A 54,658-nucleotide genomic window follows, 5' to 3' on the forward strand; every position below is an offset into this window, starting at 1 on the left:
AACTTCAGCTCGATGGTGGCTGGCGCGGAAACCTGCGACTTGTCGGCCGGCGTTGAAGACACCAGCGAAGGATGCGCGAATGCGGCGGTGGCGAACAGGCCAGCAGCGATCGGCGCGACGAGCTTGGCGATGAAATGTGAACGGGTCATAGAGATTCCTACCTTGATGTGTGAGGGTGGTTTAAGAACGAAATGCCGAGATAAGGCTTGCACCTTCGCAACGGCGTGGAACGAAAGAAACGGTTCGCTGGGCGATAGCAGACTCCTGTTGGTTCTGAAGGATGTTTCGGTCACAGTCGGCTCGCTCTCAGCCGCAAGGCGTTGCCAACGACCGACGCCGAACTCAGGCTCATCGCCAATGCTGCGATCAGCGGCGACAGCAGCCAGCCCGTGAGGGGATAGAGAACCCCGGCGGCGATGGGGATGCCCAGCGCGTTGTAGAGGAAGGCGAACATGAGGTTCTGCTTCATGTTGCGCACGGTACTCACCGAGAGCGTGCGAGCGACAGCGATGCCACGCAGGTCACCCTTGACCAGCGTGACCTGGGCGCTGTTCATCGCCACGTCGGTTCCCGTTCCCATGGCGATGCCCACGTCTGCCTTCGCCAAGGCCGGCGCGTCGTTGATGCCGTCTCCGGCCATGGCGACGATGCGTCCTTCTTTCTGCAGTCGCTCGATCAACATGAGCTTGTCCGCCGGCTTGACCTCACCATGCACCTCGTCGATGCCTAGGCGTGCACCGACGGCTTTGGCGGTGGTCTGCCCGTCCCCGGTGGCCATGATGACCCGCAGGCCCGCAGCCTTCAACGCGGCCAGGGCCTCGGGGGTGCTGCCCTTGACCGGATCGGACACGGCGAGCAAGCCCGCGAGCTGCCCGTCCACCGCCAGGTACATGACGCTGGCCCCTTCGCCGCGCAGAGCTTCGGCCTGGGGTACGAGCGGTTCCACCGATACGCCAGACTGTTCCATCAGCACTGTGTTGCCCAACGCCAGTTGCCGGTGCTCAACCTTTCCGCGCACGCCGATGCCGGTTCCCGATTCAAAGCTCTGAGGCTTCACGAGTTGGAGGCCCTGGGCACGCGCGGCCTGCACGATGGCGTCGGCCAGGGGGTGTTCACTGCCCTGGTCCAGGCTGGCCGCAAGACGCAGCACCTCATCGTTCGTAAAGCCGGGGGCTGCGACGACCTGATCGAAAGCAGGTCGGCCTTCGGTCAGGGTTCCTGTCTTGTCGATGACGAGGGTATCGACCTTGCGAAGATTCTCGATCGCCGCGGCATCGCGGAACAGCACGCCCTGCGTGGCGCCACGGCCCGTTGCGACCATGATCGACATCGGCGTGGCCAGACCCAGCGCGCACGGGCAGGCGATGATCAGGACGGCCACCGCATTGATCAGTCCATAGACCCAGGTGGGCTGTGGCCCGAAGAATCCCCATACAAAGAGCGTCGTTACCGCAATGGCGACGACGGCCATCACGAAGTAGCCGGCAACGACATCGGCCATGCGTTGCATCGGTGCCTTGGAACGCTGCGCCTGGGCGACCATCTGGACGATCTGCGATAGAACGGTGTCCGAGCCGATCCGCTCCGAACGCATGATCAGCGCGCCGCTGGTGTTGAGTGTGGCCCCGATGACCTTGTCGCCCACGCGCTTGCTGACGGGCAGCGGTTCGCCGGTCAGCATGGATTCGTCAATCGAGCTGCTGCCCTCGTGCACGATGCCATCCACCGGCACCTTCTCGCCGGGTCGGATGCGCAGCAGGTCGCCGACGTGCACATGGCTGAGTGGCACGTCTTCCTCGCTGCCGTCCGCATTGATGCGCCGCGCCGTCTTGGGTGCCAGCCCCAGCAGCGACTTGATGGCTGCCGAAGTCTGGGAGCGGGCCTTGAGTTCCAGCACCTGGCCGAGCAGTGTCAGCGAGATGATGACGGCGGCGGCCTCGAAATACACGCCGACCCGTCCCATGGACATGAAGGAGGCTGGAAACACTTCCGGCGCAACGGTTGCCACGACGCTGTAGATGAATGCCGCACCCGTTCCCAGGCCGATCAGTGTCCACATGTTCGGGCTGCGGTTGACCACGGACAGCCAGCCGCGGGAGAAGAAGGGCCAGCCGGCCCACAGCACGATCGGCAACGACAGCACCAACTCGACCCAGCTCTGCGTAGCCATGTCCATCAGGTGCAGCCGCTCGCCCAGCATCGCCAGCGCCAGGACCACGAGCGTCAACGGCAAGGTCCACCAGAAGCGACGCGAGAAGTCACGCAACTCCGGGTTGTCGTCGTCGAGGTCGGGCAGCAGGGGCTCCAGCGTCATCCCGCACTTGGGGCAGGTTCCCGGATGATCCTGGCGGATCTCCGGGTGCATCGGGCAGGTGTAGATCGTTCCGGGTGCGGTTGGCGATGCCGCCGGGGCCGGTGAAACTGCGGTGCTGGCATGGTGATGCGGCGCATGGCCGCTGCCTGTGCCTATGCCCGCGCCACCGCTGGCATATCGCGCCGGATCGGTGTCGAATTTGGCCTTGCATCCGGTGCTGCAAAACAAGTACGTGTTCCCCAAGTGCGTGGAGCGGTGCTCCGACGCCGCCGTGACCGCCATGCCACACACCGGATCGCGCGTCGCGGCATCGGGCTGCGAGTGGCTTGAGGACCCGCCCGCGTCGTCACTGCCGGCATGGCTGGCGTGATGGTGGTGCTTATGCGGGCCGGACGTTGTGGCACCCGCCGCCATGCCTGCGTGCTCATGTCCTGAAGACTTGCTGGGTGAATTCATAGTGACAAGTGCCCTCCGCCGTTAACCGTTGGTGTCTGGTGATCGCAGCAGGCCGCAGGCGCGCAAGGAGACAAGCGCGGCGTCGCGTGCTCGCACTGTGCGAGCACGCGACTCATTGCTTCTGCTCCTTGGCGGGTGCGGCACCTTCCTCACCCTGACGCGCGGCATGATCGTGTCCGCCGTGGCCGTGACCACGGTGCATGAACAGGTGCATCAGCGGACAAGCCGCCAGCAGCAGGAAGGGGAGATAGCCGGCAACATGTGCCGTGTGCTCCTTGAGCAGGAAATACGCGGCGACAGCGGCGATGATGAGGAACGCCACGCCGTAGCGCGATCGCCAGAACCGGGGACGATCGCTGGGGGTCTGTGTGTGCTGATGCTGCATGGCATATCTCCACGGAAAAGGGTTGATGGATGGTCAGCGATGCGACTGATAGACCGTGCTACTACCGTTTTTCCCGATCAGCAGCACGTCGTAGGCGTCCTTGCGTCCACCATAGGCCGGACCATCCATGCCGGGCGAACCGACCGGCATGCCCGGCGCCGCGAGGCCGATGGCCTGCGGGGCTTCGCGCAGCAAGCGTTGAATGTCCGAGGCAGGCACATGACCCTCGATGGCATAGCCGCCGATCTGCGCCGTGTGGCACGAACCGTACTTCTGCGGGATGCCCAGCCGCGTGCGCGCTGCCGTGTTCCCGGTGTCAAGAACCTGCACATCGAAGCCTGCGCCTTGCAGGTTTGAGACCCAGTCCTTGCAGCAACCGCAGCTCGGGTCCTTCCACACCTTGGCGATCGGTCGGCTCTGCGCCAGGCTCGGTCCTGCGAGTGCCATCACCAACAAGCCAGCGATCAATGCTTGGCGTCTCGGCACTTTGCCCTGGCTTCTGTCGTAGTGCATGTTCATAGATTGCCTCTCATCAGATGATCAAACCCACAAGGTTCTAGAACCAGAATCGCACGCCAGCCACCCAGCGCGTCTGCTGCGCGCGGCCACCTTCGGCGCGCACATAGTCCGCTGTGCGTCCGAAGCTGCCCGCCCGTTCCACGCCGATGTAGGGGGCGAACTGGCGACTGAATTCATAGCGCAGGCGCAAGCCAGCAGACGCTTCGGCCAAGCCCTTGCCGATACCGCGTTCCGGGTCGTCCTTGCCATAGAACTGCAATTCGGCACGAGGCTCCAGAATCAGTCGCTGGGTCAGCAGCAGCTCGTAGCTGCCTTCGACACGCAGCGCCGTACGTCCGCCACTTCCCACGTAGCCCGTCGCCTCCAGCTCGAACCAGTAGGGGGCGAGGCCCTGGATGCCGAAAGCCAACCATTGACGGCTCGGGCCTTCTCCGTTATCCACCCGAACGCCGAGCTGGGTGTCCCAGTACGGTGCGACGGCGTGCCCCCAGAGAAGCTCGGTACGCGATTCTTCGAGCTTTCCTTTGGCGATATCGCCTTCGGCCTTCACGACGGCCTTGTTGTAGGTCGTCCCATACCAAGCCTGGAGGTCGTAGGCCGTGGAATCGTCCCCTTTGCGCGTGAAGCGGCGTTCCAGGGTTTCGCCGCGCAACGAGAAGAACCTGTGTTCGTCGGCCAGCATCAGCCGCGGCACACCGGGTACGGCGTAGTCGCCCGATCCCAATGTCAGGCCATTGGAGTAGCCATGCGGATCGCGGGCGTCAGGAGGCGCCGACCCGCCCTGCATCTGCATGTTGCCGTGATCCATGGCCGGGGCCGCGGTCGAGCCGCTCGCCGACGTCGCGTGACCCGCGTGCGGGTCGGCGGCAGGAGCCACGGTCTGAGTGGATGGCGCGGCCGTTTGAGCGTCGGCCTGGCCGTGCGCTGCATGGTCGTTCTGTGCTTGTGCCTGGGCGGCGACGCTTACCAGGGCCAGAAGCGTCGTGGCCAGTGCGCGAGTGGGGAGTGCTTTGGACATTCTTGGTCTTCCTTGTGCGCTGGGTTCAAGACACCACGACTTCGCGGAACATGCCGGCATCCATGTGGAACATCAGGTGGCAGTGCCACGCCCAGCGGCCGAGCGCGTCGGCTGTCACCAGGAAGCTGATGCGTTGTGCCGGCTGCACCGGCAGGGTGTGGCGGCGCGCAAGGAAGCGACCGTCGGGGCTTTCCAGCTCGCTCCACATGCCGTGCAGGTGCATGGGATGGGTCATCATGGTGTCGTTGTGCAGAATGACCCGCAGCCGCTCGCCGTGTTTGAAGTGCACCGGCGTGGACTTTCCGAACTCCAGCCCGTCCAGGGACCATGCGTAGCGTTCCATGTTGCCCGTGAGGTGCAGTTCGACCTCCCGGCCAGGGCCTCTCTTGTCCAGCGGCCCCGACGGGGTATGCAGATCCGCGAGGGTCAACACGCGCCGACCGTTGTTGCGCAGTCCGATGCCGGGGTCATCGAGGTTGGTGCGCGCCATGTCAACGCGCATGTCCGTGCTGGCACCATACTCGGTGCGAGCGTGGCGAGCAGTAGTGCTGGGCACGGCCAGTCCCCCCGCCGCCGCGGCGTGTTGGCTGTGATCCATCGCCATGCCACCGTGGTTCATGGCGCCGTGATTCATGCCAGCCATCGCCCCATGATCCATCCCGGACATCGAACCCGAGCCCATCCCGGTCATCCCGGTCATCCCGGTCATCCCGGTCATGCCCGTCATGCCCGTCATGCCCGTCATCTCCATGGCTTGGCCGGACCCGCCGTGGTCCATGCCCCCCATCATGCTGCCCATCATGTCGTTCATGGTCAGCCATTCGACCGGATCGAGGGCAGGCACGGGAGCTTGAAGACCTTCACGCACGGCCAGCGTGGCCCGCGCGTAGCCTGTCCGGTCCATCGCCTGGGCGAAGATCGTGTAAGCGTCATCCCGTGGCTGGACGATCACATCGACGGTTTCGCCCGGACCGAATCGGAACTCATCGACCGTCACCGGCTCCACGTCAACACCATCGACGTGCACCACCGTGAGTTTCAGTCCGGGAATGCGTACGTCGTAGAAGGTGTTGCCCGCACCGTTGACCATGCGCAGCCGCACGCGCTCACCCGGTCGGAACAGCGCCGTCCAATTGCCGGCGGGGGTGACGCCGTTGGCCAGATAGGTCAGCGTGGCGGCAGACAGATCGGCGAGATCCGTCGGATTCATCCGCATCTCGTTCCACATCTTGCGCTTGTCGATCGCAGCGGCCATGCCGTCGCGCGAGGCGTCCCGGAAGAAGTCGAAGACGGTAGGTTGGTTGTAGTTGTAGTAGTCGCTTTGGGACTTGAGCTTGGTGAACACCCGCATCGGGTCTTCGTCGGTCCAATCCGAGAACAGCAGCACGTGGTCACGGTCGGCGCGGATGGTCTCGGCACCAGCGGGGTCGATGATGATCGCCCCGTACATGCCCGTGAGTTCCTGGAAGCCGGAGTGCGAGTGGTACCAGTAGGAGCCGCTTTGCTGAACCTTGAAGCGGTACGTGAAGGTCTCGCCGGGAGCGATGCCATTGAAGCTGATGCCCGGCACGCCATCCATCTGATACGGCAGGATGATCCCGTGCCAGTGGATGGATGTGGCTTCACGCAGCTTGTTGGTCACACGGATTGTGACGGTGTCACCCTCACGCCAACGCAATGTCGGTGCCGGCAGCGAGCCGTTGATGGTCGTAGCCACGCCTGGCTTGCCCGTGAAGTTCACGGGCGATTCGGCGATCACCAAGTCGAACTCGGTGCCCTTCAGCACAGGGGCGGCACCGCGCGTCGCGGAGCCTTGTTGGGCAAATGCCCTGAGCGCCGGGGTGGACAGCCCGGCCAGGACGCCGCCAGCGGCCAGCCCCTGAACAAAACGCCGACGAGACAGGCCCAGTGGGGGCGCGATTACAAAGGGCGAACGACGCGGCATGGCCTGAAATCCTCCATAGATAACTTGAAAGTCGTCTTTAGAGCCGCCTTTGGTCTTGGGCGGCACGGTTCGACGCATGGAGGTCATGCTATGGAGTGACCACTTTCGGATGAATGACCCTTGGATTACATTCATGTAATGGTCGCGTCATCTTCGTGGCAGGAAGCGACTATTACATTGCCCCTAAGAAGCAAATGAATGGGGCATCGTGGGCGGCAAAATTCCTTACGCCGCAGCGATTTCATGGGGCATGCGATGAAGCTGTTGGTCGTTGAAGACGAGAACAAGACGGCGGATTACGTCCGCCAAGGTCTCATGGAGGCAGGGTTCGTCGTGGATCTGGCGCGTAACGGATTGGACGGACACCACTTGGCCATGAGCGAGACCTACGATTTGGTGGTCTTGGATGTCATGCTGCCGGATGTCGATGGCTGGCGCATCGTGCGTTCGCTGCGAGATGCTGGCAAACAAGTCCCTGTGCTATTTCTAACCGCACGTGGCAGCGTAGATGACCGCGTCAAGGGGTTGGAACTGGGGGCAGACGACTATCTCGTCAAGCCGTTCGCGTTCTCGGAATTGCTGGCGCGGGTGCGGACGCTGCTGCGACGCGGAAGCGCTCCGAGCCAGCCTGATCGCATCCAAGTTGCCGATTTGGTGCTGGACTTGCCGCGCCGACGTGCGACGCGCGCTGGTCAGCGCATCAATCTCACCAGCAAGGAGTTCGCGTTGCTCGAACTGCTGGCACGCCGACAGGGTGAAGTTCTGCCGCGTTCGTTGATTGCGTCTCAGGTATGGGACATGAATTTCGACAGCGACAGCAACGTCATTGATGTGGCCATCCGTCGTCTGCGCGCAAAGATCGACGATGCGTTCAATCCAAAGCTCATCCACACTGTACGTGGCATGGGATACACGCTCGATGCGCCTGATGATGACCTCGCGCCATAAGCCACGGCGAAGCCGTCCCGCGTCGCTTGCATTGAGGGTCACGGCCCTGGTTGGCATTGCCACTACCTTGGTATTTCTAGCGTTCAACTGGGTTGTCGTTAGATCCCTGGAGCACCACTTTGCCCAACAGGACGCCCATGAACTGGACGCAGTGGTCACGGCCTTGGCAGAGCCGTTGCGACAGATCGCTAATGACATGGACAAAGATGAGTTGCGGCAGCATTTAGCCAATGCAGTGGCAGGACATCATGGGATGACCTATGGTGTCTATGATCGGCCGGGCAATACCATCTATGCCACGCCGGGTCCTGACCTGTCGAAACTTGCCAGCAGCAAAAAGTTGGTCAACCGCATCACCGCCGACGATTTGACGGTGTGGCAAGAGAATCAGAGGTCTTATCGAGGTGTGGCGCTACAACTGCCTGCCGACGATTCGGCGGCACCTGGCTACCGCATCGTCGCTGCCATGGACATCGGCTTTCATCTCGATTTCTTGGCAGAGTTCAAGCGCATGCTCTGGTGGGCGACCTGCCTTGTTCTCTGCATTGCGCTCGGGGTGGCTTGGCTGGCCGTGCAATGGGGCCACCTTCCAATCCGCAAGGTCAACGAGGAGATTCGCACGATCCGCTCTTCAAAGCTAGATGTGAGACTTGATCCTCTGGACGTACCTATAGAACTGGCTGAACTTGTGGTCGCCTTCAACGACATGCTGGCCAGAATCGAGGAAGGGTTTGTGCGCCTGTCGCACTTTTCCGCCGACATTGCGCACGAGTTGCGTACACCCGTTACCAACCTGATTACGCAGTCCCATGTGGCGCTCGGGCAACCCCGCAGTGCAGAGGAATATCGGGAGATCCTCTACTCCAACTTGGAGGAGTTTGATCGCATGAGTCGCATGATCGGCGACATGTTGTTTCTAGCTCAAACGGAAAATGACCCTCGAAATCTCCGCCTCGGCGAAATCGACTTGGCTGAGTTGATCCGAGGTTTGTTTGACTACTTCGAGGCATTAGCTGAAGACCGCAACATCACACTTTACGCAAAGGGTGCTGCCGAACCAATACGGGCGGATCGTGAGATGTTGCTGCGGGCGTTCAACAATCTTCTTTCCAACGCAATCCGTCATACTCCCTATGGGTCGCGTATTACAGTCGCTTTGGCGCAAGATGAGCGATGGACAACGATAAGTGTCGAAAATCCGGGCGAGCGAATTTCGGAGGCTGATCTGCCGAAGTTATTCGATCGCTTTTTCCGAGTAGATCCTGCCCGCCAACGAAAGAACGCAGGTGCAGGGCTAGGGCTGGCCATCGTCAAATCAATTGCCGAAGCTCATGGTGGACATGTGCAGGCAACGTCCAGCGATACAGCGACTAAATTTGATCTAACGCTGCCTCGCATCGCTTAGTTGGCCTCTCGCCATTGCGGGAGAATGCAGATCGTGGATGGGCGCAGTTTCGACTCGTCGGAAGCAGGTTGCTCGTCAGATGATGGACATGCCTTTCTGCCGTCCAATCTCCCATGACACGCCACCGCCGCGTACAGTGGCAGCAAGTTGCTGACCTAGCCGTTGCTCGATCACTGGTTTCCACGGCACTAGGCTGAATCCCATGCCGTCATCGAGCATCGCGTAGCGCCCGCTGGCGAGCATGACGCTGCGCCGGTAGATGCCGGCCACGCGCTGCCCATCGGCCACCGGGCGATGCTCCAGGCCGGTTTCGCCGGCAATGTCCTTCGCGGCCTGTGCCAGTTCCCGGTTGCGCAGCGTGCCCAGCAGGTTGCGCGCCAGGATCACGCGCTGCCCGCGCCGCTCGGCCAGTCCCTGTTCGGCCAGGAAGTCGGCGCGCTGCTGCATCGCCTGCTTGGCCTCGCCGCCAAAGCCCAGGTCGCCCAGACCCGAGCCGCCGCCGATCAACTGCTGGTCGAGCCAGGTGGCCCCGATCACTCGGGCCTGCCGCTCGATGGGCAGGTGCGATTTCAGCTCCACGGCCACGCCGCCCAGGCGCTGCGCGTCGTAGCGGCGGCCCTGCTCGGGCAGATCGTCCGGCACCTTCCATAGACCTTCGGCCACGCGCTCCACAATGCCGGCGCGGCGCAAGGCTTCCAGCCGACGGACATGGGCTGCGACGACTTCCTGTGGATCGCGGCCGGGCATGGCCTGACCCTGCGCGATGGCGAGGTGGTGGTCGGTGCGGTACAGGCCATCGCTCGCCAGCGCGGCGATGTTCTTGTCGGCCGCGCGCACATCGGCCGATCCCTTCACCTCCACCACCGCGCCGGCCGGATAGTTCGCCAGTTCGTCGCGGGTGTTGAGCGCGACGTAGTGGGCCTTGCCGTCCACGCCGTCGATGACCAGATAGCCCCGGTCGCGCAGCTCGTCGGCCAGCCCCTTCGCGGCCACGCGGCCGAGGATGGTTCGGCCATCGTCGCCCGCCTCGAACACCGCCAGCTCGCGCGGCTCGCCGCGCATGGCCCGCTGCATGGTGCGGATGATGTCGCCACGCTCGCCCAGGGCGCGCAGCGTCTTTTCGGCATCGGCGTGGACGGCCCAGGTGCCCGGCTGCATCTCGTCGGCCAGGCCCAGGCGCTGCAAGCGTTGCAGGCGGCCGATCAGCAGCAGGCGCTGGCGTTGCAGCCGCGGTTCGTTGAACCGTTCGACATGCACCAGGCCATCGTCGCCCAGTTCGCGTTTGAGCGTGCGATCCAGGCTCGTCCATCGCTCCTGATCCACTTCACGCTGCAAGGTCTGCTGGATCTCCAGCTCGGTGCGTGGCCCCAGCCATTCGGTCGCCAGCTCGGACGCGCGATGCCGGAAGCCATCGGCGATGTAGTCGCCCGCGATGATGAGGTCTTTGCCCGTGTCGTCGCGTCCGCGCACGATCAAGTGGGTGTGCGGGTTGTCGGTGTTCCAGTGATCGACCGCCACCCATTCCAGCCGTGTGCCCAGGTCGGCTTCCATGCGGCCCATGAGATGCCGCGTGTAGGTGCGCAGGTCGTCCAGTTCCGCGCCATCCTCCGGCGAGAGGATGAAGCGGAAATGGTGCCGGTCGTCGGCACAGCGTTCCTTGAAGGCGTCGAGGTCGGCAGCATCGGTCTGCGGCCCATAGGCTTGGCCTGGCTCGCCATCGCGGCCGGCGCCGTCGCGCTCGATGTAGCGCAGGTGCTTGGCGAGCGACTGCGGACTGGCCCGCTGCTGATTGACCAGCAGCGTCTTGATGGTCACGCGCCGCGACATGGGCGTGAGCTTCGCGCCCGCGAAGCGCGCCGCCGTGTGGCCGCGTCCCAGCCGCGAGCCGGGCCGCTGGCCGATGCCGGCGCCCTTGCCGCTGCCGCCAGGACGGCGCACCGCCGACTTGCCGCTGCTGGCCTTTCCTGCCTGCTTGAGCACCTTGGAAACGAAGCCCTGGCCCCGGTTCTTCGGGGCGCTGGGGCGGATGCGGAAATCGTCATCGCGGCGGTTGGTCATGGCTGGGCTCCCTGCAAGCTCTGGCGTGTCCGGGCGTGCGAAGCACGTGGACATGACTGCATCGGCGCGGGCTTCGCGCCCCAAGCGGCACGGCGGCAAAGCCGCTCCGTGCCGCGCCCCCCCCCATGTGCAGACAGGCTTTCGACGCGGCCCGGTGCCGCGTCCTTTTGTCTTGCCTTCCGCCTTTGCCCCTCGCTGGCGCTCCGGGCAGCGGCGGCCCGGCGGCGCTGCTGCGCGAGCAGCCAGCGCGCCGGCGAACGCGCGAACCAGCGCGGTGAGGGCCGCAGGCCGGGCGCGTTCGAGGCAAGACGCCTGCACGTGGGACGGCTGCGCCGAAGGCAGCGCGAAGTGCGGCGCGGATGCGCTCGCACTGCACGCGCGACAGCATGGCGACGGACAGCAGAACGACACGCCCGATGGCACGATGAAATGCACGGCAACGTGCAGCGAGTCGGCGGCCATCATGGGCGAGACTCCAGCCAGACCGGATGCGCGACGCCGATCACGGCGGATGCGCTGACCGGCCCGAAATACCGGCTGTCGAACGACGCCGGGTTGGTCACACTGAGCAGGAACAGTTCACCGGGTTCGAGGCGACGGCATTGCTGCCAGGATGGCAGCGGCCGGCCCCAGCGGTCGGCGGGCAGCGCGGCGGCCGAAGGCACGCCGTCGATGCGGACGATGCGGCCAGTGATGCACACCTCCTGCGGCGCGATGGCGCCCACGCGCTTGAGCAGCGGGACGCGCGCCGGCAGGTAGCCGCGCTGCGCGGCCAGCGCGGCAGCGTCTGGCGGCAGCGTGGTCAGGACGATGCTGCCCACGGACAAGGGACGTGGCAGCGAGCCGGGCTTACGGCCCAGCGGATCGACGCGATACCAGCCGACCGCCACGCTGTCGGACGGGTTGTAGATCAGGCGCGGCAGCGGATGCACGAAGGACGCCCAGGCCAGCGCAGCGAGGCCCCAGGCGGACAGGCTCGCCAGCACGAGGCGAGCGCGCAAACGTGCGCGGGGCGCGCGAGGACGCGGCTCGGTGCCGGCAGGGGAAACGGCGGTCATGGCAACGCCCTCCCGGTCAGCCAGGCGGCGTGCCGCTCGGCGGTGTATTCGGGCAACGGCAGGCGCGCGGCGAGCCGGTTGGCGAGCGTGCGCCAGTACGCGGGCGACGCACCGATAGGCGCGATGCCCAGCGCCTCGATGGCGTCGATGCGCTCCAGCACGGCGCGCACCTGGTTCTCCCCTTCGGCGTGCAGCAGCAGGCGCGCGCCAGGCTGCACGCCGGGGATGCGCTGCGCCGCATCGAACGGCGTGCAAGCCTGCATCACCATGAGCTGCCAGCGGATCGTGCCGTAGTCGTTGGCATGCCAGCGGATGCGGCAGAACATGGCACCCGGCAGGAACACCGCGCAGCGCCGCCAGCGGTCGAGCTGGAGCGTGCGCGCAGGTTCGCCGAAACGCAGGTAGAGCTTGAAGCGCGGTTCGATGTAGGCCAGCGCCACGCGCGTTAGCGGCGCGCTGGCAGACTGGACGGATGGTGCTGCGAGCGCGGCCGTGGCCGCGAAAGCAACAGGCGCGGGGGCAGGCGAAGCGGATGCATTCATGGCGTGTTCTCCCTGCGGTGTTCTGGAAACTCCCGCTCCAGCAGGCCGCGCAGCAGGTCGGCGACGGTCACGCCTTGCGTGAAGGCCGATACCTTGATGCGCGCCCGCATCGCGGGCGTGATGTCGAGGGTCAGGCGGGCGGTGTAGAGGTCGCCCTTGCCCAGCGCATCGGCGTCGCCCTGGCGAATCCACGCCTCGGCGTGCGGATTCGCGGGCGGACGCGCGCCGATGCCGACGCGCTTGGCCGTGCGTTTGCCGTTCGGTGGCGGCTTTGCGGTCATGGCGTCCACCGCAACAGTTCGTCCACCAGCGCGGTGATTTCGCGCGCGGCGGCGCTGTCCGGCGCCGTCTCGCGTGCAAGCCGTCCAGCGGCCACGCTGTCGGCGAACACGATGCGTTGATGCACTTCCGCGCGCAGCGCAGGAAGCGGCTGGTCGGCGAGTGCCTGGCGCGCTTCGCGTCCGATCACGGTGGTACTGACGCGCCGATTGATGACGAAGGCCGCGCGCAGCGCAGGCCGAAACACCTGCGCTTCGCGGATCAGCGCCACCATCTCCGCGCTGGCCCACAGGTCGTAGGGGCTGGGCTGCACCGGAATCAGCACGCGCTCGGCCGCCAGCAGCGCGGAGCGCGCCAAGGCGGCGATCCTGGGCGGCCCGTCGATGACGACGTGATCGGCCCGCCTGGCGAGTTCTGGCGCCTCCTGATGCAGCGTTTCGCGTGCGAGGCCCACGGCGCTGAACAGCCTTGGCAAGCCTTGCTGGCTTCTGCGCTGCGTCCAGTCCAGCGATGAGCCTTGCGGGTCGGCATCCAGCAGCACGACGTGCTGGCCGCGCATCGCCAACTCTCCAGCGATGTGCGTGGCGAGCGTGGTCTTGCCCACGCCGCCTTTCTGGTTGAGCAGAGCAACGATCATGGCGCGGCCCTCCGTGTTGGAAAGCCGGGCTGTTGCCGCTGCGCTTCGTGCCGCGTGGCGGTTGTCCACCGTGGCGCGGCGCTTCTACTACCAGTTAGAGGTTTTAAGTTAGGGAAGTTAGAGGGGCCGCAAACCCGCGCCGTTATTGGCTTTGCGGCCGATTCGTACTCCTGATAGCACGATAGCCGTACTCCCGATAGCACGATACCTCGTACTCCTGATAGCACGAGCCCGTCCACAAGTTGCGCACCGTTTATCCCCGTGCCGTGTATGGCACGGGCCGAAAGGTCAGCAGCTCGGCGCCGTTGTCCGGCATCCGCTCGATGCCCAGGGCGTAGCCCGGCAGCGACTGCCGCGCGACCAGCGTGCGCAGGTCGTAGGCGAAGTCCGAGAAGCGCGTAGCGCTGCCCGATTTCCGATACAGGTGTCGGAAATCGAACTGCCAGCCGCCCGGCTGTCGGCCACCGTGCTTGCGCACCAGCCGGTACAGCCAGCGCTCGATGCCGCCCGTCAGCCGGAAATACGCCGGGTCGATGGTCAGCACCAGGGCGGCGTCCATGACGCCGGCATAGAACCATTCCGGCAAGATCAGCTCCAGCCCCAAGGGCGTGCCCTTGGCATCGGCCAGTTCCTTCCACTCGTTGATCCACGAGAAGCGATGCAGGCGCCGTCCGGTCGTCTCGCGGATCGACGTGGCCACCGTGGTCGATTGCAGCCGGTCGAGGGCGGCCTTGAGGCGCTGGTAGTCGCGCAGCGACGTACCGCGCCCGATGAACCGCAGGATCTCGTAGGGCGTGGCCTGCATCAGCCGCGACGAGCGGAAGCCCGCGTCGCGGGCTTCCACGATCTGCGAGGCCGCCCATATCAGCACGTCCGCGTCCCAAATCGTGGCGATGCCATGCTCGGCCGTGCCTTCCACGCGGATCGTGACGTTCCCCGCCCGGAAGTCGATCGGCGCGACGCGCCGCGACTTCGCCAGCGAGAAGAACGGAAAGGCCATCAAGTCCTGGCTGTCGCGCGGCGCCATGTCGCCGGGCAAGGCGCGGAACAGGTCGAGCTGTTCGCGCTCTTGCAACGGCCGCTGCCGGGACGGCAGCGCAGGGCTGGACATGGCGATGGCCTCCCGCGCTCCAGTGGTCAGCGCGCACGGCTGTCGGCCGAGTGGTGCTCGGCGTATTCGGGATCGGAAGTCGTCTCGAAGCTGCGGTCGGCGGCCCAGGCATCGAGGTCGGCCACGGCGTACATGACGCGCCGGCCGAACTTGCGAAAGCGCGGGCCGCCGCCGATCACGCGCTGCTTTTCCAGCGTGCGCGGCGACAGGCGCAGGTATTCGGCGGCTTCGTCGTTGGTCAGATAGCGTTGGGGCTGCGCGGCAGCAGTTGAGACAGCGGCGGCAGGCCGCAAAGGAGCGGGACGCATGAGATGAACCTCCATCGGTTGCAAAGCTCCGGCCACACAGCGCAACCGGATGGAAGCCAGTCTCAGAAAACGAAGCTGCTCTGCTCAGGGACGTTTTGCGTCTCCATCAAAACGTCCCTTCTCAAGCGGCGACAGTTGTGCTAGGCGGCGGTAGCCGCCGCGCATCAACGCATCGCCGCGCCGCACCAGGCGGCGCACGCGGGCGCGCAGATCGCCATCGGCGTGCCAGTCGGCGGCCACGGCATCGGCGCCGAACAGACCTTCGGCCACGTCGCGCAAGGACGCACCCGCCAGGGTCGCGTCGAGCGCCTGCAAGGTGTGCAGTTCCAGCAGCGCGGCAGGTGTCGGCCTACGTCTGGCATCGGCCAGTGCCGCGCCGAACACATGACCGCGCGCAGGCGCGGCAGCGCCGCCGCGGTGGGCATAGGCGACGGCCATGCCGTCTTCCAGTCCAGGCGCGAGCGCGAAGCGCAGGCAATGGCCGGGGCTGCGTGCGGTGAGCGCCAGCCCCTTGCCATCGTGGAGCAGTTGCTTATGGCCGGGGATACGCCAGAACGCGAAGGATTCGGCATCCACGGGCGGATCGGCATCGGGGTAGAGTTGCACCACGGCAGCGTGGCCGGGCTGCCAGGCCGGATGCGCGTCGCGCGCATCCAGGGCCGGGTCTTCCAGCAGGCGCAGGCCCCAGCGATGCGCCGCGTCCTGTGCTGCCTGTGACCGGCGACGATGGCGCAGCCAATCGAGCCGGTAGTCGGGGTGCCTGCGCAGGTACTCCCAGGCGAGCGCAAGGCTGTCCAGATGCAGCACGTACAGATACGCGGCAGTCGGATACCAAGACTCGGCGGCGCGATCGGCCATGACGCAACCTCCTGGGAACAGGAATCGCCGCCACGGCCGGGCTACGCGCTACATCGCCATCGTCAGAACGTCATGGGTAAAAATTGTGGCTCGGGTTGTCAAAACCAATTGGCTCCGATGCGTTGCGGTTTCCGTCTCAATGTGGCAGTGGCAGCGCCCCGACCGTGGGACGCCGTACAGGCCAGCCTGCCGCAGCCCAGGCCGGACATCATGACTGTTTCGATCAGATTTGCCGGGGTATGCCGCAAGAGTGCCGATTAAGACCTATCCGGCATGACACCAGACTGAGAAAGCCACAGTAGGCCGTATTCAGTCCGGGATGGCCCCGTCGCGCTCGGCCAGCCGGGTGTATTCCGACAGCGTGCGCGTGGGGCGGAAATAGAGGTCGCGCATCACGGGCTGCCGGCACGGCCCGACGATGCTGGCCAGCTCGGACAGCTTGACGGTGCCCTGCGCAGGCATCCCGATTCCCAGGTCGATGAGTCCCCAGGCGGTGTCGCCATCGGCGGGATCGAGCGCGGCCATCAGCCAGGTCACATGCGCGTCCGGCGTGAACAGCCGCACCACGGGCACCGGGTCGATGGCCTGGCCAGCGGCGCGGGCCTCGCCGTTGGCGAGCAGTTGCGCGCGCTCCGGGACGGTGGCGAATGGCTGGGGCATGGTTGGCAATCCCACAAATCCAATGATGCACGGATGCGGCTTCACGCCGAAGCGCAGAACCGCCAAACCGGATTTACGCCTTCGTGCGCAAGCACGGATGCGCTTGCGTGGCTTTGCTTGAACCCGCCAATGCGGATTTCCGTAGAGGCACAAAAACGTAGAACACCAAATGAACACTATAGATTGTAGCTCTATAGGGCGCAATGGGCTGTCATCTTGGTTTTCGAGGGAAACCATAGGTGGCGGCTGGGAACTCATTGGCGAAGGCGTTGAAGACAGTTAGAAAGGCCCGTGGCTTGAGCCAGGAAGCCTTCTCTGACGTGTCCAGCCGTACCTATATGAGTACCCTCGAACGCGACCTGAAAAGCCCGACCTTGAACAAGCTGGCCGAGCTGTGCGAGGTGATGGAGATCCACCCGCTCACACTGCTGACGCTGGCCTATGCGGGCAATAGCCCGCACAAGGCCGACGAACTGCTGGCGCAGGTGCGCCAGGAGCTGGAGGCGGTGTTGAAGGAACGCGACGCGGCGAAGCCGCGCGCGTGACGTTGTGATGTGCTGCGACCAGCAGCACAGCGCCCCGCCGCGATGGGCGGGGCGCTGCGGCGGTCACGCCGCCTGGGGCTTGCTGCGCGACCAGATAAGGTCGTGCGTGCCGTCCTCGCCTTCGATCAGGCGGGCATAGACCGGAGCCGGGAACGAAGGATCGTCGAGGGTCACGGACAGGTAATCGCGCCCGGCCTCGCTTGTCTTCTTCCACGCCGCGCCGATGTCGTGGCCGGCGGCCTGGAGGCGGAAGTCGGGGGCGTTCTCGCTGCTGCCCTTGTCGTTGGGAACCAGCTCGGCCTTGACGTTGAGTGTCAGGGTGCGAAGCGTGCCGGTGAAGCCGTCTTTGTCTGCGGTGAAGGTGCCGATGTTGGCCATGATGTTTTCTCCTTTCGGTTGAACAAGGTTCGCGCCCATCGCGTCCTTGTTGTGATCCGGCCGGCAGGGGACGGGCTGGCCGCACCGCTTGCGGTCGAAACGCAGTGGAGAGCCGGGAGGCGAAAAGAATTTGCTGCGCGAGGAAGCCGTGCAGCGGCGGGGAAATTGTTTTCGCCGGACGGTTGCAGCCATGAAGCCCGAGGCGCAGCCGCGCCACCGCCAGGATTCACAACGAGACAAGGACGCCTTGGGTCGAACCGCTCCGAAAGGAGATAGGGCCTGCTCGGCATCCCCGCTCGAAGGCTTCTCCGGCTCGCCCGCTGACGCGGGCGAGGTCAACCCCGCAACGACAGGCGAGAACGCCTCCACCACACCTTGCGGCGCCGGTCTTGAGGCGTGGCGTGGAAGCTCCATAGCGATGCCGGGCGGGTTGTCCGTGAACCGTCCTTCGTGACGTGATGGGCAGGAACTGCCAGCGTTGAGGACGGCACGCACCTGCACAACCTGCCGCAGCAAGCGCCAGCGTGTTCGCCAGCGCCCCGTTCATCGCGGCGGGGCGCTGGACGGGCCGATCCGGCGCAGCCGGTTCGGCCACATCGAGGGGCGCCAAGCTGCGCGCGGCGGGGATAGCCCGCAGGGCTTTCCCCTGGAGGCAAGCGAAGCGCGCAGCGCCGCAGGCGCGAAGGCGTGAGCAACTGTCTTGAAAGTCAAGCCTCGCAAGCGCGCAGGCTCCATTCAATTGAAGCGTTTTGCCAATGATTCAATAAATGTTGTATTATCGAATCATGAACGAGACCCAAGCCATTTCCGCCCTCGGCGCCCTGGCCCATACCCAGCGGCTGCGCGTGTTCCGCGCCCTGGTGGTCGCCGGCCCCGAAGGGCTGACACCCAGCGTCCTCGCCGACCAGCTCGACGTGGCCCGCAACTCCCTGTCCTTCCACCTGAAAGAACTGGCCCATGCCGGCCTGGTCACCATCGAGCAGCAGGGCCGCAACCTGATCTACCGCGCCGACTTCACCCAGATGAATGGGCTGCTCGGCTATCTGACCGAGCACTGCTGCCAGGGCGGCGCGTGCGAGGTCACCGAATCCTCCTCTGCCTGTACTTCCTGCTGAAAGGATCACCCCCATGAAGCGCTTTCACGTCCACCTGCACGTCGATGACCTGAACCGCAGCATCGGCTTCTATTCCCAACTGTTCGCCGCGCAGCCCGCGCGCGTCGAAGGCGACTACGCCAAATGGATGCTCGAAGACCCGCCGGTCAACTTCGCCATCTCCACACGTGGCAACAAGCCGGGCATCGACCACCTGGGTATCCAGACCGACGATGCCGAGGAATTGGCGGTGCTGAAGGCCCGCGCCGAGGCGGCCGACATGACGCTGCTGGACGAGGGCACCACGACCTGCTGCTACGCGCGCAGCGAGAAGCACTGGATCACCGATCCGCAGGGCGTGGCCTGGGAGCACTTCCACACGCTGGGCAACATTCCGGTCTTTAACGAAGCGGCGCCTGCAGCGACTTCCGCCGCAGCGTGCTGTACCCCGGTGCGCGGCAAGCCGGTGGGCGTTGCGGTGAAGCCGGCTTCCTCCTGCTGCTGATGTGAGATACCCATGACCACCGACAAGACCTACAACGCCCTGTTCATCTGCACGGGTAACTCGGCCCGCTCCATCCTGGCCGAAGGCATCCTCAATGAATTGGGCCAGGGGCGCTTTCGCGCCTACTCGGCGGGCAGCCACCCCAAGGGCGAAGTCCACCCACTGGCGCTCGCCACGCTGGAGCGGCTGCACATGCCGACCGCCGGCTACCGCAGCAAGAACTGGGACGAGTTCGCGGCGCCCGGTGCGCCGGAGCTGGATTTCATCTTCACGGTCTGCGACAACGCCGCCGGCGAGGTCTGCCCCGTGTGGCCGGGACGCCCGATGTCGGCGCATTGGGGTGTGCCTGATCCCGCAGCCGTCGAGGGCACCGACGAACAGAAGCGCAAGGCATTCACGGATGCGGCGCTGACCTTGCGCCGGCGCATCGAGCTATTCCTGTCGCTGCCGATGCAACGCCTGGATGCCATGTCGCTGCAGCACGAGCTGCGCAGCATCGGCACGAAGTGAGGTCTGCGCGATGAGTGTTGGAACCCAAACGGCCAGCCGCGTGCCGGCCGCCCCCACCATGAGCGTCTTCGAGCGCTACCTGAGCGTGTGGGTACTGCTGTGCATCGTCGCCGGTATCGCGCTCGGCCAGTTCGCGCCCAGCGTGTTCCATGCCATCGGCCGCATGGAGATCGCGCAGGTCAACCTGCCGGTGGGCCTGTTGATCTGGGTGATGATCATTCCCATGCTGCTCAAGGTGGACTTCGGCGCTCTCGGCCAAGTCAAGCAGCATTGGCGCGGCATCGGCGTGACGCTGTTCGTCAACTGGGCCGTCAAACCCTTCTCGATGGCGCTACTCGCCTGGATCTTCATCCGCCAGGTCTTCGCGCAGTGGCTGCCCTCCGACCAGCTCGACAGCTATGTCGCGGGCCTGATCCTGCTGGCCGCCGCACCCTGCACGGCAATGGTGTTCGTCTGGAGCCGGCTGACCGGGGGCGATCCTGTGTTCACGCTGTCGCAGGTGGCGCTGAACGACACCATCATGGTCTTCGCCTTCGCCCCAATCGTGGGCCTGCTACTGGGCTTATCGTCCATTACGGTGCCGTGGGACACCTTACTGGTATCGGTCGGTCTGTACATCGTGATTCCGGTCATCCTGGCCCAGCTCTGGCGCCGCGCGTTGCTGAGCAAGGGCCAAGCCGCCTTCGACCGGGCGCTGGAGCGCATCGGCCCTCTGTCGATCGCGGCGCTGCTGCTCACGCTGGTGCTGCTGTTCGCCTTCCAGGGCGAGGCCATCATCCGCCAGCCGCTGGTGATCGCCATGTTGGCGGTGCCGATCCTGATCCAGGTGTTCTTCAACTCCGGGTTGGCCTACTGGCTCAACCGTCGGCTGGGCGAGCAGCACAACATTGCCTGTCCCTCGGCGCTGATTGGTGCCTCCAACTTCTTCGAGCTGGCCGTGGCCGCCGCCATCAGCCTGTTCGGCTTCCAGTCCGGCGCGGCGTTGGCCACCGTGGTCGGCGTGCTGATCGAGGTACCCGTGATGCTGCTGGTCGTGCGCGTGGTCAACCGCTCGCGCGGCTGGTACGAATGCGGCCCGAACTCCGCCACCCGATAACCAACCAGGTCACTCCCATGAGCACCGTCACGATCTACCACAATCCCGACTGCGGCACCTCGCGCAACGTGCTGGCCCTGATCCGCAACAGCGGCGAGGAGCCCACGGTCATCGAGTACCTGAAGACCCCGCCCGATCGGGCGACGCTGATGGTGCTGATCGCCGCAATGGGCGTATCGGCGCGCGCCGTGCTGCGCGAGAAAGGCACGCCCTATGCCGAACTGGGCCTGGGCGACCCGCAGTGGGGCGATGACCGGTTGATCGACTTCATGCTCCAGCATCCCATCCTCATCAACCGGCCCATTGTGGTCACGCCGCTGGGCACGCGCCTGTGCCGGCCTTCGGAGGCGGTGCTGGACATCCTGCCGCAGCCGCAGCGCGGCGCGTTCCGCAAGGAAGACGGCGAAGCCGTGGTGGATGCGGAGGGTCGCAGGGTCTGAAGACCTCCCGCACAAGCGGCAGGCAATCTGAAGTGAGGCTGGTATTATCGAATTTCGTTATCGATATTCGATATGAAAGAGAAACCTACTCCACGTGCCATGGAGCACCACGACCTGCTGTCGGGGCTGATCCGCCTGCATGTGCTGCACCACGCAGCCGAGCAGGAGATCTACGGGCAATGGATGATCGACGAGCTGGCCCACCACGGCTACCGCCTCTCCCCCGGAACGCTGTACCCGATGCTGCACAAGATGGAGCGCGACGGCTACCTCGTCTCCCGCCAGGAGCGTGAAGGGCGCACCGTGCGCAAGCTCTACACGATCACGCCCAAGGGCAAGGAAGGCTTGGCGCTGGCCAAGGACCGCATCCGGGAGTTCACCGGGGAGGCGATGCACAAATGACAGATTCCACCAACACCTTGCAGCATGAGGCCGCTGCCGCGCGCGGCTCACCCGTCGAAGTCTTCGGCGCCTTCCTCAAGCTGGGGCTGACCTCCTTCGGCGGGCCGATCGCGCATCTGGGCTATTTCCGCTCGGAGTTCGTCGAGCGTCGCCGCTGGCTGGATGACCGCAGCTACTCCGATCTGGTCGCCCTGTGCCAGTTCCTGCCGGGGCCGGCCAGCAGCCAGGTCGGTATGGCGCTGGGGTTGGGCCGCGCGGGCTGGCTGGGGCTGCTGGCGGCCTGGGCCGGATTCACCTTGCCATCGGCGATTGCGCTGATCCTGTTCGCCTTTGGCATCGCCGAGTACCAGGGGCTGGCCCAGTCCGACTGGGTGCACGGGCTCAAGGTCGTCGCCGTGGCCATCGTGGCGCAAGCGGTCTGGGGGATGGCCAAGTCGTTGTGCCCGGACCGGCCGCGCGCCGCGCTGGCCATTCTGGCGGCGCTGCTGACCATGGTCCTGCCCTCGGCCGCGGGACAGCTTGCCGCCATCGCGGTGGCAGGGCTGCTGGGCTGGTGGACATTGAAGATCGCGCAACCCGGCGGCGGCCACGCCCACAGCTACCCCGTCTCGCGCAAGCTGGGCATCGTGGCGCTGCTGCTGTTTGCCGCACCGCTCGTCGGGCTGCCCCTGTGGGCGGCAGCCACGGACTCGTCCACGATAGCCCTGCTGGAAGGGGTGTACCGCTCCGGTGCACTGGTCTTCGGCGGTGGACACGTTGTGCTGCCGCTGCTGCAGGCCTCGGTGGTGCCCAGCGGCGTCGTGAGCAATGCCGACTTCCTGGCCGGCTACGGTGCGGCGCAGGCCGTGCCGGGGCCGCTGTTCACTTTCTCGGCCTACCTCGGCGCGGTCGCCCACGGACCGCTGCATGGCTGGATCGGCGGGCTGGCACTCCTGGGCACGATCTTCCTCCCCGCTTTTTTCATGCTGGTCGGTGCACTGCCGTTCTGGGAAGGGCTGCGCCACCGCGCGGGCATCCAGACGGCCATGGCCGGCATCAACGCCGGCGTGGTCGGTATTCTGGTGTCCGCCCTCTATGACCCGGTATGGACGAGTGCCATCCACAGCAAGGCGGATTTTGGGCTGGCGCTGCTCTCGTTCGGACTGCTGAGGGTGGGGCGCGTGCCGCCGGCGCTCGTGGTGCTGTTAGCCGGGCTGGTGGGCTGGGTCATGGCGATGGGCGTCTGAATCTCATGTGGCACACCCTGACCATCCAGCTCCGACACGAAACCGCCGACGACATTGCCGCCATCGAAGCGGTCACGACCGCCGCCTTCGCTGATGCACCACACACCAGCCACACCGAGCAATTCATCGTGCGCGCCTTGCGTGCCGCCAACGAACTGACGCTTTCCATCGTGGCCGAAGAACATGGGCGCGTCGTCGGTCACGTCGCGCTGTCGCCAGTAACGATCACCCATGAGCACAGGCGAAAGACCGAGGGCTGGTATGGGTTGGGGCCGATCTCCGTCCTGCCGCCAAGGCAGGGGCGAGGCATCGGTTCGCGCCTGATGGAACAGGCGCTGTCTGAACTGCGGGCTATGCAGGCCGCAGGCTGCGTGCTGCTGGGAGATCCAACGTACTACACGCGCTTTGGCTTCCAGGCCCATGCGGGCTTGCAACTGCCGGGCGTGCCGCCCGGCTATTTCCATGGCGCTGGCCCTGCATGGGACAGTGCCGGAAGGCATCGCGCACTACAGCGATGCCTTCAACGCCGCCGCCTGAGCCAGCGCGAAGGCGGCGGCGTTTTAATTCGGCTATTGGCCTTAAACACCGGGCGCGGCCACTGTCGCACCCGGATTTCGCGTCCACCGCGCCCAGGGCGGAACGGCCTGGGCGCGGTGCTGATCGCGGTTATTCCTTCGTCTCGATGCGCCACCACACAAAGCGAAGCGCCCCGGTCGAGGCCGGGGCGCTTGCCTTCGGCGCGGGTCAAGCGGCCAGTGCCTCGGCAGGTTCATCCGCCATTGCTTCGGTATCGTCCGGTGTTTCCTGCTCCGGGCCTGCCTCCTGCGCGGCATCCTGCGGGCCTTCGGCCTTGAAGATGGCGGGCATCCAGCCCTTGCCATCGGCCAGCCGCTCGGCTTCGCTGGCAATATCGGCCTTCTTGAGCTTCGCCAGTCGGGTGACGGATTCCGGTGCAAACGCGCCCACGGCATCCAGAATCACGGCCTTGGAAACGTGCTTGAAGTAGCCTTCTGCGGTTGGCTTCCACCATGCGGCCATGTCGAGGCCGACGGCCTGCGCCAGTTCCTCGCCGGGTTGCTGCACCGTGGCGCGAGGCGTCACCACGTCCACCGTGGAAGCCACGCACACGGCCAGCAGGCGCACCAGTTCGTCTTGCGACTTCGCCAGCAGTGCGGCGAACAGTTCGGCGCTGTCCTCCGGCAAGGCTTCGCCCGCCACCTGTTGCAGCTCGCGCAGCGCCACGGCGGCGGGCGATTCCGGCCAGTCCGAGGCCATGCCTTCCAGCTGGTCTTGCAGTTTCAAGCTCACGCCCAGCGGCAGGTCGTGGCCGTAGTGGCTTTCCTGCAAGACGGTCTGCACCATGCCATGCACCAGCGCGGCCAGCGCGACGTGTGGATGCCGGGCCACTTCGATTTGCAGCGCGGCGGTGCGGTGGGCGCTCAATCGCTGTGCCAGCCGGTCGGACACGCTCGCGGCCTTGGGCGCGTCGTCGGCGTCCTCGTGCTCGTCGTTGGTGGCTTCGACTTCGGTGCTGCCGAAACCGCGCCGCAGCTTTTCCAGCGTGCGCAGCGCCTTCGCCTCGGCTTCGCGCAGCAGGCCGCGATGAATGACGGCTTCGCCGTTGCGGTCGATGGTGACGATGGCACCGGCCACCTCGCGCACATCGGGGGCATAGCCGTGCAAGGCGTCCTCCGCGTCTTGCAGTTCGCCGACCACCTGATCGCGACGCTGTTCCAGCTTCTCGGCCTTGGCCTCGTCCTCGGCGTCGCAAGCTTCTTCCAGTTCGGCGTCGATCTTTTCGAGGCGGGTTTCCAGCGAGGCGATGCGGCGGGCCTCGCGGGTGGTCGGCTCGCGGCGGTGGCGCGGGGCGTTCTGGAACGCCTGCCGTTCCTCGTAGGCCAGATGCGGTACGGCCTCCACCCATGCCCAGCCCTCGGCGCGCACGTCCTCGGCCAGCGTTGCCAGCTTGTCGCGCACCAGCGTTTCCAGCACTGCGGTATCGGTGAGGTAGGTTCCGGCATCGCCTTCCGCGAACAGGTCGCGGCGGATGCCGCCGCCTGCCTGCTGGTAGGCGTCCAGCCCGACGAAGCGCACCAGCGCGTGCGTGGCGTCGATTTCGCGCTCGGTCAGGCGCTCGCGCAGCTTGGACGGGCTGCGCTGCCATTCCGGCGCACCATAGAACGCCGCTTCCTGCGCGGCGTGGTCATCGGTGATGGTCAAGGCCATCAACTGTTCCAGCGTCACGCCACCGGCCCGGTAGTCGGCCATGAGGCGCGGCGAGACGTTCGCCAGCTTCAAGCGGCGCTGCACCACCAGCGGGGACACGCCGAAGTCGGCGGCTATGTCCTCGATGGGTCGGCCTTCCTTGACCAGCGCGGCGAAGGCCGCGAACTGGTCGGCGGGGTGCATGTTCTCGCGCTGCACGTTCTCCGCGAGGCTGACGGTACGGGCGGACGCATCGGCCACCAGCAGGCACGGCACTTCGTAGTCGGTAGGGATGCGCTTCTTCTTCGCCAGCAGCTTCAAGGCGGTCAGGCGGCGGTCGCCTGCCACCACCTCGTAAGCCTCGCCATCGGTGGAAAGGATGACGATCAGGTTTTGCAGCAGGCCGATGCGGGCAATGCTCGCGGCCAGTTCGGGGATGGACTGGCGCGGGGTCGTGCGGACGTTGCGCTTGGAGCGGCGCGGCAACAGTTGCGACAGCGGAACCAAGATCAGGTTCTTGGTCGGGTCTGCCACTTCCAGCGGTGCGGCGGCTTCGATGGCGACGGTTTCGGTTTTGAGTACGGCGTTCATGGTGATAACTCCTTGCGGTTGGGATGCAGCAGCGAGAGAAGCGGCAAGGGCTGCTGCCTGCCCCTGCCGCGTGGGGATTCAGGCTTTCAACTGGCGCAGGCCATCGGCCAGCAGCCACAGGGCGCGATTGAGGCGCACGCTTTGGTCGATGCCCTGTACGGGCCGGGTGGTCTGGCGGCGGCCATTCGCGGCGCGGGCGGACAGGCCGCCTTTGGTCAAGTTCTCCTGCGTGCGGTTGAACACGCTCCACAGGTCGCGGCGGTCGTCGTCATGGCGGCGCGGCATCAGGATTTGCGATTCCGTGATGGGTGCAGGCTTGTCCTCGTCGTACTTCAACGCCAGCGCAGCGCGGGCGAACACTTCCGATTCCCCTGCGTCCAGCGTGATGGCTCGCATGGCATCGCGCGATTCCTGCGCCCGGTCGAAGCCGTGCAGGACTTCGTAAGCGCCTTCGATGACCTGCGCCGCCACGTCGCCCTTGTGCGGCACGCGCACGTCGGCCACGGTGTCGCCGCAGACAAGGCCATTGCTGCAAACGAAGCGGAACATCCCGGCCAGCATCTGATAGCTGCTGGTGCCGTCATGGGAGTTCAGCAGGATGATTTCGTTGGCCTCGCGGCCGTTGATCTGGCTGGCGTGGCGCAGCCGGATCATGTGCTTGGTGTAGTCGCGGCGGTCGTCGTGGCGCACGCGGGTCTGCGTCACCATGAAAGGCTCGAAGCCTTCTCCGCGCAGTTCTTGCAGCACGGTCGCGGTGGGGATGTAGCTGTACCGCTCGGAGCGGCTTTCGTGCGGGGCGTCCGCGAAGATGGACGGGGCCACGGCCCGGATTTGGTCGTCGGACAAGGGGCGTTCCGAACGCAGCACCGGGGAACGGGAAGCGAAGCGGGATGCGAGTTGCATGGCATTTCTCCTGACAAAGAAAAAAGGTTTGCTGTTCACCGCACACCGGATTCCTAGATTCGGAGCCCAGCCTTTCGGCTGTTTGGTGCGGTCGGCACGAGGAACCCGGTTGGCCCTGTTGCCACCGTCTTTCCTGAGTTCATCGCCCGCGACGGTCAGGAGCGCGCGAACGAGGGCCGTCAAGGAGGCAAGCGCAGGGTTGGTGCGGCCCGCAGGCGCAGCCGAGGACACGGCCCTGCGCGCCTTGACGGCACACGGCCGCGGGCTACAGTCGCGGACAAGGTGATGAAGTCAGGGGAGACGGCTGGACATGGCAACGGCCCTCCAACACGCTGACCGCACGGCAAGCGAAGCGCGCAGGCCCGAAGCTGGAAGCCGGGCCGGAGGCGTCAGCCGAGCGGAGCGAGGGAACGATGGAAGCCCGGAAGGGGCGAGACGCCGCAGGCGGCTCGATGCGCAGCGCGCACGACAGCGCGACCGGCCATGTTTCTTGGCCGGGGACGCACAGCCTTCAATGCTCGATGCACAAGCTCATGCGCCGGTCATGGGGAAGCGTGTTCGACAGCGACTGCTGCGGTCTGGCCGATCCGGCGCAGCCGGTTCGGCGGTCTTTGAGGGGCGCCAAGCACCGCGCGGCGGGGATAGCCCGCAGGGCTTTCCCCTGGAGGCAAGCAAAGCGCGCAGCGCCCCGCAAGGGGCGCGTAGGCATCACGCCGAGTCGTCAGGGCGCAGGCTGGATTCCAATACCGGCATCCACGGCGATGACGAGTCCAGCAGGTAGCGCGCACCGCGCGCGTACAGACCCGACAGCCCGGTGGGCTGGTAGAACCCGGTGACGCGGCGGCGGAACTGTGCGCCGTACTCGTTGGTGTAGATCACCGCGTCGCCGATCTTGAAGCGCAAGGGCTGGCCGTTCTCCGGCGCGAACGGTTTGAGCGCATCGTGCTGCGCGGTGATTTCGATGATGTAGTCGTGATGGCTGCTCATGGCATGGATCTCCTTCGATGGTCGAGAAAGCACAAAGCACAAGGAGCGCCTTGCGGCGCTCCCAAGGCCAGGTCAGACAGCGATCCGCCCGGCCAGCCGCGCATCGCGCGCATAGACGCTCAACCGCTTCTCGGCGCGGAAAGACAGGTCGCGCTCGATCGGCAGGCCCAGCCCGCCGCGCACCGTCGCCAGCTCGCCCAGGCTGACCCAGCCGATTTCCGGCGCCCCCAGGCCCAGGTCGCAAAGACCAAAGGCGTGGTCGTGGTCGTCGGGATCAATCTCGGTCAGCAGCCAGGTCGCGCCGGCGTCCGGCGTGAACAGCTTGACCACGGGGGCCGGATCGAAGTCCGGGTTCTCCAACGATTCGCGGCCGTTGGCCAGCAGCACGACGCGCTGCTCGTCAGTAATGAGTGCGTTGTTCATGGTGAACTCCTGAAAGGATGCCGGGCGGAATTGCCCGACCCTTCCGGGGCACGGCGCAGCGCAAGCAGTCAGGGGTCGCAGACGGCCGCCAGGACGCAAGCGCGCATGGCGCGCGCCGCCCTTGACGGCGAGAACGCCGTGGCACGATGAAGGGAACAGCAAGACCGCCTCCCTCGCACCTCCACGCAGTCCCGTTTTCGGCAAGTGCGCAGCACGCGTAGGCCCGCGAGGGCCGGAGTTGCGCCGCCGGGCGCAGCAAAAAAAAGGGGGCCGAAGCCCCCAAGGGTCAAAGCAGGCCGCGCTCGGCGAATGACGTGGTACGGCTTCCCGCGACGATGATGTGATCCAACGTGCGAACGTCCACCAGCGCCAGCGCCTGCCGAAGCTGCGAGGTCAGCGCCTTATCGGCCGCGCTCGGCTCGGGGTTCCCGCTCGGATGGTTGTGCGAAACGATGACCGCCGCCGCATTGAGTCGCAGCGCCTGCTTCACTACCTCGCGCGGATGCACCTCGGCGGCGTCGATCGTGCCGTGGAACATCTCCACGTAGTCGATCAGCCGATGGCGCGTGTCGAGGAACAACACCGCGAAGACTTCGTGCTCGAAGCCGGCCAGCTTGGCGCGCAGGTAGTCCTTCACCGCCTCCGGCGAAGTGAACGCCTCGCCGCGCTGCATCTTCTGTTCGATGACCTGGCGCGCGGCTTCCAGAATCTGGTCGGCGTCCGCCAGCCGATAGCGCCCACGGCCATCGCGCACCATCAGCGGGGTGTCGAGAGTGAGGGTCAGTTGCGACATGATCGTGCTCCGGTTGCTCGGGCGGAATTGCCCGGAACCGGTGCCAGCACGGCGCAGCGCAAGCAGTCAGGGGTCGCAGACGGCCGCCAGGACGCAAGCGCGCATGGCGCGCGCCGCCCTTGACGGCGAGAACGCCGTGATACGGTGAAGGGAACAGCAAGACCGCCCACACCCGCCCACTGCACACAGTCGGCTTTTGGGGCAAGCGGAGCGCGCAGGCCCGAGAGGGCCGGAGGCGTCAGGGGTCAAAGCCGAATGGCCGCGATTCGGCACGAAGCGCGGGGCGTAGCCCGCGAACCCGACGGCGGCACGCCGGGACGCCATGAGGTTCTGTTTGCTAGCTCCTTGCACAATGATTCAATAAATGTTGTATTATCGAACCATGAACGAAGATCAAGCCGTTTCCGCCCTTGGTGCCCTGGCCCATACCCAGCGCCTGCGCGTGTTCCGCGCCCTGGTGGTCGCCGGCCCCGAAGGGCTGACGCCCAGCGTCCTCGCCGACCAGCTCGACGTGGCCCGCAACTCTTTGTCCTTTCACTTGAAGGAACTGGCCCACGCCGGCCTCGTCACCATCGAGCAGCAAGGCCGCAACCTGATCTACCGCGCCGACTTCGCGCAAATGAACAGCCTGCTCGGCTACATGACCGAGCACTGCTGCCAGGGCAGTGCGTGCGAAGTCACCGAATCCTCCTCTGCCTGCAAGTCCTGCTGAAAGGAAATCCCCATGAAGCGCTTTCACGTCCACCTGCACGTCGATGATCTGAACCGCAGCATCGGCTTCTACTCCCAACTGTTCGCCGCGCAGCCCGCGCGTGTCGAAGGCGACTACGCAAAGTGGATGCTCGAAGACCCGCCGGTGAACTTCGCCATCTCCACGCGCGGCAACAAGCCGGGCATCGACCACCTGGGCATCCAGACCGACGACGCCGACGAACTCGCTACGCTGAAGGCCCGCGCGCAGGCCGCTGACATGGCGCTGCTCGACGAAGGCACCACGACCTGCTGCTACGCGCGCAGCGAGAAGCACTGGATCACCGACCCGCAGGGCGTGGCCTGGGAACACTTCCACACGCTGGGCAACATCCCCGTCTTCAACGAAGCGCCCCAGCCTGCGCCCGGCGCCGCCGCGGCGTGCTGCGCGCCGCGTTCCGCGAAGTCGGCTACTTCCTGCTGCTGACGCGAGGCGCGCATGACGACAGAAACCACCTATAACGCCTTGTTCATCTGCACGGGCAATTCGGCCCGGTCGATCCTCGCCGAAGGCATCCTCAACGCATTGGGCCAGGGGCGCTTCCGCGCCTGGTCGGCGGGCAGTCATCCGAGAGGCGAAGTGCATCCCTTGGCGCTCGCCACGCTGGAGCGCCTGCATCTGCCGGCGACCGGCTACCGCAGCAAGAGCTGGGACGAGTTCGTGGCGCCGGATGCGCCGGTGTTTGACTTCATCTTCACCGTCTGCGACAACGCCGCCGGAGAGGCGTGCCCGCTCTGGCCGGGCAAGCCGGTGTCGGCCCATTGGGGCGTGCCCGACCCAGCGGCCGTCGAAGGCACGGAGGAACAGCAGCGCAAGGCGTTCACGGACGCCGCGATCACGCTGCGCCGGCGCATCGAACTGTTCCTGTCGCTGCCCCTGAAAAGCCTCGATGCCATGTCCTTGCAGCGCGAGCTGCGCGACATTGGCCGCCAGTGAGGCCGGCGCGATGACCGCAGGAACCGATACCGCCGGCCGTGCGCCGGCGGTGCCCGCCATGAGCGGCTTCGAGCGCTACCTGACCGTGTGGGTGCTGCTGTGCATCGTCGCCGGCATCGCCCTGGGCCAGCTTGCGCCCGGCGTGTTCCAGGCCATCGGCCGCATGGAAGTGGCGCAGGTCAATCTGCCGGTGGGCCTGCTGATCTGGATCATGGTGATCCCGATGCTGCTCAAGGTGGACTTCAGTGCGCTGGGCCAGGTCAAGCAGCACTGGCGCGGCATCGGTGTCACGCTGTTCGTCAATTGGGCGGTCAAGCCGTTCTCGATGGCGCTGCTGGCGTGGATCTTCATTCGCCAAGTCTTCGCCGAGTGGTTGCCGGCCGACCAGCTCGACAGCTACGTGGCCGGCCTGATCCTGCTGGCCGCCGCGCCCTGCACGGCAATGGTGTTCGTCTGGAGCCGGCTGACGGGCGGCGATCCGGTGTTCACGCTGTCTCAGGTGGCCTTGAACGACACCATCATGGTGTTCGCCTTCGCGCCCATCGTAGGGCTGCTGCTGGGCCTGTCGGCCATCACGGTGCCGTGGGACACGCTGCTGGTGTCGGTGGTGCTCTACATCGTCATCCCGGTCATCCTCGCGCAGCTCTGGCGCCGCACGCTGCTGCGCCGGGGCCGGGCCGCGTTCGATCAAGCCCTGGAGCGCATCGGCCCGCTGTCGATCGCGGCCTTGCTGCTGACGCTGGTGCTGCTGTTCGCCTTCCAAGGCCAGGCCATCCTGCAACAGCCGCTGGTCATCGCCATGTTGGCGGTGCCCATTTTGATCCAGGTGTTCTTTAACTCCGGCTTGGCCTACTGGCTCAACCGCAAGGTGGGCGAGAAGCACAACATCGCCTGCCCCTCGGCGTTGATCGGCGCGAGCAACTTCTTCGAGCTGGCCGTGGCGGCGGCCATCAGCCTGTTCGGCTTCCATTCCGGCGCCGCGCTGGCCACCGTGGTCGGCGTGCTGATCGAGGTGCCGGTGATGCTGCTGGTCGTGCGCGTGGTCAATCGCTCGCGCGGCTGGTACGAACAGGCTCCGCGCAACGCGGCAAGGCATTCAGCATGAGTACCGTCACGATCTACCACAACCCGGACTGCGGCACGTCGCGCAACACGCTGGCGCTGATCCGCGCCAGCGGCATCGCGCCCACGGTCATCGAGTACCTGACGACGCCGCCTGACCGCGAAACCTTGAAGGCTCTGATCGCACGGATGGACATGGGCGTGCGGGACGTGCTGCGCATCAAGGGCACGCCTTACAAGGAACTCGGGCTGGATGCTGCCCATTGGAGCGACGACGAACTGATCGACCAGATGCTGGCGCATCCGATCCTCATCAATCGGCCCATCGTGGTGTCGCCCCTGGGCGTACGCCTATGCCGGCCCTCGGACATGGTGATCGAACTGCTGCCGCAGCGGCCGGCGGGCGAGATTCGCAAAGAAGACGGTACGCCGCTGCTGGTGGATACGCCGACCGCGGGCAACGACACAGGCCTCATCATGGCTTTGCAGGAGGCCGGACTTCCCACGGACGATCTGACCGAACCGGGGCGCGGCTTCTTTGCCTATGCCACGGTGACAGGCAAGCGCGTGGGCTACGGCGGCTTCGAGCGGATGGGACGGGATGTGCTGGTGCGCTCCCTGGTCGTGCTGCCGCACGCGCGCCAGCGCGGCATTGGTGGCGGCATCCTCGCGCTGCTGCTACGCCGCGCCTTCGACGAAGGCGGGCGCGACGCTTGGCTGCTGACCACGACGGCAGCGCCGTTCTTCGAGCGCCAGGGCTTCAAGCCGGTGGAGCGCACAAGCGCACCGGCTTCAGTGCTGGCGACGCGGCAGGCTGCGAGCTTGTGTCCTGCCAGCGCAGCGTTGCTTAGGCGGCCGATTCATTTGTAGCGCAGGCTGGTGCAGCCGCGGAACCCGACGGCGGCACGCTGGGACGCCCAGCTATTGCGGGAGCTTCCTGGGCTGTTTCGCCGCGCGCGATTCCAGCAGGCGCCGCGTGGTTTCCAGCTCCTTCTGCAACAGTTCGGCATCCGGCAGCACGGTGCGGTAGTTCGCCGCCATCACCTTCGTCGGTAAGCCTTCCAAGGCGTACCGCGCCAGCGCGTGGCCCTTATCGGCGCAGAGGATCAAACCCACGGGCGGGTTTTCATCGGGATAGGCCCAATGCTCCTTGGCGTAGTTGCAATACATGTGCATCTGGCCCACGTCCGCATGGGTCAGGCTACCCAGCTTCAAGTCGATGATGACCAGGCAGCGCAACCGCCGGTGGAAAAACAGCAGATCCACCCGATACCACGTTTGGTCGATGCGTAAGCGCCGCTGCCGGCCGACGAAGGTGAACCCTTCGCCCAGTTCCAGCAGAAAATCCTCCAGCCGCTGGATCAGGGCCGCTTCCAGATCGGATTCGGAATACTCGTCCTTGAGGTTCAGGAACTCCAGCACATACGGGTCTTTGATCGCATCGTCCGGCCCGACGGCATCCTCCGGCCTGGGCGCAGCGCCCTTGACCAGCATCGCCGCCTTGTCCTTCGACAAGGCCGTGCGCTCGTAGAACTGGCTGCCGATCTGCCGATCCAACTGGCGCACGCTCCAGCCGCCGCGTAGCGCCTCGGCCTCGTAGAAGCGGCGGGCGTGCTCGTCCTTGACCGACAGCAGCCGCACGTAGGCCGACCACGGCAACGTGAACACCTGCGCCAACTCGCCCAGGGCCAATTTCCGAGACGCTGTCTCGGATTTCTCGGCAGGCAATCCGTCCCCCGATTTCCGAGACAGTGCCTCGGAAATCACCGGCCGGGGATAGGCGGCGAAGAACCGCCGCATGTTCTCCAGGTTGTCCGGGCTGAATCCGCGCCCGAAGCGGGCGGTCAGGTCGGCGGACAACCGGACGATCAACTGTTCGCCGTACCCTGCGCGCCGTTCGCCCTGTTGCTCGGCCTCCACGATGCGGCGACCAATCTCCCAATAGCTGGCCGTCATCAGCGCATTGACGCTGCGCGCCGCCGCCTGGCGGGCGGCATCGAGCAGTTCCACGATGCCGCCGTGGATGCCGGCGTAGCCGGCAGGCACGGCAGCGCCTTTTACTGCTTTGGGCGTCCGGGCGCTCATGCCGTGGCCTCCTGGGGCTGGCGTTGCCGCGCCTTCGTGATGGTCTGGCGCCGGGTCGCCACCAGCTCGGCCGCCTGGCGCACAGGATCGTCCTCGGTGTGGACATAGCGCATGAACATCGCCACGGTCTTGTGCGCTGTCAGCGCCATGCCGACCTTGAGCGGCACGCCCGAATTGGCAATGTCCGTCGCCGAGCGGTGGCGGATGCCGTGGGTGCCGACCTTCGGCACACCGGCACGGTCAAGGATGCGCCGCCACGCCTGATAGTAGGAGTGGGGGCTTAGCGGCTTCTTGTGATCGAGGATCGCAGGGCAAACGTAGGGCGAATCGCCATAGTGGGGGGCACTCTCCAACAGGCGGCGAGCCTCGGCGCTCAGGGGCTTGGACATATCGCCGGTCTTGCTGTCCGGCCATACCACCCGGCCGTTGGGCAGGTCGAGCCAATCCCATTGCAACAGCAGGATTTCCGACATGCGCGCCGCGAACTCGAATTGCAGCCGGACGGCCAGCAGGTGGATGGGATGTTCCAAGCCCTCGGCCTCGGCCTTCTCCAGATAGGCGAACAGCTTGGTCATCTGGTCGTCGGTAATGAGCCGGGTCGAACCCTTTTCCGGGTACTTGGGGACGTGACGGCAGGGATTGGAGCCATCGGGCCGGTAGCCCCACAGTTCGGCCAGGTTGAACATCTTGCGGACGAGCGACAGCACGCGGTTGGCTTGGGTGGGCGACTTCTCCATGCGCTTCATCAGCGCGGTAATGTCGTTGCGCGTGACCTCGTGAGCCTTCTTGCTGCCGAAGGCCGGGATGACGAAGCTGTCGATCTGGTACTGGTAGCCGGCCTGCGTGCTGGGCTTGTTGTGCGGCTTGGAGTGGTCGTCCATGAACCGGCCGCACAGCTCCTTGACCGTCGGCGCCTTGCGGGCTTCGGCCTTGTCGAGTCCGGGATCGCCCCCGCGCCGGACTTCGGCCAGCCAGTCTTGCGCCAGCGATCGGGCCTGTTCGACCGTCAGCTCGCCGAACTGGCCGATTGCCGGCTTGCGCCGCACGCCGGAGTTCGTGCGGTACTGAACCATGAATACCTTGCGGCCGGTTGGTGTAACCTTGCACAAGAAGCCCGGAACGAGCGTATCCCGGAGTTCCACGTCGCAGGTTTGCGCCTGCGCCGTGTCAACGACGGACTTGGTGAGTTTGATCTTTGCCATGAGGTGCTCCTGAAAGGCCCCGATTCCAGGGGCCGGCTAGGAGCCAGGCGGAGGAGAACCGGGGCGGTTTGCATCGCGCACCGGGATATGATCGAAGGCATTGGTCTGGCGGAAAACCTGCTACAGCAAGCCACATCCAAGTCCAGCGTTAGCCCGGTGCGGATGTCATGCTCTGGCTTAAAATCCGCCGCTTCCTGAAAAGGGGCGTGCCGGTTCGACCCCGGCTCGGGGCACCACTACGATTCGATCATGTCAAGTTACAACGCTCCCTTTGAAATCCATGTCCACGGCCAGGTGCAGTTGCGGGCCGATACGGGGTTCGACCAGTTGCAAGAGGCTTTGAAGCCGCTCTGGAAGTACGCCGGGGCCCGTTCCTTGGCCGATGGTGCGGCGAGCGCCTATGAGGAAGAGCCCGGCATCCAGTTCGACGCCAAGGAGCACACCCTGCAAATCTGCTGGACGGTGCGTGGCGACGAAGACTTCCGCCAGTCGCTCGACGAGATGTGCATGAGTCTCAACGAGTTGTCGGAGCAGGGCGCGGCCATCGAGGTCACGTTCTACGACACCGACTTCGACGAGGACGAAGAGGATGACGGCACCGAAGCGCGTGACGACTTCCTCATGCTGTTCGTGGGCCCGACCCCCGCGGCCATCATGCAGGTGCAGCGCGATCTGCTCGTGCAGGATGTCGTGAACATGATGGAGCGCCACTTCGACGGCGCCGAACTGGGCGGCGTGGTGGCCGAGATCGACAAGCTGTTCTCTCAGCGTTTCGATGCCCTGGTGAACTCGCTGGAGATCGGCAAGCCGCCACGCGGCAGCGGCGGTTCCGGTGGTGGCCATGGTGGCAGCGGCGGGCGCCGTCCCCGCCATCTGCACTGATAGCGCACGCATCTTCTCGAAACACCCGGTGGCCTTTCATCCAGAGGCGGCCAGCGGATTGCGACCGATGGCGATTGAACTGCCTTACCTTCGTGCGTACCCGGATGCCTTGCAGGATCAGGTGCGCACGCTCATCGCCGAAGGGGGCTTGGCGGCCCTGCTGCAGCGGCGCTATCCCCAGGCACATGCCGTGCGCACCGACAAGGCGCTGTACCAATATGCCGCCGACCTGAAGGCGCAGCATCTGCGCAAGGCCGATACGGTGCAGAAAGTGGTGTTCGACAGCAAGATCCATGTGGTGCGGCACGCGCTGGGGCTGCACACCTCGTCGGCGCGCGTGCAGGGCGGGCGCCTGACGGCACGGCACGAGATCCGCATCGCCTCCATGTTCAAGCAGGCACCGGAAGAGTTTCTGCGCATGATCGTCGTGCACGAATTGGCCCACTTGCGCGAGAAGGACCACGACAAGGCCTTCTACCAGTTGTGCGAGCACATGGAGCCCCGCTACCACCAGTATGAGTTCGATACGCGTTTGTATCTGACCCACATCGAGCATGCGGGTGAGCGCCTCTGGGGCGTCTGACGGTTGTTGCGTCTGCTATTGTTTTTGTAGCTAGACGCCGGGAAATTTATTGCGCCAGAGCCCGATTGGCTTCATGAGCCATTGCACCTGCACCATCCGCCGGCACGGTGGCCGTGCTGCAGCATCGGGCCGGTAGCTGCAGCCAGCGCTGGGCTGCGGCCTGCAGGGGCAGCAGCGAGCCCGTGGTGATCAGTTGCATGCGGTCGCATGCGGCGGGGATCTCGTCGCCGGGGTCCGCGAGGAGGCCGGTCGCCTGCAGCAGGCGGCGGGTTTGCCTGGCAACCGGCTCGCCGGTGTCCACCAGGCGCACCGCCGGGCCGATGAGGGCGCGCAATTCTTCTTCGGCGAACACATAGTGGGTGCAGCCCAGCACCAGGGTGTCGATGTGGCCTGCCGCGGTGCCGAACGTGCCCATGGCGGCGATGTAGCGCGTGCACAGTTCGCGCACCTCGGAGGATTCGGCGGCGTCAGGCACCGCATGTTCAGTGCTGCGTTCGATGGCGTAGGCCAGCCCGTCGCAGGGCTGCACCACGAATTCGGCCTGCGATTGCAGCGACCCCAGCAGCAACGCGAACTTGCCGCTGGTGAGCGTGCCCCGCGTGCCGATGACGCCGATGCGCCCGGTCTGGCTGAGCGCCACCGCGGGCTTGATGGCCGGCTCCAGGCCGACGAGAGGCAGGTCCGGGCATTGGGTCCGGACCTCGTGGATGGCGGCGGCGGTGGCCGTGTTGCAGGCGACCACCAGCGCCTTGATGCCATGTGCCGCCTGCAGGTAGCGGGTGATAGCGTGGGTGCGCGCGGCGACATAGGCGTCGCCCCGCTCGCCGTAGGGCGCGTGGCCACTGTCCGCCAGGTAGAAAAAGCGCTCGTGCGGCAGTTCGGCCTGCAGCGCGCGCAGCACGCTCAGGCCGCCGATGCCGCTGTCGAACACACCGATGGGGCGTTGCTGCGAAGTGGGCGTCATGCGTGCCTTGGTGCCATGTGAACGGAAAAATCAGAAAACTCCGGCGGCCCCAGCGGCTGCTGGGCCGATCCGCGGCCCGGGGCCGCCACCAGGCCACGCCTGGAGCCGCCGCCAAGGCCGGAGAGGGAGTTCAAGCGGCGACGAGGTCGATGGACTTGAACTCGCCCGTGGCGATGCGCTTTTGCCACTCCGCCGGGCCCGTGATGTGGGCGCTGGTGCCGCCGGCATCCACGGCCACGGTCACGGGCATGTCCACCACGGTGAACTCGTAGATGGCTTCCATGCCCAGATCGGCAAAGCCGACGACCTTGGCTTCCTTGATGGCCTTGCTGACCAGGTAGGCGGCGCCGCCCACGGCCATCAGGTAGGCGCTCTGGTGCTTCTTGATGGCTTCGATGGCGACCGGGCCGCGCTCGGACTTGCCGATCATCGAGATCAGGCCCGTTTCGGCCAGCATCATCTCGGTGAACTTGTCCATGCGCGTGGCGGTGGTCGGGCCGGCGGGGCCCACGGCCTCGTCCTTGACCGGATCCACGGGGCCCACGTAGTAGATGACGCGGTTGGTGAAATCCACGGGCAGCTTCTCGCCCTTGGCCAGCATGTCCTGGATGCGCTTGTGCGCGGCATCGCGGCCGGTGAGCATCTTGCCGTTGAGCAGCAGCGTGTCGCCCGGCTTCCAGCTCGCCACTTCTTCCTTGGTGAGGGTGTCCAGGTTGACGCGGCGGCTCTTGTTGTAGTCGGGCGCCCAGTCGATCTTGGGCCACAGGTCGAGCGAAGGCGCCTCCAGATAGGCGGGGCCGGAGCCGTCCAGCACGAAGTGCGCGTGGCGCGTGGCGGCGCAGTTGGGGATCATCGCCACGGGCTTGGAGGCCGCATGCGTGGGGTACATCTTGACCTTGATGTCCAGCACGGTGCTCAGGCCGCCCAGGCCCTGCGCGCCGATGCCCAGGGCGTTGACCTTCTCGTACAGCTCTAGGCGCAGTTCCTCGATCTGGTCGAGCTTTTCGCCGCGCGCGGCCTTGGCCTGCAGCTCGTACATGTTCAGGTCGTCCATCAGGCTTTCCTTGGCCAGCAGGACGGCTTTTTCCGCCGTGCCGCCGATGCCGATGCCCAGCATGCCGGGCGGGCACCAGCCGGCACCCATCGTGGGCACGGTCTTGAGCACCCAGTCCACCAGGTTGTCGCTGGGGTTCATCATGACCATCTTGGACTTGTTCTCGCTGCCGCCGCCCTTGGCCGCGACGGTGATGTCCACGGTGTCGCCCGGAACGATCTGCGTGAAGATCACCGCGGGCGTGTTGTCCTTGGTGTTCTTGCGGGCGAACTGCGGGTCGGCCACGACGCTGGCGCGCAGCGTGTTGTCGGGGTGGTTGTAGCCGCGGCGCACGCCTTCGTTGATGGCGTCTTCCAGGCCGCCGGGAAAGCCTTCCCAGCGCACGTCCATGCCGATCTTCAGGAACACGTTGACGATGCCGGTGTCCTGGCAGATGGGGCGCTGGCCGGTCGCGCTCATCTTGCTGTTGGTGAGGATCTGCGCCATCGCGTCCTTGGCCGCCGGGCTCTGCTCGCGCTCGTAGGCGCGCGCCAGGTGGGCGATGAAGTCGGCGGGGTGGTAGTAGCTGATGTACTGCAGGGACGCAGCAATGGACTCCACGAGGTCGTGGTACCGGATGGTCGTGGTCATGGTGGGGTGTGTTTTTGGGGAAAGAACGAACCGCGCAATTATCGCCGCCCGCTCCGGACGGCGCTGGCGGCGGTCAGCCGCGGGGGGCGGCGTCGAACGGCAGGCTTTCGAGCGCCTCGAGCCCGCCGATCACGGAGGGCGCGAAATCCGCCGAGCCTTCCGGCTTGTCGCCCTGGGCCCAGGCCAGCAGCACGTCCGCCGGCATGGGGCGGGCGTAGAAAAAGCCCTGTAGTTCGTCGCAACGCATGGCCAGCAGGATGTCGCGCTGGCCGCTGGTTTCCACGCCCTCGGCCACCACGCGCAGGCCCAGGGCGTGGGCCAGCCGCACCACGGCATCGACCACGGCGCGGGCGTCTTCTTCGTGTTCGAGGTCGTTCACGAAGCTGCGGTCGATCTTGAGCTGCTGGGCCGGCAGCTGGCGCAGGTAGTTCAGGCTCGAATAGCCAGTGCCGAAGTCGTCGATGGACAGGAACACGCCGATGCGCGCCAGGCCTTCGAAGGTGCGCTGCGTGGCCTTGGTGTCTTCCATGGCCACCGATTCGGTGATCTCGCACAGCAGTTGCGAGGAATCCAGGCCATGGAACTGCAGGGCGTGCTCGATGCGCTCGGCCAGGCCGCTTTCGCGCAGCTGGTGCACCGACAGGTTGATCGCCACGCGCATGCGCAGGCCGCTGCGCGCCCAGTCGGCCATCTGCCGGCAAGCCTCTTCGATGACCCAGGCGCCCAGCTGGCCGATCAGCCCGAAGCGCTCGGCCAGGCCGATGAACACCAGCGGGCTCACCATGCCGCGCTTCGGGTGGTGCCAGCGCAGCAGGGCTTCCACGCCGTTGATGCGGCCGCGCTTGCCGTCGATCTTGGGCTGGTAGTGCAGGGCGAGTTCGCCGCGCGCCAGGGCGTGGCGCAGGTCGTTCTGCAGCTCCAGCTGGTCGGATGCGTCGGAGCCCATGTGGGGCTCGAACATGGCGTAGCCGTTGCCGCCCGCGCGCTTGGCGGCATACATGGCGGCATCGGCATTGGCGACCAGCTTGTCGCGGTCGCCGTGGTCGGGGTGCAGCACCACGCCGATGGAGCAGCCGATCTGCACCTGCCGGCCCGCCACCTGGAAGGGCAGGGCGAGCGCGGCCAGGATGCGGTTGGCCACCACGATGCAGTCGGCCGTGTTGCCCACGTCTTCCAGCAGCAGCAGGAATTCGTCGCCGCCCACGCGGGTCACCGTGTCGCTTTCGCGCGCCTCGGCGCGCAGGCGCTGGGCGGCTTCCGACAGGATGGCGTCGCCCGCGGCATGGCCGAAGGAGTCGTTGATGGGCTTGAAGCCGTCCAGGTCCACGAACAGCACGGCCAGGCGGTCCAGCACGCGGTGGTGGTTGGTGCGCTCCAGGCGCAGCAGCGCGTGGGCGAGGCGGTCTTCGAACAGCAGGCGGTTGGGCAGGCCGGTGAGCGCATCGGCGAACGCGCGCTTTTGCAGCTCGGCATTGGCCTGCTGCAGCTTGGCGTTGCTGTCCTGCAGCGAGCGGGTGAGCCGGCGCGCGACGTTCTGCAGCCGCGCATCGAGGATGGAGATGAACAGCGTGCTGAGCATCAGCAGCAGCGTGAAGATCGCCACCATGGCGGCCAGCCCCGAGCCGCCCAGCGAATCGGCGCTCAGGCACACGGTGCCCTGCGGGAACTGGGCGGCGGCCATGCCGAGGTAGTGCATGCCGCAGATGGCCAGCGCCATCACCAGCGAAGCCGCGGCCTGGAACACCCTGCGCCGGTGGCCATGCATGCCCCGCAGGGCCTGGAACAGGTAAAGCGCCGTGGCCGAGGCCAGCACCGCGACGGCCACCGACAGGGCGACGTAGAAGCCGTTCCACACGATGCCGATGGACAGGTGCATGGCGCGCATGCCGATGTAGTGCATCGCGCTGATGCCCGCGCCCATGGCAAGCGCCCCGACGGCCAGGTGCCGGCGCCGAACGCGCTCCATGCTGGCCAGGCCCAGCGCGACGGCCGATGCCGCCACGGCGGCCAGCCAGGACAGGGCGGTGATCGCGGGGGTGAAGCCCAGGGCGATGGGCAACTCGAACGCCAGCATGCCCAGGAAATGCATGGACCAGATGCCCGTGCCCATCACCAGCGAACCCGCGGCCCACCAGGCCAGTCCGATGCGGCTTTGGGAGGTGCGCACGCGGCGGGCCAGGCTCAGCGTGACGTACGAGGCCAGCAACGCCACGGCGAACGACGCCGCCACCACCAGCGGATCGTGGTGCGACGGCAGGAAGCCGGTCAACGGTGGGGCGAGCGGGGAGGGCATGGAAGGTGCGGCGGCAGCGGGGCGCCAAAGGTGTCCAAGTGTATCCACCGCGGGCTCTCCCGGGGGGCGGGAGGGTCTCTGCGCCACGCGGTCCCCACCGATGAGAATGGTTTTGTTTCGCGTTATGCTTTTGGACGATGCGCACCCTTGTGCGCCCTTCGTTTCTTCACCACCGGACCCGCCAGACATGACCTCCCGCATCGAACGCGACACCTTCGGCCCCATCGAGGTGCCGGCCCATCAGCTCTGGGGCGCGCAGACGCAGCGATCGCTGCAGAACTTCGACATCTCCGGCGAGCAGCAGCCGCGCGAGATCATCCGGGCCCTGGCGCAGGTCAAGCGCGCCTCGGCCGTGGTCAACCAGGCGCTGGGCCTGCAGGACGCGAAGAAGACCGACGCCATCGTGGCAGCGGCCGACGAGGTGATCGCCGGCCGGCACCCCGGCGAGTTCCCGCTCGTGGTCTGGCAGACGGGTTCGGGCACGCAAACCAACATGAACGTCAACGAGGTGCTGGCCAATCGCGCCAGCGAGATCCTGGGCGGCGAGCGCGGCGAGGCCCGCCTGGTGCACCCCAATGACGACGTGAACCGCAGCCAGTCGAGCAACGACGTGTTCCCCACCGCCATGCACGTGGCCGCGGTGGAGGCGCTCACGCACCGGTTGCTGCCCGCCCTGGCCAAGCTGCGCGCCACGCTGGCGCAAAAGGCCGAGGACTTCGACGGCATCGTGAAGATCGGCCGCACCCACCTGCAGGACGCCACTCCGCTCACGCTGGGCCAGGAGTTCTCGGGCTACGTGGCGCAACTGGACCACGGCGAGCGCCACGTGCGCGCCGCGCTGCCGCACCTGTGCGAGCTGGCCCTGGGCGGCACCGCCGTGGGCACCGGCCTGAACGCCCCCAAGGGCTACGCCGAGCAGGCCGCCGCCGAGCTGGCGCGCCTGACCGGGCTGCCGTTCGTCACGGCGCCCAACAAGTTCGAGGCCCTGGCCTCCGTCGATGCCCTGGTGCATGCGCACGGCGCGCTCAAGACACTGGCCGCCAGCCTGATGAAGATCGCCAACGACGTGCGCTGGCTGGCCAGCGGCCCGCGCAGCGGCATCGGCGAACTGAGCATTCCCGAGAACGAGCCAGGCTCGTCCATCATGCCGGGCAAGGTCAACCCCACGCAGAGCGAGGCGGTGACCATGCTGGCCGCCCAGGTGTTCGGCAACGACGTGGCCATCAACTTCGGCGGTGCCTCGGGCAATTTCGAGCTGAACGTGTTCCGCCCCATGGTGGCCCACAACTTCCTGCAGAGCGTGCGCCTGCTGGCCGACGGCATGGTCAGCTTCAACGACCACTGCGCCGTGGGCATCGAGCCCAACCGCGACCGCATCACCGAGCTGGTGGACCGCTCGCTGATGCTGGTGACCGCGCTCAACACGCACATCGGCTACGACAAGGCTGCCTTCATCGCCAAGAAGGCGCACAAGGAAGGCACCAGCCTGCGCGAGGCGGCCGTGGCGTCGGGCCACGTCACCGGCGAGCAGTTCGACCAATGGGTCGTTCCGGGGAACATGGTCGGCCGCTGAAGGCCGGCCGCTGAGCGGGCACTGAAAAGGCGCCAGCGCCCCGTCGCCCGCCGGCTCAGTGCGTGGTCTTGCGCGCGCGCGGAGCCCGCACCGGGCGGTCCTGGTGCCGCAGGAACGCCAGCAGCCGCCGCTCGGCGGCCTGCAGCGCGCGCGGCGTGTTCGTGCCGCCGATGCGCTCCCACAGCACCTGCATGTCCGGACCTGCGTCGGACGTGAGCCGCGACCCCAGCGCCAGCACCGAGGGGTGCACGTACGACTTCTTGCACACGGCCGGCGTGTTGCCCAACTGCCGTGCCACCTCGATCAGGATGTGCTTGGCCGTCACCGCGGGCGCGCCGGGCTGGGGCGAGCAGGCCAGCCGCGTCAGCTCCAGCGCCTGCACGGTGCCGTGCCAGGTGCGGAAGTCCTTGGCGGTGAAATGCTCGCCCTCCTGCGTGCCGGTGATCTCACGCAGGTAGTCGTTCACGTCGCCCGAATCGACGGCATGCAGCGCGCCGTCTTCTCCCTCGTACTGGAACAGTTCCTGGCCCGGCAGCTGCTGGCAGCGGCGCACCACGCGGGCCACGCGCGGGTCGTCGAGCGTGGCCTCCTGCTGCACACCGCTCTTGCCGCGAAACCGCAGCTGCAGCTTGCTGCCGCGCAGCGCCGCATGGCGGGTGCGCAAGGTGGTCAGGCCGTAGGAGCGGTTGGTGCTGGCGTATTCCTCGTTGCCCACGCGCAGGTAGGTGGTGTCCAGCAGGCGCACCAGCGTGGCGAGCACCCGCTCTCGGGACAGGGTGGGGCCCGACTTGGCCCGCAGGTCGCGCGCCACCCGGGCGCGGATGCGGGGCAGGGCGCGGCCGAAGGCCTGCATGCGTTCGAACTTGGCCTCGTCGCGCTGCAGGCGCCAGTCGGCGTGGTAGCGGTACTGCCGCCGGCCGCGCGCATCCAGCCCCGTGGCCTGCAGATGGCCGTTGGGCAGCGGGCAGATCCACACCTCGGTGTAGGCGGGCGGGATGGCCAGGCGCTGGATGCGGGTGATCTCGTCCGGGTCGGTCAGCCATTGGCCGTCGGGCTGGCGGTAGCGAAAGCCCTCGCCCTTGCGCTCGCGGCTCAGGCCCGGCATCTCGGGGTTGACGTAGCGCAGTCCGCGGGCCAGGCGGGTGGCGGGCGGGCGGGCCGGCGAAGCGGCGGCAGGGGCGGTTGCGGTGCGTGGCATATGGGAAGGCAGGCGGTGCGGCAAAAAGGGGGCGCGAAGCGCGCCCCCCGATCTCAGCCCAGCCGGCGCGGGCCGGCTGTAGGAGGCAGCCCGCTGCGCCGGTGGGAGTGCATCCGCGCCGCGTCGGTCCGGTGGGCACACGCGCCGCAGTCCATGGGTGAAAATGGCCTGCAGTGCAATATCCACTAAGGCATTGTGCTATGAAAAATATAGCATTCGAGGTGTGTGCAGCGGTGGCTGCCGCGCCGCTGCACACATCGCCCGGGCCTCAGAACCGCGCCGTGGCCCCCACGAAATAGGTGCGCCCGCCGTTGTCGTAGTTGCTGCCCAGTTCCCGCGTCTGCTTGTCCGCCACGTTGAGGATGCCGGCCCGCAGGGTGAAGGTTTCGTTCAACCGGTAGCTGGTGGTCAGGTCCACGGTGGTGTAGGCCTTGGCGAAGGTGGTGGCCGCGCCGGTGACGACGAGTTCCTTGCCCACGTAGCGGGCGCTGGCATCGGCGGTCCAGGCCGGGGCGATGCGCCACTGCAGCGACGAATATACGGTCAGGCGCGGCACAGACAGCAGCGAGGCGCCGGTGGTGAGGTTTTTGGACTCGAACATCTTCGTGGCATTGGTGCGCCAGTCGAGCGACGGCGCCAGCGGCACGGTGGCGTTGGCCTCCAGCCCGCGCGTGCGGGCGCGCTGGGCGTTGGCCATGCGCGTCCACCAAAAGCCGTTGTACAGGCCCAGGGGCTGGTAGTCGATCTTGTTCTTGAAGTCGGTGTGGAAGTAGGTGGCGCCGAAGGCCCAGCCGCCCTGCTCGTAGCCCGTGCCCAGCTCGAAGTTGGTGCTGGTCTCGGGCTGCAGGTCGGGGTTGCCGGCCATGTAGCAGCCGCGCGTTCCGTCGGCATTCACGCGGGTGCTGGTCCAGCCCAGGCCCGCCAGGCTGCGGCAGCCGTTGCCGCCGGACTGCGTGGCGGCATTGGGCGAGTTCTCTTTCAGGCCCGGCGCGCGGAAGCCGCGCGACACGCCGGTTCGCACCGTCCACGCCGAGGCCGGGTGGTAGACGAAGTAGGCGCGCGGGCTCCAGTTGTTGCCGTACTTTTCGTGGTGGTCCATGCGCAGGCCGAGCGTGAGCGCCAGGTTCTCGCGCAGGAAGATCTGGTCCTCGCCGAACAGCGCCCAGGTGGTGGCCGACAGGGACGATCCCGACACCGGCCGCCCGCTGTAGTCGATGGGGGCGAGGCCGATGGTGTCGCGGTTGTCCAGTTCTTCCTGCTTCCATTGCAGCCCGGTGGTCAGCATCTGGTCGAAGCCCAGAAGCTTCAGCGGCATGTCCACGCGGCCGTCCAGCGTGGTTTCGCGCGAGTGGTTGCCGATGGTGTCGCCCAGGTCCTCGTACTCGTGGCGCGACAGGTTGATCTTGGAGCGCACGTCGCCCCAGCGGCCGTCGTGCCCCAGGCCGAACGAGGTGTGCCGCAGCCGGCTCAGGCCCCAGGGGCTGACGACCTGCCCGCCGCTGGCGGTGCGCGCATCCGAGCCGGTGGCGCGCTGCGTGGCCTGGGCCGCCTCGAGCGACACCGACTGGTCGGGCGTGAGCTGCCAGCTCAGCAGCGCGTTCAGTCCCTGGTTGCGCGCGCCGGCCGTGGACAGGTAGGTGCCCGCATGCCCGCCCGTGCCTTCATCGGCATCGCGCTCGGTGTAGTTGCCCGACACGCGCAGGCCGATGCGGTCGGTCACCGGGCCGCTGACGGTGAAGCCCGTCTGCCGCGTGTCGCCGCGCTCCGAATCGGAGGGGTTGGAGTAGTTGACCGTGGCGGAGCCGCCCCAGCGCAGGCCGATCTTGCGGGTGATGATGTTGATCACCCCGCCCATGGCGTCCGAGCCGTACAGCGACGACATCGGGCCGCGCACCACCTCGATGCGCTCGATCATCTCGGGCGAGATCCAGTCCAGGTCCTGCTGGCCCAGGTCGTCGCGGTAGTTCACGCCGGCCGAATTGCCCTGGCGCTTGCCGTCCACGAGGATGAGCGTGTATTTCTCGGGCAGGCCGCGCAGGCGGATCTTGGACTGCGCGCCCGTGCCCGACAGCCCGCCGGTCACGCCGGGAATGGTGGACAGCAGCTCGCCCAGGCTGGTGACGGGCTTGCGCTCGATGTCTTCGCGGGTGATCACGCTGATGCTGGCCGGCGCCTCTTTGATGTCCACGGCCGTGCCCGAGGCCGTGACCACCACGGTGGACAGGGCGGCCTGCGCGGGTTGCGCAGGTTGCGATCCGGACGGCTGGGCGGTCTGGGCGTGGGCACCGGCGCTCAGCGCCAGGGCGATCGCGAGGGACAGGGGCTGGGGGCGGAGCGAAGACGGCAAGATCATGAAAGCAGTTTCTTCTAAAAACTGCAAATGATAGTGATTCGCTTTTACTATTTGACCAATTGGTGGGTTTCGGCACGGCTTTTCCCCGAAAAAAGCCGTCTTTACCCGATCGGCAGGTACTTCTTCGGCCCTGCGCCAACGGCTTCGGGTCAGTTCGGGGAATTCGGTCGCCAGTGAGTAAGGTCTGGCCGGTATGCCATCGGCTTGTATCGCTCCCTTTCCAACGTGCACCGGCCGGCGCGGCAGCGCGGACTGCCCATGAAACTGTCAAGCCTTCGCTCGCTGTTCACAGGCAAGACTCCTTCGACCCGCCCCGCGGCGGAGCCGCCTGCCAGGCCTGCGGCGACGGCTTCCCGGCCCGGGCCGGCCGGCGCCACGCCTCCCGGGTTGTCTGCGCGCCGTGGTGAAACCCTTGCCCCGTCGGTGGATCGCCCCTTCCCGCAGCCATCGCTGCGGCGCCAGAACGCGGTGCTGCCCGAGCGCGGCTCGGCCGAACTGCGGTCTGCCTGGCTCTCCTTGCCCACCGGCACGCAGGGGCCGCTCGCGCAATTGATGTCGCCTCCCGTGGGGCAGGCGCTTCCCCAGGGCAGCCGGGGCCCGTTGGCGGCGCTGATGCGCCACGATGCCACAAGCGAGGCGATTCAGAAGGAGCAGGCGCTTTTGGGACGCGACGCCAGCGATGGCACCGGGGACAGCCCTGTGTCTGGCGCCCAGGCGCGGCTAGGTACCGAGGACGCAGCGCCAGGGAGCGAGATCGAGATCGTGCCCACAGACGACGGGCCGGCACGGCCCGCAGGGCCCGGTGGATCGGCTTTGCCGGTGGACGCCGCGCACGGCGTGGTACGGGCCGCCGTCGCCGCCGGGCACGGGGCCGATGGCCCTGCAACCCCTGACACCCCGGCGAATGCGCCGCAACCCTCGCGCCGAAGCAAAGACAGGATCGCAAAGAAGATCGACTTGGTCCGGCAGCCGGATACCCACGTTTCCGTCCTGCCTCCGGCCCAGCTCTCGGCGCTGGCCCAGGCGCTGGGACTGCACGGCGCGCCCGTCGATGCGCTGTCCGATGCGCAAGCTGCGGCATCGACCGCGCAGGCGGTGGCCCACCGGCTGCAAGGGTTGAGGCTCGACGACGTCTTCACGAAATACGACAGCGTTCAGGAAAATAAGCGCATCAAGAATTCCGCGCTGATGCAGGGCGCCGCCAGCGGAAAGCGCGAGCTCTTGCAATACTTGGCGGAAAAAACGCACCTTTGGCTGCGCGAGCGGGAAACCGTCGATCCCATTACGCAGCAAAAGAAAGTCGAGGTGAGCTTTTATTTCGACGGCATTGCCGACCGGGCTAACAACCAAGTCAAGCGGGTCGTTCTTGGGGGGATCGGCGACGTCTACCGCAAAGCCTGCGAGGCGGGACAACTCGTGGCGGCAATCCTTCAGGAGAGGGCCGGGTCGGCATCCGCGCCGGATGTGGAAATCGTCCAGGTTTGCGGCCTGTCCATCGGGGGCGGTTCCGCCCAGATGTTCACCAAGGCCTTGCAGGGGCACATCGCCTTGGATGCGCCTCCCTCGCTCATTCTTCTGGACCCCGCGGTGCTCAGCCAGGCCCAGGCCCGGCATGCAGTCAAAGGGACCGTGCTGCCCCCGCAGAAGCGGCCGGTCGAGGGACTGATCATCACTTTGGACTACGAAAAAAAGCCACGCAAGAACCTGGTGGATAACCTGCGCTATCTGGGCTACCAGCCCAAGGGGCTGGTTCGTCTCGCGCTGGGGCTCAAGAACGACGACGGGGTCGATTCCCAGCCGCCGAAGCCTTCGGAGGCCAAGGTATTCGGAAAATTCCTGGGTTACCACTCCAATCGCCACCACTACGAAAAAGCACTGCTTCGCTTCGCTGGCGCCGCGCCGCCGCCCGAGGGCGCAACTGCGTCTTCATCGCGACCCGCTTAGTACGCGGCGCTGGAGGGGGCGGCTGCGCTCGTGTCGCCCGCGTCCTCGTCGAACGCGAAGCCCACCCCGTACACCGACCGGATCCACTCCACGCCGTCGCCGCTGGCGGCCTTGAGCTTCTTGCGCAGGTTCTTGATGTGGCTGTCGATGGCCCGTTCGTTCACGTCCAGCGTGTCGCCGTAGGCCAGGTCGAGCAATTGCGCGCGCGAGAAGATGCGCCCGCTTTGCCGCGCCAGCGCCTGCAGCAGGCGGAACTCGCGCGGCGTGAGCGCCACGTGGGCGCCGCGCAGCGTGACCTGCCAGTGCGCCTCGTCCAGCGCCAGCACCGGCGGGCCGGCCGTGGCCGGCGGGCCGGCCGTGGCCGGCGGCTGCGCCATGCCGCGCCGCAGCACGGTCTTGACCCGCGCCACCACCTCGCGCGGGGAGAACGGCTTGCAGATGTAGTCGTCCGCGCCCAGCTCCAGGCCGATCAGGCGGTCCACCTCTTCGACGCGGGCGGTGAGCATGATGATGGGCTTGTCCGTGTGGCGGCGCGCCTGGCGCAGCACCGACAGGCCGTCGAGCCCCGGCAGCATCACGTCCAGCAGGGTGAGGTCGGGCGGCGTGGGGCTGGTCAGCCGGGCCAGGGCGCCGGGGCCGTCGGCCACGTGCTCGGCCTCGTAGCCGGCGTGGCGCAGGTAGTCGAGCACGATGTGGGCGATGTCGGTCTCGTCCTCGACCACGAGGATGCGCGCTGTCATGAAGGGTTCTCCAGCAAGGGCAGGGTGAGGGTGGTGCGCAGCCCGCCGAGCGGCGAGGGCTGCGCGGTGATGCGGCCGCCGTGCGATTGCACGATGGCGCGGCAGATCGCCAGGCCCAGGCCCGATCCGCCCAGGTCGCCGGTGGCGCGCGCGCGCGACGCTTCGGCGCGGTACAGGCGGTCGAACAGGCGCGGCAGGTCGTGCTCGGCCACGCCGGGCGCGGTGTCGTCGAACTGCAGCACGAGCGAGGGCGCGGGCCCGCTGCGCTCGGTCTGCGCCTGGATTTCCAGCCGGCCGCCGGGATCGGTGTAGCGCACGGTGTTTTCCAGCAGGTTCAGGAACACGCGGTGAAGCTGCTGCGCGTCGCCGCGCACCAGCGGCGGGGGCGACAGGCGGGCGAGCGCGGCCAGCCCGTGCGTGTCCAACGCGAGGTCGGCCTGGTCGAAGCGCGGCTGCATGGAGGCCACGGCCTCGGCCAGCAGCGACAGCGGGTGCACGGGCACCAGCGCGGAGGGCGCGCTGCCCGCGGCGGCATCCAGGCTGGCGCGCAGGTCGCCCACCAGCTGGATGAGCCGCATCACCTGCCGGTGCAGACGCAGCGCGGTCTTGTCGTCGAACGGGCGCACGCCGTCCTGCACGGCCTCGATCTCGGCGCGCATCGCCGCCAGCGGGGTGCGCAGCTCGTGCGCCACGTCGCCGATCCACTGTCGGCGCGAGGCTTCCATGCCGCCCAGCTGCTCGGCCATGTCGTTGAAGGTGAGCGCCAGCCTGGCCAGCTCGTCGTCGCCGTGCACGGCCACGCGGGTGTCCAGCCGGCCCGCCGCCACGCCGCGCGCGCCGTCCACCAGCGCGCCGATGGGGGCGAGCCAGCGGCGGGCCAGCGCCCAGGACAGCAGCAGCGCGAGCGCCAGGCCGGCAATGCCGGTCCACACCACGAAGCCCAGTTGCCGGGCGATGAAGGCGCGGTCGGCCTCGGTCTCCATGTGCGAGGGCGGGCTCAGCACCAGCTCGCCGATGGGGGTGCCGTCGCTGCCGCGCAGCGGCAGGCGGGCGGCATCGGGCGTGGGGCGCACGCCGGCCACCAGGCGGCCCTGGGCATCGAGCACGCCGAGCCGCTGCGACAGCATGGAGCCGGGCGGCGGTGGCGGACGGTCGCGGCCATCGGAGGCGGTGCGATCGGGCGAATAGCCGTCGGGCGGCGGGCCTTCGCCGGGTTCGCCGAAGTCGGGCGGCGGCGGTGGGCGCTCGCGAAAGCCGCCGCTGCGGCCCTCGTTGCCGGCGGTGGTGTTGTCGCCGCTGCGGCCGTTCGGGCTGGCCGCGCCCTGGGCGCTGCTGCGCAGCGCGGGACTGTCGCCGGGGCGGCGCATCTCGCGCCACAGCTCGGGCTGGGTGCGCAGCGTCTGCCAGCCGCCATGCAGCAGGTGCATGCGCTGCAGCCGTGCGGCCAGCCAGTCCATGCGGGCCAGCTCGATCTCGGCCACGTACGGGCCCAGGCCGCGCTGCAGCCCCAGGCGCGAGAACCCCACGAAAAGCAGCAGCAGCACGGCCAGCAACAGGGTGAGCGCGAGGAAGGCTTTGCTTTGCAGCGTGAGGCGGGGCATGGGCGGCTGGTCGGGGGTCAGCGGGAGGGGGGCGGGCCGCCAGCGCCTGGAGGGGGGCCGCCGGCGGGCATGGCCACGAGGGTGCCGTTCATTGTGCGGCATGTGCCGGGCAGGGTCTTGCCGTCCGGCATGGTCAGCGTGACCGAGGCGCCTTCGGTCTGGCCCTTGCAGGCGGTGTAGGCCTCGGGCGGCGGGCCGGGGGGCTGCCCGCCCGGTGCGCCCTGGGCCAGGGCGCCGCAGGTGAAGGCGGCGAGGGACAGGCCCAGGCAGAGGCCGGCGAAGGTGATGGTCGTGTGGCGGGGAGGGTGCATGGTGTCACGTGCCTTTCTGGCAGAGGGAAGAAGGCCCGGGGCTGGGCCCAGGGGCAGGGAACACACCGGGGCAACGGCCCCGGTGGCGCTCAGGCGGCGATCGAGATCGTGATGGCGGCGGTGTAGCCGCCGCTGCCGTTGCTTTGCATGGTCACCATCTCGAGGTCGGTGCCGTCGCTGAACACGTTGTCGGTGGCGAAGGTGATCGCCGCCAGGTTGGACACGCTGGCGCTGTAGCCCGAATTGGCCGTGTAGATGGAGCGCAGGGTGTCCGTGGGGAACGCGAGCTGGGTGGTCTTGACCTTGTTGCTGGCCGTGGTGGCCACCGACAGGCTGGGATACACCTCCAGGTGCATGTGGGGCATGCGCCCGGCATAGCAGCCCGGCACGATGGTGGTGAAGGTCACGGTGCCGCTCGCATCGGTGGCCTGCACGCCGCGCAGGTAGTTGGCGGCGATGCTGCGCTCGGTGTAGACCGAGTAGTCGCCGCCCTGCGAGCAATGCCACAGGTAGATGGCATAGCCCTGCAGCGCCGCGCAGCTGGCACGCGTGTTGGTGAGCGTGATGGTGATGGTGAGCGGCACGCCGCCCACGGTGGTGGACGCGCCGATGTTGCTGCGGATGTCCTGGCGCACGATGCCGCTGAGCGCGAGCACGTTGTAGTTGGAGTTGCTGGCGTTGGAGCCGTCGGCGGGGTAGGGGCCGGCGGTTTCCTCGGGGACGACGGAGCAAGTGGTGTCCGTGCCGGTTCCCGTTCCGGTGCCAGTTCCCGTACCTGTGCCGGTGCCGGTGCCGGTACCCGTGCCCGTTCCTGTCCCGGTTCCAGTGCCCGTACCGGTGCCTGTCCCTGTGCCCGTCCCGGTGCCCGTCCCGGTGCCCGAACTGTCGGCCACGGCGTCGGAGCCGCCTCCGCCGCAGCCCAGCAGGGTGGCGATGCCCAGGGAGCCGATGGTGCCGAGTGCCAGGCGCCGCCGCTTGTCCGCGGTGGATGCTGCGATGTCAGCGGCCGCGGTGGCCAGTGGGGTTGATGTGTTCATGGTTCCTCTCCTTTTCCTTCGTTGGGGATGGAGGAACTTTGCAATCCAATTGAGGAGAAATTGAGGCGGTGCGCGCCTTTCTCCCCGTCAGGCGGGTCGGTGCATGGTGCTACTTTTTTAATAGCACTATGCCCTAGTGATCCATGCGCTGGAGGCCTTTTTCGCCTCCAGTGTGGCCGGCCCGCCCCGGCCGGCCCGTCGCTCACGCCGAGGCGAACGCCTGGGCGATGTCCTGCGTCACCGCGAGGAACCGGTCCACATCGGCCGTCGAATGGCAGTGCAGCGGGGAGACGCGTACCGCGCCCGCGAGCCCGAACGACTCCAGCATGCGGCGCGAATACAGGCTGGTGGCCGAACGCTCGTACACCGTCACGCCGCGTGCGCCGTACTCGCGCACGGCACGGGTGCAGTCCAGGTGCGGAAAGCCGATGCCGACGATCAGGTCGCGCCGGGTGAGGTCGGGGTGGTCCAGGAACACCTCCACGCCCGGCATGGCGCGCAGCCCGGGCACCGCACCCGCGCCGTCGCCGCCGTTCAGCAGGCGCGACAGCAGCGCGCGTTCGTGCAGCTCGATGGCCGCGATGCCGGCTTCGAAGCGCGCCCGCCGGTCGCCAGGGGCCGCATCGCCGGCGGGCCCGCCCTCGGGCGCCTGCGCGCCGAGCCAGCACACGTAGTCCACGATCTCCGTCACCACGGCGAACTGCCACGGCGCGGTGCTGCCCAGGTCCCAGAAGTCGGCGGGCTTGGCCGACAGCTTGTGGTGCGGCAGGGCGGCCGCGCGGTCGGACAGCCAGGCGAAGCCAGAGCCCCGGCAGCCGAAGAACTTGTAGGGTGCGATGTTGATGCCGTCCACCGGCGTCTTCTGCAGGTCGATGAGGCCGTGCGGCGCGTGCTGCACCGCGTCCACCAGGATGTACAGGTCGGGCCGAATGGCGCGGGCCCTGCGCACGATCGCCTCCAGGTCCAGCTTGGCGCCGGAGATGTTGGAGGCGTGGATCACGTTGAGCACGCTGGTGCCCTTGTCCACCAGACCCACGATGGCGTCCACGTCCACGCCGCCGGTGGCGCGGTTGCTGGGCGCCACGCGTAGCTCGCGGCCCATTTCGCGGGCGTAGCGCTCCATGGCGTCGTACGACGAGGGGTGCTCCAGCACGGTGGTGACCATGTTGGTGCCCGGCACGTTCTGCGCCACGGCCCGCACCATCTCGAACATGGCGCCCGAGGCGGTGAGCGCGGCGTACACGCTGCCGCCCGTGGCGTTGAGCAGCAGCCGCACGTCGGCCACGCCGGCGGCCTGGATATCCTGCAGCTCGCGCGCCGTGGCGTGGATGCGCTCGGTGTTGTCCGGCACGGCATCGATCTGCGCGAAGCGCTCCACCGCGGCCTTCAGCCGGAACGAGCCGCCCGCGTTGTCGAAATACAGCCGCTCGTGGCCGTGGTGGTCACGCTCCACCTGCAGGAAGCGCTCTCGCACTTCGCGCATCAGGGCGTCGGGGAAGAGGCGACCCTGCGGGTAGTGCGTGGTGTTGCTGTGGCCTGCCATCACACGCCCTTGTTGCTGGGGTTGCGGAAGGCCTCGCGCACGGCGTCGGACATGGGGAAGTTCAGGTTCACGTTGCTCGGTGGGATGGGCTGGGTGAACCAGCGCGCGTACAGCCGCTCCATTTCGCCGGAGCGCATCAGGCCGGTCACCGTCTGGTCCACCAGGGCCTGGAACTGCGGGTCGTTCTTGCGCAGCATGATCCCGTAGGGCTCCTGGCGCAGCACCACGTCCTTGAGGATGCGGAAGTCGCCCGGGTTGGGCGCGGTGGCGATCAGGCCGGCCAGCTGCACGTCGTCCAGCACGTAGGCGGCGGCGCGGTCGCTGGCCAGCAGCAGGAAGGCATCGGCCGTGTCCTTGCCCGAGATTTCCTGCACCTCCAGGTTCTCGGCGCGCTTGTAGGTGCGCAGCAACTGGATCGACGTGCTGCCCGCCACGGTGGCCACCGTCTTGCCGGCCAGGTCGGCCAGCGACTGGATGCCGGAGTTCTTCTTCACCGCCACGGTGATGTTGGTCACGAAATGGCTGGGCGCGAAGTTCACGTGCTGCTGACGCACGACCGAATTGGTGGTGGTGGCGCAGTCCAGGTCCACGGTGCCGTTCTGCAGCAGCGGAATGCGGTTGAGCGAGTTGAGCAGGGTGTATTGCACGCGCAGCGTGGGCAGGCCGAGCTTGGCCTTCACGGCCTCGGCGATCTTCAGGCAGATGTCGTTGGAAAAGCCGATGGGGTCGCCGCTGCCGGTGGGCTTGTACGAAAACGGAATGGAGCTGTCGCGGCTGCCGATGATGAGGGTGCCGCTCTCCTTGATCTTGCGCAGGGTGTCGATCTCCTGGGCGCTGGCCACGTTGGACAGCAGGGCGGCGCAGACCGCCAGGGACAGGGTGCGGCGCAGGGCGAAGGCAAGGGGGCGGGGCAGGCGGTGCATGGCGGGCTTTCGGAAGAGGGCGCGAGAACCTCGGGAAGTGCGAGGGGCTGAAAGGCATTCTCAAAGCGCCAACGCTTTTGAAAAAGCGATTTTTTGTGCTCGAATCGGATGAATAAAAGTGTTCTGAAATCCCCGCCATGATGACCTTCAAGCAACTCGAAGCGCTGTACTGGATCGGCCAGCTCGGCGGCTTCGCGCAGGCGGCCCAGAAGCTGCACACCTCGCAGTCGGCCGTGTCCAAACGGGTGCACGAGCTGGAGCTGCTCTTCGACACGCCGCTGTTCGACCGCAGCCAGCGCACGGCGCGGCTGACCGAAAAAGGCGAGGAGATGTTCGTGCTCGCCCGCAAGCTGCTGCGCCAGCGCGATGCGGCGGTGGAGCAGTTCGGCAAGCC

General features: G+C 66.9%; 54 protein-coding genes and 1 pseudogene (2 of these 55 only partly in view). 21 read left to right on the top strand and 34 right to left on the bottom strand.

Annotation, left to right across the window (positions count from 1 at the left end; genetic code table 11):
* From copC to AVTE2539_RS05655, 6 genes are all read right to left on the bottom strand, one after another.
* On the bottom strand, positions 1-149 hold the 5' portion of the coding sequence (copC, locus tag AVTE2539_RS05630) for a copper homeostasis periplasmic binding protein CopC (RefSeq protein WP_008063308.1). 238 nt of this gene lie to the left of the window's left edge; the window shows 149 of its 387 coding nt (coding positions 1-149); its start codon is at positions 147-149; its stop codon lies off the left edge, out of view.
* A gap of 140 nt (positions 150-289) precedes the next feature.
* Positions 290-2,770: a heavy metal translocating P-type ATPase gene (locus AVTE2539_RS05635; protein WP_071534310.1), complete on the bottom strand. Its 2,481-nt coding sequence runs from the start codon at positions 2,768-2,770 to the stop codon at positions 290-292.
* 112 nt (positions 2,771-2,882) lie between these two features.
* A complete protein-coding gene (locus AVTE2539_RS05640) occupies positions 2,883-3,155 on the bottom strand; it encodes a DUF2933 domain-containing protein (RefSeq protein ID WP_008063316.1) in 273 nt (90 codons plus the stop codon).
* Between the two features lie 33 nt (positions 3,156-3,188).
* On the bottom strand, positions 3,189-3,674 hold the full coding sequence (locus AVTE2539_RS05645) for a DUF411 domain-containing protein (RefSeq protein ID WP_284408780.1): 486 nt from the start codon (positions 3,672-3,674) through the stop codon (positions 3,189-3,191).
* A 37-nt stretch (positions 3,675-3,711) separates the two neighbouring features.
* Complete coding sequence (locus AVTE2539_RS05650) at positions 3,712-4,692, bottom strand: copper resistance protein B (protein WP_005408883.1); 981 nt, start codon at positions 4,690-4,692, stop codon at positions 3,712-3,714.
* Between the two features lie 25 nt (positions 4,693-4,717).
* A complete protein-coding gene (locus tag AVTE2539_RS05655; protein ID WP_284409448.1) occupies positions 4,718-6,637 on the bottom strand; it encodes a copper resistance system multicopper oxidase in 1,920 nt (639 codons plus the stop codon).
* 255 nt (positions 6,638-6,892) lie between these two features.
* Between AVTE2539_RS05655 and AVTE2539_RS05660 the strand changes: the two genes are divergently transcribed.
* On the top strand, positions 6,893-7,585 hold the full coding sequence (locus AVTE2539_RS05660; protein WP_012202383.1) for a heavy metal response regulator transcription factor: 693 nt from the start codon (positions 6,893-6,895) through the stop codon (positions 7,583-7,585).
* Positions 7,569-8,990 (top strand): heavy metal sensor histidine kinase, encoded by a 1,422-nt coding sequence (locus AVTE2539_RS05665; RefSeq protein WP_502868889.1) that lies wholly within the window; start codon positions 7,569-7,571, stop codon positions 8,988-8,990. The genes AVTE2539_RS05660 and AVTE2539_RS05665 overlap by 17 nt, the downstream gene beginning before the upstream one ends.
* A gap of 75 nt (positions 8,991-9,065) precedes the next feature.
* Here the strand turns inward: AVTE2539_RS05665 and AVTE2539_RS05670 are convergent, their stop codons facing one another.
* From AVTE2539_RS05670 to AVTE2539_RS05710, 9 genes are all read right to left on the bottom strand, one after another.
* On the bottom strand, positions 9,066-11,048 hold the full coding sequence (locus AVTE2539_RS05670) for a relaxase/mobilization nuclease domain-containing protein (protein ID WP_284408787.1): 1,983 nt from the start codon (positions 11,046-11,048) through the stop codon (positions 9,066-9,068).
* Between the two features lie 461 nt (positions 11,049-11,509).
* Entirely contained in the window at positions 11,510-12,106 is a 597-nt protein-coding gene (locus tag AVTE2539_RS05675) for a S26 family signal peptidase (RefSeq protein WP_284408789.1), read from the bottom strand.
* The gene (locus tag AVTE2539_RS05680) at positions 12,103-12,648 is read right to left on the bottom strand and encodes a DUF2840 domain-containing protein (RefSeq protein ID WP_284408791.1); all 546 of its coding nucleotides are present in this window, start codon (positions 12,646-12,648) and stop codon (positions 12,103-12,105) included. Before AVTE2539_RS05680 ends, AVTE2539_RS05675 begins: the two co-directional genes overlap by 4 nt.
* A complete protein-coding gene (locus AVTE2539_RS05685; protein WP_284409450.1) occupies positions 12,645-12,929 on the bottom strand; it encodes a chromosome partitioning protein ParB in 285 nt (94 codons plus the stop codon). Before AVTE2539_RS05685 ends, AVTE2539_RS05680 begins: the two co-directional genes overlap by 4 nt.
* Positions 12,926-13,564: a ParA family partition ATPase gene (parA, locus tag AVTE2539_RS05690; RefSeq protein WP_013517157.1), complete on the bottom strand. Its 639-nt coding sequence runs from the start codon at positions 13,562-13,564 to the stop codon at positions 12,926-12,928. The genes AVTE2539_RS05685 and parA overlap by 4 nt, the downstream gene beginning before the upstream one ends.
* A 253-nt stretch (positions 13,565-13,817) precedes the next feature.
* Complete coding sequence (locus tag AVTE2539_RS05695) at positions 13,818-14,675, bottom strand: replication initiator protein A (RefSeq protein WP_284408795.1); 858 nt, start codon at positions 14,673-14,675, stop codon at positions 13,818-13,820.
* Positions 14,676-14,701: 26 nt separating this feature from the next.
* Entirely contained in the window at positions 14,702-14,983 is a 282-nt protein-coding gene (locus AVTE2539_RS05700) for a helix-turn-helix transcriptional regulator (protein WP_013721771.1), read from the bottom strand.
* An 84-nt stretch (positions 14,984-15,067) separates the two neighbouring features.
* Complete coding sequence (locus tag AVTE2539_RS05705) at positions 15,068-15,841, bottom strand: DUF2285 domain-containing protein (RefSeq protein ID WP_013721772.1); 774 nt, start codon at positions 15,839-15,841, stop codon at positions 15,068-15,070.
* A 309-nt stretch (positions 15,842-16,150) separates the two neighbouring features.
* Positions 16,151-16,501 (bottom strand): DUF2958 domain-containing protein, encoded by a 351-nt coding sequence (locus AVTE2539_RS05710; RefSeq protein ID WP_284408804.1) that lies wholly within the window; start codon positions 16,499-16,501, stop codon positions 16,151-16,153.
* Between the two features lie 239 nt (positions 16,502-16,740).
* Between AVTE2539_RS05710 and AVTE2539_RS05715 the strand changes: the two genes are divergently transcribed.
* Positions 16,741-17,046, top strand: a complete 306-nt coding sequence (locus tag AVTE2539_RS05715) for a helix-turn-helix domain-containing protein (protein ID WP_013721774.1) — start codon at positions 16,741-16,743, stop codon at positions 17,044-17,046.
* 63 nt (positions 17,047-17,109) lie between these two features.
* Here AVTE2539_RS05715 and AVTE2539_RS05720 read toward each other — a convergent pair whose 3' ends face one another.
* Positions 17,110-17,424 (bottom strand): DUF736 domain-containing protein, encoded by a 315-nt coding sequence (locus AVTE2539_RS05720; protein ID WP_284409451.1) that lies wholly within the window; start codon positions 17,422-17,424, stop codon positions 17,110-17,112.
* Between the two features lie 785 nt (positions 17,425-18,209).
* On the opposite strand from AVTE2539_RS05720, the gene AVTE2539_RS05725 reads away from it, so the two are divergent.
* From AVTE2539_RS05725 to AVTE2539_RS05760, 8 genes and pseudogenes are all read left to right on the top strand, one after another.
* Positions 18,210-18,539, top strand: coding sequence for an ArsR/SmtB family transcription factor (locus tag AVTE2539_RS05725; protein ID WP_003116799.1), 330 nt, complete (start codon positions 18,210-18,212; stop codon positions 18,537-18,539).
* Between the two features lie 13 nt (positions 18,540-18,552).
* On the top strand, positions 18,553-19,023 hold the full coding sequence (locus AVTE2539_RS05730) for an ArsI/CadI family heavy metal resistance metalloenzyme (protein ID WP_003107243.1): 471 nt from the start codon (positions 18,553-18,555) through the stop codon (positions 19,021-19,023).
* A gap of 12 nt (positions 19,024-19,035) precedes the next feature.
* Positions 19,036-19,533 (top strand): arsenate reductase ArsC, encoded by a 498-nt coding sequence (locus AVTE2539_RS05735; RefSeq protein WP_013721777.1) that lies wholly within the window; start codon positions 19,036-19,038, stop codon positions 19,531-19,533.
* 10 nt (positions 19,534-19,543) lie between these two features.
* The gene (arsB, locus tag AVTE2539_RS05740; RefSeq protein WP_013721778.1) at positions 19,544-20,629 is read left to right on the top strand and encodes an ACR3 family arsenite efflux transporter; all 1,086 of its coding nucleotides are present in this window, start codon (positions 19,544-19,546) and stop codon (positions 20,627-20,629) included.
* 17 nt (positions 20,630-20,646) lie between these two features.
* Positions 20,647-21,069, top strand: coding sequence for an arsenate reductase (glutaredoxin) (arsC, locus tag AVTE2539_RS05745; RefSeq protein ID WP_013721779.1), 423 nt, complete (start codon positions 20,647-20,649; stop codon positions 21,067-21,069).
* Between the two features lie 72 nt (positions 21,070-21,141).
* Positions 21,142-21,471, top strand: coding sequence for a PadR family transcriptional regulator (locus AVTE2539_RS05750; protein WP_015014846.1), 330 nt, complete (start codon positions 21,142-21,144; stop codon positions 21,469-21,471).
* Entirely contained in the window at positions 21,468-22,697 is a 1,230-nt protein-coding gene (gene chrA, locus AVTE2539_RS05755; protein ID WP_284408815.1) for a chromate efflux transporter, read from the top strand. Before AVTE2539_RS05750 ends, chrA begins: the two co-directional genes overlap by 4 nt.
* A 17-nt stretch (positions 22,698-22,714) precedes the next feature.
* Positions 22,715-23,234 (top strand): annotated as a pseudogene (locus AVTE2539_RS05760) (GNAT family N-acetyltransferase).
* A gap of 207 nt (positions 23,235-23,441) precedes the next feature.
* On the opposite strand, the gene AVTE2539_RS05765 reads toward AVTE2539_RS05760, so the two are convergent.
* The 5 genes from AVTE2539_RS05765 to radC all read right to left on the bottom strand — a co-directional run bounded on the left by AVTE2539_RS05765 (position 23,442) and on the right by radC (position 28,599).
* The gene (locus tag AVTE2539_RS05765) at positions 23,442-25,493 is read right to left on the bottom strand and encodes a ParB/RepB/Spo0J family partition protein (protein ID WP_284408818.1); all 2,052 of its coding nucleotides are present in this window, start codon (positions 25,491-25,493) and stop codon (positions 23,442-23,444) included.
* Positions 25,494-25,571: 78 nt separating this feature from the next.
* Positions 25,572-26,396 carry a DUF932 domain-containing protein gene (locus AVTE2539_RS05770; RefSeq protein WP_011805831.1) on the bottom strand — a complete coding sequence of 275 codons (825 nt, stop codon included), beginning with the start codon at positions 26,394-26,396 and terminating at the stop codon, positions 25,572-25,574.
* 708 nt (positions 26,397-27,104) lie between these two features.
* Positions 27,105-27,383, bottom strand: coding sequence for a hypothetical protein (locus AVTE2539_RS05775; RefSeq protein WP_057386265.1), 279 nt, complete (start codon positions 27,381-27,383; stop codon positions 27,105-27,107).
* A gap of 72 nt (positions 27,384-27,455) precedes the next feature.
* Positions 27,456-27,806 (bottom strand): DUF2958 domain-containing protein, encoded by a 351-nt coding sequence (locus tag AVTE2539_RS05780; RefSeq protein WP_130561451.1) that lies wholly within the window; start codon positions 27,804-27,806, stop codon positions 27,456-27,458.
* Positions 27,807-28,092: 286 nt separating this feature from the next.
* Complete coding sequence (gene radC / locus AVTE2539_RS05785) at positions 28,093-28,599, bottom strand: RadC family protein (protein WP_284408826.1); 507 nt, start codon at positions 28,597-28,599, stop codon at positions 28,093-28,095.
* A 382-nt stretch (positions 28,600-28,981) separates the two neighbouring features.
* On the opposite strand from radC, the gene AVTE2539_RS05790 reads away from it, so the two are divergent.
* From AVTE2539_RS05790 to arsN2, 5 genes are read left to right on the top strand one after another with little or no spacing between them, the layout of a single operon-like run.
* Positions 28,982-29,311 carry an ArsR/SmtB family transcription factor gene (locus AVTE2539_RS05790; protein WP_057380616.1) on the top strand — a complete coding sequence of 110 codons (330 nt, stop codon included), beginning with the start codon at positions 28,982-28,984 and terminating at the stop codon, positions 29,309-29,311.
* A gap of 12 nt (positions 29,312-29,323) precedes the next feature.
* Positions 29,324-29,776 (top strand): ArsI/CadI family heavy metal resistance metalloenzyme, encoded by a 453-nt coding sequence (locus AVTE2539_RS05795; RefSeq protein ID WP_151023888.1) that lies wholly within the window; start codon positions 29,324-29,326, stop codon positions 29,774-29,776.
* A 12-nt stretch (positions 29,777-29,788) separates the two neighbouring features.
* Positions 29,789-30,286: an arsenate reductase ArsC gene (locus AVTE2539_RS05800; protein ID WP_151023887.1), complete on the top strand. Its 498-nt coding sequence runs from the start codon at positions 29,789-29,791 to the stop codon at positions 30,284-30,286.
* Positions 30,287-30,296: 10 nt separating this feature from the next.
* Positions 30,297-31,391, top strand: a complete 1,095-nt coding sequence (gene arsB, locus AVTE2539_RS05805; RefSeq protein ID WP_151023886.1) for an ACR3 family arsenite efflux transporter — start codon at positions 30,297-30,299, stop codon at positions 31,389-31,391.
* The gene (gene arsN2 / locus AVTE2539_RS05810; protein WP_284408833.1) at positions 31,388-32,218 is read left to right on the top strand and encodes an arsenic resistance N-acetyltransferase ArsN2; all 831 of its coding nucleotides are present in this window, start codon (positions 31,388-31,390) and stop codon (positions 32,216-32,218) included. Before arsB (AVTE2539_RS05805) ends, arsN2 begins: the two co-directional genes overlap by 4 nt.
* 51 nt (positions 32,219-32,269) lie before the next feature.
* Here the strand turns inward: arsN2 and AVTE2539_RS05815 are convergent, their stop codons facing one another.
* Together AVTE2539_RS05815 and AVTE2539_RS05820 are read right to left on the bottom strand one after the other, a co-directional pair.
* Positions 32,270-33,433, bottom strand: coding sequence for a PDDEXK nuclease domain-containing protein (locus tag AVTE2539_RS05815; protein ID WP_284408834.1), 1,164 nt, complete (start codon positions 33,431-33,433; stop codon positions 32,270-32,272).
* Positions 33,430-34,635, bottom strand: coding sequence for a tyrosine-type recombinase/integrase (locus AVTE2539_RS05820; protein WP_151023883.1), 1,206 nt, complete (start codon positions 34,633-34,635; stop codon positions 33,430-33,432). The genes AVTE2539_RS05815 and AVTE2539_RS05820 overlap by 4 nt, the downstream gene beginning before the upstream one ends.
* Before the next feature lie 249 nt (positions 34,636-34,884).
* On the opposite strand from AVTE2539_RS05820, the gene AVTE2539_RS05825 reads away from it, so the two are divergent.
* Positions 34,885-35,517 carry a DUF6806 family protein gene (locus tag AVTE2539_RS05825; protein ID WP_272564201.1) on the top strand — a complete coding sequence of 211 codons (633 nt, stop codon included), beginning with the start codon at positions 34,885-34,887 and terminating at the stop codon, positions 35,515-35,517.
* A 67-nt stretch (positions 35,518-35,584) separates the two neighbouring features.
* Positions 35,585-36,100, top strand: coding sequence for a M48 metallopeptidase family protein (locus AVTE2539_RS05830; RefSeq protein ID WP_284408838.1), 516 nt, complete (start codon positions 35,585-35,587; stop codon positions 36,098-36,100).
* Between the two features lie 46 nt (positions 36,101-36,146).
* On the opposite strand, the gene murI is transcribed toward AVTE2539_RS05830, so the two are convergent.
* From murI to AVTE2539_RS05845, 3 genes are all read right to left on the bottom strand, one after another.
* Positions 36,147-37,064 carry a glutamate racemase gene (murI, locus tag AVTE2539_RS05835; RefSeq protein WP_284408839.1) on the bottom strand — a complete coding sequence of 306 codons (918 nt, stop codon included), beginning with the start codon at positions 37,062-37,064 and terminating at the stop codon, positions 36,147-36,149.
* Positions 37,065-37,194: 130 nt separating this feature from the next.
* Positions 37,195-38,748 carry a fumarate hydratase gene (locus AVTE2539_RS05840; RefSeq protein WP_284408840.1) on the bottom strand — a complete coding sequence of 518 codons (1,554 nt, stop codon included), beginning with the start codon at positions 38,746-38,748 and terminating at the stop codon, positions 37,195-37,197.
* Between the two features lie 73 nt (positions 38,749-38,821).
* Positions 38,822-41,041, bottom strand: a complete 2,220-nt coding sequence (locus AVTE2539_RS05845) for a putative bifunctional diguanylate cyclase/phosphodiesterase (protein WP_284408842.1) — start codon at positions 41,039-41,041, stop codon at positions 38,822-38,824.
* 187 nt (positions 41,042-41,228) lie between these two features.
* On the opposite strand from AVTE2539_RS05845, the gene fumC reads away from it, so the two are divergent.
* A complete protein-coding gene (gene fumC, locus AVTE2539_RS05850) occupies positions 41,229-42,614 on the top strand; it encodes a class II fumarate hydratase (RefSeq protein WP_272564196.1) in 1,386 nt (461 codons plus the stop codon).
* A gap of 55 nt (positions 42,615-42,669) precedes the next feature.
* Here the strand turns inward: fumC and AVTE2539_RS05855 are convergent, their stop codons facing one another.
* Positions 42,670-43,812: a DNA topoisomerase IB gene (locus tag AVTE2539_RS05855; RefSeq protein WP_284408844.1), complete on the bottom strand. Its 1,143-nt coding sequence runs from the start codon at positions 43,810-43,812 to the stop codon at positions 42,670-42,672.
* A 268-nt stretch (positions 43,813-44,080) separates the two neighbouring features.
* A complete protein-coding gene (locus AVTE2539_RS05860) occupies positions 44,081-46,165 on the bottom strand; it encodes a TonB-dependent receptor domain-containing protein (protein WP_284408846.1) in 2,085 nt (694 codons plus the stop codon).
* Between the two features lie 423 nt (positions 46,166-46,588).
* Here AVTE2539_RS05860 and AVTE2539_RS05865 point away from each other — a divergent pair, with 423 nt between their 5' ends.
* Positions 46,589-48,109 (top strand): hypothetical protein, encoded by a 1,521-nt coding sequence (locus tag AVTE2539_RS05865; RefSeq protein ID WP_284408848.1) that lies wholly within the window; start codon positions 46,589-46,591, stop codon positions 48,107-48,109.
* Here AVTE2539_RS05865 and AVTE2539_RS05870 read toward each other — a convergent pair.
* From AVTE2539_RS05870 to AVTE2539_RS05895, 6 genes are all read right to left on the bottom strand, one after another.
* Positions 48,106-48,849: a response regulator gene (locus AVTE2539_RS05870; protein WP_284408850.1), complete on the bottom strand. Its 744-nt coding sequence runs from the start codon at positions 48,847-48,849 to the stop codon at positions 48,106-48,108. The genes AVTE2539_RS05865 and AVTE2539_RS05870 overlap by 4 nt on opposite strands.
* Positions 48,846-50,450 carry an ATP-binding protein gene (locus AVTE2539_RS05875; RefSeq protein WP_284408852.1) on the bottom strand — a complete coding sequence of 535 codons (1,605 nt, stop codon included), beginning with the start codon at positions 50,448-50,450 and terminating at the stop codon, positions 48,846-48,848. Before AVTE2539_RS05875 ends, AVTE2539_RS05870 begins: the two co-directional genes overlap by 4 nt.
* Positions 50,451-50,467: 17 nt before the next feature.
* On the bottom strand, positions 50,468-50,761 hold the full coding sequence (locus AVTE2539_RS05880) for a hypothetical protein (RefSeq protein WP_272564191.1): 294 nt from the start codon (positions 50,759-50,761) through the stop codon (positions 50,468-50,470).
* A gap of 89 nt (positions 50,762-50,850) precedes the next feature.
* The gene (locus tag AVTE2539_RS05885) at positions 50,851-51,798 is read right to left on the bottom strand and encodes a dioxygenase family protein (protein ID WP_284408854.1); all 948 of its coding nucleotides are present in this window, start codon (positions 51,796-51,798) and stop codon (positions 50,851-50,853) included.
* A gap of 202 nt (positions 51,799-52,000) precedes the next feature.
* Complete coding sequence (locus AVTE2539_RS05890; protein WP_284408856.1) at positions 52,001-53,341, bottom strand: aminotransferase class V-fold PLP-dependent enzyme; 1,341 nt, start codon at positions 53,339-53,341, stop codon at positions 52,001-52,003.
* A complete protein-coding gene (locus tag AVTE2539_RS05895) occupies positions 53,341-54,264 on the bottom strand; it encodes a transporter substrate-binding domain-containing protein (RefSeq protein ID WP_284408858.1) in 924 nt (307 codons plus the stop codon). The genes AVTE2539_RS05890 and AVTE2539_RS05895 overlap by 1 nt, the downstream gene beginning before the upstream one ends.
* Positions 54,265-54,404: 140 nt before the next feature.
* Between AVTE2539_RS05895 and AVTE2539_RS05900 the strand changes: the two genes are divergently transcribed.
* Positions 54,405-54,658, top strand: the start of a protein-coding gene (locus AVTE2539_RS05900; RefSeq protein ID WP_272553302.1) for a LysR family transcriptional regulator. The gene runs 658 nt beyond the window's last position; only the first 254 of its 912 coding nucleotides appear in the window; it begins with the start codon at positions 54,405-54,407; its stop codon lies beyond the right edge, outside the window.

The sequence above is a fragment of the Acidovorax sp. SUPP2539 genome (genome assembly GCF_030158975.1).
Lineage (GTDB): Bacteria > Pseudomonadota > Gammaproteobacteria > Burkholderiales > Burkholderiaceae_C > Paracidovorax.

Excerpts from the sequence above, each read along its gene's own strand:
- AVTE2539_RS05635 (WP_071534310.1), bottom strand. The coding sequence starts at position 2,770 with ATGAATTCACCCAGCAAGTCTTCAGGACATGAGCACGCAGGCATGGCG.
- AVTE2539_RS05640 (WP_008063316.1), bottom strand. The coding sequence starts at position 3,155 with ATGCAGCATCAGCACACACAGACCCCCAGCGATCGTCCCCGGTTCTGG.
- AVTE2539_RS05645 (WP_284408780.1), bottom strand. The coding sequence starts at position 3,674 with ATGAACATGCACTACGACAGAAGCCAGGGCAAAGTGCCGAGACGCCAA.
- AVTE2539_RS05650 (WP_005408883.1), bottom strand. The coding sequence starts at position 4,692 with ATGTCCAAAGCACTCCCCACTCGCGCACTGGCCACGACGCTTCTGGCC.
- AVTE2539_RS05655 (WP_284409448.1), bottom strand. The coding sequence starts at position 6,637 with ATGCCGCGTCGTTCGCCCTTTGTAATCGCGCCCCCACTGGGCCTGTCT.
- AVTE2539_RS05660 (WP_012202383.1), top strand. The coding sequence starts at position 6,893 with ATGAAGCTGTTGGTCGTTGAAGACGAGAACAAGACGGCGGATTACGTC.
- AVTE2539_RS05665 (WP_502868889.1), top strand. The coding sequence starts at position 7,569 with ATGACCTCGCGCCATAAGCCACGGCGAAGCCGTCCCGCGTCGCTTGCA.
- AVTE2539_RS05670 (WP_284408787.1), bottom strand. The coding sequence starts at position 11,048 with ATGACCAACCGCCGCGATGACGATTTCCGCATCCGCCCCAGCGCCCCG.
- AVTE2539_RS05675 (WP_284408789.1), bottom strand. The coding sequence starts at position 12,106 with ATGACCGCCGTTTCCCCTGCCGGCACCGAGCCGCGTCCTCGCGCGCCC.
- AVTE2539_RS05680 (WP_284408791.1), bottom strand. The coding sequence starts at position 12,648 with ATGAATGCATCCGCTTCGCCTGCCCCCGCGCCTGTTGCTTTCGCGGCC.
- AVTE2539_RS05685 (WP_284409450.1), bottom strand. The coding sequence starts at position 12,929 with ATGACCGCAAAGCCGCCACCGAACGGCAAACGCACGGCCAAGCGCGTC.
- parA (WP_013517157.1), bottom strand. The coding sequence starts at position 13,564 with ATGATCGTTGCTCTGCTCAACCAGAAAGGCGGCGTGGGCAAGACCACG.
- AVTE2539_RS05695 (WP_284408795.1), bottom strand. The coding sequence starts at position 14,675 with ATGTCCAGCCCTGCGCTGCCGTCCCGGCAGCGGCCGTTGCAAGAGCGC.
- AVTE2539_RS05700 (WP_013721771.1), bottom strand. The coding sequence starts at position 14,983 with ATGCGTCCCGCTCCTTTGCGGCCTGCCGCCGCTGTCTCAACTGCTGCC.
- AVTE2539_RS05705 (WP_013721772.1), bottom strand. The coding sequence starts at position 15,841 with ATGGCCGATCGCGCCGCCGAGTCTTGGTATCCGACTGCCGCGTATCTG.
- AVTE2539_RS05710 (WP_284408804.1), bottom strand. The coding sequence starts at position 16,501 with ATGCCCCAGCCATTCGCCACCGTCCCGGAGCGCGCGCAACTGCTCGCC.
- AVTE2539_RS05720 (WP_284409451.1), bottom strand. The coding sequence starts at position 17,424 with ATGGCCAACATCGGCACCTTCACCGCAGACAAAGACGGCTTCACCGGC.
- AVTE2539_RS05725 (WP_003116799.1), top strand. The coding sequence starts at position 18,210 with ATGAACGAGACCCAAGCCATTTCCGCCCTCGGCGCCCTGGCCCATACC.
- AVTE2539_RS05730 (WP_003107243.1), top strand. The coding sequence starts at position 18,553 with ATGAAGCGCTTTCACGTCCACCTGCACGTCGATGACCTGAACCGCAGC.
- AVTE2539_RS05735 (WP_013721777.1), top strand. The coding sequence starts at position 19,036 with ATGACCACCGACAAGACCTACAACGCCCTGTTCATCTGCACGGGTAAC.
- arsB (WP_013721778.1), top strand. The coding sequence starts at position 19,544 with ATGAGTGTTGGAACCCAAACGGCCAGCCGCGTGCCGGCCGCCCCCACC.
- arsC (WP_013721779.1), top strand. The coding sequence starts at position 20,647 with ATGAGCACCGTCACGATCTACCACAATCCCGACTGCGGCACCTCGCGC.
- AVTE2539_RS05750 (WP_015014846.1), top strand. The coding sequence starts at position 21,142 with ATGAAAGAGAAACCTACTCCACGTGCCATGGAGCACCACGACCTGCTG.
- chrA (WP_284408815.1), top strand. The coding sequence starts at position 21,468 with ATGACAGATTCCACCAACACCTTGCAGCATGAGGCCGCTGCCGCGCGC.
- AVTE2539_RS05765 (WP_284408818.1), bottom strand. The coding sequence starts at position 25,493 with ATGAACGCCGTACTCAAAACCGAAACCGTCGCCATCGAAGCCGCCGCA.
- AVTE2539_RS05770 (WP_011805831.1), bottom strand. The coding sequence starts at position 26,396 with ATGCAACTCGCATCCCGCTTCGCTTCCCGTTCCCCGGTGCTGCGTTCG.
- AVTE2539_RS05775 (WP_057386265.1), bottom strand. The coding sequence starts at position 27,383 with ATGAGCAGCCATCACGACTACATCATCGAAATCACCGCGCAGCACGAT.
- AVTE2539_RS05780 (WP_130561451.1), bottom strand. The coding sequence starts at position 27,806 with ATGAACAACGCACTCATTACTGACGAGCAGCGCGTCGTGCTGCTGGCC.
- radC (WP_284408826.1), bottom strand. The coding sequence starts at position 28,599 with ATGTCGCAACTGACCCTCACTCTCGACACCCCGCTGATGGTGCGCGAT.
- AVTE2539_RS05790 (WP_057380616.1), top strand. The coding sequence starts at position 28,982 with ATGAACGAAGATCAAGCCGTTTCCGCCCTTGGTGCCCTGGCCCATACC.
- AVTE2539_RS05795 (WP_151023888.1), top strand. The coding sequence starts at position 29,324 with ATGAAGCGCTTTCACGTCCACCTGCACGTCGATGATCTGAACCGCAGC.
- AVTE2539_RS05800 (WP_151023887.1), top strand. The coding sequence starts at position 29,789 with ATGACGACAGAAACCACCTATAACGCCTTGTTCATCTGCACGGGCAAT.
- arsB (WP_151023886.1), top strand. The coding sequence starts at position 30,297 with ATGACCGCAGGAACCGATACCGCCGGCCGTGCGCCGGCGGTGCCCGCC.
- arsN2 (WP_284408833.1), top strand. The coding sequence starts at position 31,388 with ATGAGTACCGTCACGATCTACCACAACCCGGACTGCGGCACGTCGCGC.
- AVTE2539_RS05815 (WP_284408834.1), bottom strand. The coding sequence starts at position 33,433 with ATGAGCGCCCGGACGCCCAAAGCAGTAAAAGGCGCTGCCGTGCCTGCC.
- AVTE2539_RS05820 (WP_151023883.1), bottom strand. The coding sequence starts at position 34,635 with ATGGCAAAGATCAAACTCACCAAGTCCGTCGTTGACACGGCGCAGGCG.
- AVTE2539_RS05825 (WP_272564201.1), top strand. The coding sequence starts at position 34,885 with ATGTCAAGTTACAACGCTCCCTTTGAAATCCATGTCCACGGCCAGGTG.
- AVTE2539_RS05830 (WP_284408838.1), top strand. The coding sequence starts at position 35,585 with ATGGCGATTGAACTGCCTTACCTTCGTGCGTACCCGGATGCCTTGCAG.
- murI (WP_284408839.1), bottom strand. The coding sequence starts at position 37,064 with ATGACGCCCACTTCGCAGCAACGCCCCATCGGTGTGTTCGACAGCGGC.
- AVTE2539_RS05840 (WP_284408840.1), bottom strand. The coding sequence starts at position 38,748 with ATGACCACGACCATCCGGTACCACGACCTCGTGGAGTCCATTGCTGCG.
- AVTE2539_RS05845 (WP_284408842.1), bottom strand. The coding sequence starts at position 41,041 with ATGCCCTCCCCGCTCGCCCCACCGTTGACCGGCTTCCTGCCGTCGCAC.
- fumC (WP_272564196.1), top strand. The coding sequence starts at position 41,229 with ATGACCTCCCGCATCGAACGCGACACCTTCGGCCCCATCGAGGTGCCG.
- AVTE2539_RS05855 (WP_284408844.1), bottom strand. The coding sequence starts at position 43,812 with ATGCCACGCACCGCAACCGCCCCTGCCGCCGCTTCGCCGGCCCGCCCG.
- AVTE2539_RS05860 (WP_284408846.1), bottom strand. The coding sequence starts at position 46,165 with ATGATCTTGCCGTCTTCGCTCCGCCCCCAGCCCCTGTCCCTCGCGATC.
- AVTE2539_RS05870 (WP_284408850.1), bottom strand. The coding sequence starts at position 48,849 with ATGACAGCGCGCATCCTCGTGGTCGAGGACGAGACCGACATCGCCCAC.
- AVTE2539_RS05875 (WP_284408852.1), bottom strand. The coding sequence starts at position 50,450 with ATGCCCCGCCTCACGCTGCAAAGCAAAGCCTTCCTCGCGCTCACCCTG.
- AVTE2539_RS05880 (WP_272564191.1), bottom strand. The coding sequence starts at position 50,761 with ATGCACCCTCCCCGCCACACGACCATCACCTTCGCCGGCCTCTGCCTG.
- AVTE2539_RS05885 (WP_284408854.1), bottom strand. The coding sequence starts at position 51,798 with ATGAACACATCAACCCCACTGGCCACCGCGGCCGCTGACATCGCAGCA.
- AVTE2539_RS05890 (WP_284408856.1), bottom strand. The coding sequence starts at position 53,341 with ATGGCAGGCCACAGCAACACCACGCACTACCCGCAGGGTCGCCTCTTC.
- AVTE2539_RS05895 (WP_284408858.1), bottom strand. The coding sequence starts at position 54,264 with ATGCACCGCCTGCCCCGCCCCCTTGCCTTCGCCCTGCGCCGCACCCTG.